Origin of the sequence: Peribacillus sp. NPDC096448 (assembly GCF_044762675.1) — a bacterium.
GTDB lineage: Bacteria > Bacillota > Bacilli > Bacillales > DSM-1321 > Peribacillus > Peribacillus frigoritolerans_B.
In genome coordinates this window covers 377,892-433,980 of the sequence record NZ_JBIWEU010000003.1, presented here as the reverse complement: position 1 = coordinate 433,980, position 56,089 = coordinate 377,892, and the positions used below count along the sequence as shown (strand labels likewise).

Sequence of the window (56,089 nt, the reverse complement as noted above, 5' to 3'; positions counted from 1 at the left end):
GGGATGATGCGCCGCTGACGTATAAGCTTTACCGTGACTTGCCTGTATTTCCACTATCACTGGAGGTGCCGCTGACGCTCGAGGGAGAGAGCGGGCCATCAAAGCAGGACCTCAAAGGAATCGGTCATTTCCTCTGGTATGCATATGGCCTGACCCAAGTCAGTCAGGTACCGAGATCCTCGGAATCAGAGGACCTCATGCAGTCATTCCGGCGTTTTCCACCTTCAGGGGGAGCTTTGTATCCAAGCGAATTGTACGTATACTTGAAGATGGAGGAAATACCTGCTGGCGTATACCATTATGATGCGGCACACCACCGGTTGGTTTTGCTGAGGGAAGGGAATTTTGATTCATATGTAACAAAGGCTCTTGGTGGAACCATTGATATGTCCGCATGCTTCGGCACGGTTTTTGTATCGACGATGTTTTGGAAAAACTTCTACAAATATAATAACTTTTCATACCGTCTTCAAGGACTTGATGCAGGCGTGCTTCTTGGACAGTTGCTCGAAGTGGCGAAACGCTTTGGAATCGCTGCCGGGGTGTGTTTCCAATTCCTTGATCGGGCCATCAATCATCTGCTCGGGCTTTCGGAAGAGGAAGAGAGCACGTATGCGGCGATCCCCTTATCGGCAGAACCTACTTGTAGATTTAGGGAAGAAAGGAGTATGGACCGACCTGTCACTTCGACGGAATTATTGCTGGAATTGAAGGGGATTCAGCCTGAACACTATGTTCGGTCGCAGAGGATCAGGGAATTTCCGATGCTAATCAAAATGAATGAAGCATCGATGATCGAATCCACCCAATCATTCCGGCGGATCCATCCAAAGGATGGGGCGGAATCCGAAGGGAAAATTGTAGCCCTTCCTATCGTGAAGCGGTTGTCCTATGACTTGGCATCAGTTTGCCGAAAGCGATTTTCACCTGAAATGGACTTCGTACTCGGGAAAGTCAGTCAATCGCAACTTGCCGCTCTCCTGCAGGAGGCTACCGCTTCGTTCTCCTATCGAAATGACTTGGATGGAACAAACGAGAACAACGAAAATCGCGTTTCCCTCTATGCTTGTTTATATAATGTGGAAGATATACAAGATGGTGCATACCATTATGACAGCACGACACATTCCTTACGACAGATACAACCAGGAGATCATCGGCTCCTATTGCAATACGGAATGTCCCTCGATATCATGAATTTTCAGCAAGTGCCGATCTGCATACATGTAGTTGGTGAGCGGGATCATTCCAAAACGCAACTTGGATATAGAGGATACCGGATCCAGCAAATGGAGGCAGGGATGCTCGTTCAGAAATTACTGCTGGCGTCGTCAGCCCTCGGAATGAACGGGCACCCGCTGCTCGGCTTTGATGTGAATATGTGTGATGAACTTTATAAGATGGACGGTCCGCAAAGGAAAACGAGCCTGATCCAGATCCCGATCGGACACTATCTGAATCGCCCTTGGCTGAAGGGGAGTCTGCATAGTTGAAGAAGATGAAACGAAAGCCTCCATTTCATTTGAGATGGACGCTTTCGTTTTTATTTTGTAGTATGGCAGAGTGCAATAATCTCTGCTGAAGATTATACTGAAAAAAAGGTTTTACTGCTTTTGGGAATGAATAAGTATATAAAGTTATTGATGCAGTACGCTTTTATCTAAACATTTTAAAGGATGTAGCTTATGGAATGGAAAACTGACAGAAAATCCAAGAAGCCTCTATATAAACAAATAGCAGCTTACATCGAGAGTGGCATTGCTGATGGAACATTCCTATTGGATAAGCCGTTACCGTCTGAACGCTTCTTGGCAAGTGAACTGGGAGTTAACAGAAGCACAGTTGTTGCGGCTTATGATGAATTGGAAGCAAATGGGCTGGTTGAACGAAAAAAAGGAAGCGGAACGATGATCAGCAAGGATATTTGGGGAATTACCCGAAAACGTATCCCTAGTTGGAATAGATATATCGAGGCGGGTTCTTTTTTGCCCAATATGCCAGTAACCCAAAGAATACGTAAAGAGACGGAAGGGCATAACCTTATTAACTTTGCCAGTGGGGAGCTTTCAGAAGACTTATTTCCAGTCCAATCCTTGCGTGAAATCATTTCCAATAGGTCCTTCATTGGCAGCTTAGGTTATGATCACCCTCAAGGCAATGCGGTTTTAAGGGAAACGATAACCGATCATGTTAAACAGTATAGGAGAATTAAAACGGATCCATCTTCTATACTCATTACTTCTGGTGCACAGCAAGCCCTGCATCTGGTGGTCCAATGCTTGTTAAAGCCAGGGGATGCCGTTGTATTGGAAGATCCATCATATAGTTACAACCTTCCCATCTTTCAATCCGCGGGGCTAAGGATTTTTCCTTTGCCGGTTGATAAAGACGGCATCAACCCAGAGGATTTACTGGAACTCCATAAAAAACACCGGATCAGGATGATTTTTTTGAACCCTATATTTCAAAATCCTACAGGAACTGTCCTTCATATCAACCGCCGTAAAAGGATTCTTGAGCTTTCATCCGAATATGGAATCCCGGTCATAGAAGACGATCCTTATAGTTTAACTTCCTTTGCCGGGGAAGAAATTTCCACTCTTAAATCGATGGACAACAACGGAAATGTTTTATATATAAGCTCTTTGTCAAAAATCGTTGCTTCCGGTTTAAGAATTGGGTGGATTATAGGACCGAAATCAGTCATAGATAGACTATCGGATGCTAAGCAGCAGGTTGACTTCGGTCATGGTTCATTCACTCAATGGATAGCAAACGATTTTTTGGATTCAGAGTATTTTCCTGCCCATATTGCCGGCTTAAGGAGGCATCTGAAAAAAAGAAGGGATGCAATGGTTTCGAGTCTTCAACAATTCCTGCCAAAAAAAGTGGATTATTATTCGCCAAATGGCGGAATTCATTTGTGGTGTAGGCTGAAAGTGCCATTGAACGAAATAAAGTTACTGGAGGAATCCATCAAAAGAGGAGTCATATATGTCCCGGGTTCAACGCTAGGTACAAATAAGGAATACGTACGCTTTACTTTTGGAAGGGAAAATGAGGATTCCATTCACGAAGGCATCAAAAGGTTTGCAGAGGCTGTAAAAAGTTTATAATCATATGCTCGGATACTCACGAGAGAGAGTCATCATGTTTCCAGACTGTAGACAAACTTGATGAAATAGCAGTTTGCCTGCAGTTTTTTTTGTGCAATTTAGACGTTGATTTCCACTCCAGGCACTCGCTTTCCGCGGGCGGTCCGGGAGCCTCCTCGGCGCAAGCGCCTGCGGGGTCTCCCTTCGACGCGCTTTTCCCGCAGGAGTCTCGTACCTTCCGTTCCAATCAACTTTGTTTTAACATTTAGATGGAACCTCTTTTGTCGACAAAAGGAATGTGCCATCATCGGCATCATAAGACTGTAGATAAACTCGACAATAATGGAGTCGCCTACAGTTATTTATGGCTTGTACAAAATAGACTTTGATTTCCGCTACATGCACTCGTATTGGGTCAGTTGTTTCAGGAACATCATTTGGTGAAAGTTACGTTTCGAACCCCTGTTGTCTACTAGCTGGAATCATGACAAAGTGATGATTCTTTTTTTGTCTTTTTCGAGAAAGCAAGTTAGGCGTGAGTTCCTGCAATCCGCCGTATCTTAGCGATTTCTTCAGTGGCGCTTTGCGTTTTTCTATGTATATGAACGAAAGAATTCAACAAGTGGATGGTGGAAATTTCACTTGATTGGATGGTCCTAAAATTGGTTGTTCTTTTATTATAGAGAAGAAGGCTTTTTCTAATATATTTACTCAGTAAACACGAAGAGCGATCTACCTGTCATTTTGACATGCAAATTAAGCACGATCTTTATGTAGTTACACTGCGATATACGATGAGAATCGGAATGATTGAGATGGTTCAAAAATAGATAATAATATTGGGAGGCGTTGATTCATGACGGTAAGTGTAATATTAGTAGTATCCATTAGTTTAGTTGCCCTGGTTGGCACCCTTTCATTAGCGGGGAAGAGTGATAGTGATTATTCTGCAGCTACGAGAGGGAATTTGTTGAACCTTAGTTATATTTACATTGGTCTCGCCCTAGTATTAACTGTGGGCATCATCTACTTCGTAATAAAATCAGCCTAAGATATCACATGAATGATTATTATAATAGTATATTAAAATGCATTGACGAGTTATTCAAAGTCATACTCTATTTGTGTGGAAATGTGAATTTTTTCACAAATGTGGCTGGAATATGAACGGAAAGAATCTGATCGATACCTTGAAAAAATCACCTTTGTAAGCTGAGTGAACAATCCTTTCGGCACATTTATGGATAAAAAATTTAAACGAAAAATAAATGGGTGATTATGTTTTGTGCCCTCCTTCAAGTACAACTTTTAACTAAAAATGAAACGTTAATAGAACGGTCACTTCAACTGACCGCCTCTTTACTTTAATCATTAAATAATAATGTAGCGGAGATGATCAAATATGACATGGCCTGTATTGATTTTGACAATTATCTTAAGTTTGCTTAAATTATTAGTTACCTGTCTTCCGACCGATGCAGTGAATTGGATTATGAGCAAATTTAAAATGCATTCAGAAATTAGTGACACGGATGCAATCGTGACCTTTAATGGAAAACGTTTGGAAGGTGAAGATAAAATTGAAGTGCTTAATTATTTTAACGAAGCTAAGTTTTTGAAAAAAAATCATATTTTCCCCGGGAACGAGAAATTGTTTTTACATCCAGAGAACAGCGGGACTCCAATAATAATTGATGTAAAAAGAGGAAAAAACGATGTTAGATTATATGTGTACATTTACAACGACCACGTGGATGTAGTCAAACAGTACAAGAATAAAGTAGTTGCGTATAGTCTTCTTTCCGAAAGCCTTCAAGAACGTTACATGCCAGTAATAAGGAATTTAGTTTAAAAGGAAAGAAAGTTTTTAACGGATCGGCCAAAAGTCAGTCTGTCTCGGTTAATACCTTTAAAGTCTTTTCCCTGATGCTTATCCTGTTTTTATAATCTTTAGCTACCAACTCTGTATATATTAAATCAAAAAGCAATAGTAGCGGAAGCAATGGAGAGATGTTTTGTCCCATATGCATGCGCCTTGCTTCTTTGCGATTTTAACTGCAGAAATCACTTCTTTCGTCGTTCCGGAAATGGAAATGCCGATGACAACACTATTCTCGTTACTTAAAGCTGCATCCATCATGGACTGATGGGGGTCTGTAATGGCTTCGACAGTTAAGCCGATTCGAAAAAACTTGGACTTGAACTCCTGGGCCGCTATACCTGAACTTCCTATTCCATATACATGAATCTTATTTGCCTTTGTAAGGAAAGATACAGCTTTTTGGATATTGTCATATGTCGTTATATGAAAGGTATTATCAATGATACCTAAGTGATCTTGATACAGTTTAGCGAAATAATCCACCTGCTTGATGTTCTTCATGTTTTTCGGCGTATTCTGGAGATCCACGAATCTTTTTAACTCATGCCTGAACTCATTAAACCCAGAAAAGGCTAATTTCTGGCAGAAACGCGTAATGGTTGTGCTTGATGAAGAAAAAAATGATTCTTGATGTGGATACTTGGGGATTCGCCGATGATTTCTTCCGTCCTGAAGTTTATGAGCCATTTGAAAAGAAGCATAATGTAGGGTTTGGCAAAAAAATTAAATCCAAAGGGGTAGAGGTGTATGCAGGAAAAAAATCGAGGATTGGCCCTGTTTACTCTCCTGGTGTTCCTTTTTTTACTAGGGCCTTTGCTTATCATATCCGTTACGTCATTTGAAGGCGGAAATATTTTGAAGTTCCCGCCGGAAGAGTTTTCTTTAAGGTGGTACGAAAAAATTTTTAATGTGGAAATGTTTTTGGTCGCTTTTAAAACGTCCATCCTTGTTTCACTGGCAGGCAACCTTTTGGCACTGTTACTGGGAGTGCCGGCTGCCTATGCATTAAGCCGGTTTGATTTCAAAGGGAAAAGCGTGATTAATGCATTTTTCGTTTCTCCCATATTAATACCGGGAATTGTGCTGGGCTTTGCGTTTTTACGTTATATTGTGGGGACTTATCAGCTTCCGATATATACGGCCCTGTTTGTGGGACATACTGTTATCATGCTGCCGTTCATCATCCGTGTGATTTCTTCAAGCTTATCAAACTTTGACTTTTCCATTAAAGAAGCGGCGGAGAGTCTCGGAGCGAGTAAATTGGGCACATTCTTTACAGTCGTCCTCCCGAATATAAAATCAGGAATTCTGGCGGCAGTCATGATCGCCTTCTTGGAATCCTTCAATAATGTAGACATTTCAGTTTATATGACTGGCCCTGGGGTAAGTACGTTTCCGATTCAGATGCTGACGTATGTGGAGAACTACTTCGATCCTACCATTTCGGCCATTTCCGTATTGCTCATGTTCATAACGGCTTTCTTCATGTTTATAGTAGAACGGCTCATGGGATTGTCTTATTTCACAAAACGATAAAGGAGGTAATGATGGGTGGCTTTATTCACTTTACAAGATATATCTGTAGCATATAACAAACAGAATATATTAAAAGATTTCCATCTAGAGATTGAAAAAGGGAAACTGGTATCCCTTCTTGGCCCGAGCGGCTGTGGGAAAACGACGACCCTGCGTTTAATTGCCGGGTTTTTACAGGCGAACGAAGGGAAGTTTTTATTCAAGGAAAAGGACTATACGAAAGTGCCCGTCAACAAGCGGAATTTTGGCTTTGTGTTCCAAAACTATGCATTATTTCCGCATTTGTCGATATTCGATAATATTGCATTCGGTCTCCGTCTGAGAAAGAATTCTAAAAGTGAAATCGAAAAAAAAGTAATGAATGTGCTCGAGATCGTTAATTTAAAAGGTTTTGAAAAACGATATCCCCAAGAGCTTTCCGGAGGGCAAAAGCAGCGGGTCGCGATTGCCAGGGCGCTGGTGATTGAGCCGGACATCCTCTTATTTGACGAGCCATTGAGTAATCTTGATGCCAACTTAAGGGTGAATATGAGGGTCGAAATTCGCCGTATCCAACAAGAGCTGGGGATTACAACGGTATATGTTTCCCATGACCAGGAAGAATGCTTTTCGATATCCGACCAGGTGGCGATCATGAATAAAGGGATCATCGAACAGCTTAGTGACCCTGCGACCATTTACAAATATCCTGAAACCAAGTTTGTCGCTGACTTCATCGGCTTCAAGAACTTCATTGACTTCGATAAGCGGACGGATCATGACGGTAAAATTGAACTGAACAAATCTGGATACTCATTTGTACTGCACAAGGATCCACAGATGACCAATTCAACGGGAAAAATAGGAGCCATCAGGCCGGACGATCTGTTGATCAGGGAAAAAGATAACACGGGAGCTGTTCAGGAAAATAGTTTATCTGGCCGAGTCAAGGTAAGTACCTATCTGGGAAGAAGCTATCAATATGTCGTTGAAACTCCAATAGGGGATTTCACTGTGAACAAGGAAATGGCGGAATGCTATCGGACGGGTCAGGAAATCATCCTTGAAATTCCGAGAAACCAGATGGTGCTTGTTGACTAGCTTAGGGGGGGAAGTTATGCGAATGGATATGCTTGTAAGGGATATCAACGTGTTTAACAGCTATTTTAAAAGATTCATTAAAGGGAATGCAGCCATCAAGGATGGTAAGTTCTATTATATTGGAGAACGTGAATTGGATGCTTTCGAGCCGGAGAGAATCGTCGATGGACAGGGGAAGTATATGGTTCCAGGTCTGATCGATATCCATCTCCACATTGAAAGTACGATGGTGACGCCTGCGACCTTTTCCTACGGGTTAATCAAAAATGGCGTGACGACGATCGTGCCGGAACCGCATGAAATGGCCAATGTTTTCGGCATTTCCGGCGTGAAGGAAATGATTAAAGCAAGTGAAGATTGCGTAGCGGATATGTTTTATGCCATCCCGAGTTCCGTTCCAGCCACATCGATGGAAACAACAGGCGGTTCTATCGAAATAGATGATATTGACGAATTGATGCAAACGGAGGACATTATATGTCTTGGCGAGATCATGAATTACTATGAGGTCATAACTGAACGAAGGGAAAACAGTCCCTCTCATAATGAGTGATGAAGCTTAAAACGAAAAGGGGATTATCCAATGGATAATCCCCTTTTCTTAATGCCTTAACATCAAATGTTAGCTGGACTTGTTTATTTACATATAATTACTATTATAGGGGATATATGATAAAATAGAGGGGCAACTGAGGATAGAGTGGTAGGTCACAGCTTTACTTTTCGCTTGAATAGAATGATCCATTACATCACCTCTATTAATGAAAATTTGGAAAATGTCAAAAAAATAATTGACTCTTTCTTACTGATATGGTATGTTAATTCCAATCTAAGAAAAGGTGTGGTGTTTTATGTCGGGAGTAGGTATCAACTAATTTAGTTGAATAAGGTATTTAATCACTGATATGTCAGTGGATTAAGTATGCCTTTTTTCACAGTGCAATTCTGCATTGTGGATACCTACCTTAAGACTGCTTCCTTTTCCATAAATCGTGTAACATGCAGGTGTTACGGCGAAAAGCATGGTAGGATTTGTCCTATCATGCTTTTTTGTGTACGCAGGTCTATTCGAGCTGCCCAATTTGTTATCGATTTTAGGTACTTATCCATGGATAAGGCCGATGCCCGCAGGAGCTTTCTACTCAAATGGCTTGTTCATTTGTAAAGGTAGGGGGACCATTGCGGGCATTTTTTGGATTCGGGAACTTTAATCACTCACTCATTCAAGGAGGATCATTAGATGAATACAATGACTTATGAAAAATTACAATATATCCAACTCAAGGAAATGGTGAAAAAACATTGTGTAAGCGGTTTAGGAAAAGCGTTATTGGATCAGCTTAAGCCGAGCAGCACTTTGAAGGTCGTTAAAAATCGTTTGAACGAGACCACGGAGGCAAGGAACTTACTGAATGCGGAAAGCCATATTCCCTTAAAAGGCATTTCACATATTGGCCTCCATATCGACAAACTGGAAAAAGGAATGATTTTGGAGCCGTCAGAGTTAGTGGCGATAGCAGACTTCCTAAGAGGCTGCAGGAATATCAAGAAATTCATGACCGATAAAGAGTTCTTTGCACCAACACTGCATTCCTATGCCCGCTCCATGACTGAATTCAGGGGCATTGAAGAAGAAATCCAATTCACCATAAAGGGAAATGCTGTTGTTTCCGAAGCAAGCAAGGACCTGAAACGGATCAGGAACCAAATCATCAAGACAGAAAGTAAAATAGAGGAACGGCTGAATAAGTTCTTGAAGAGCGGAGCCAATAAAGAGTTCATTCAGGAATTTTTCATCAGTAAAAAGGATGACCGCTACACCATCCCGATCAAAGCCTCCTACAAAAATCAAGTGGCCGGAACGATCGTGGAAGTATCCGCAAAAGGGGCTACCGTGTTCATTGAACCTGCCTCTGTTACGAAATTGAATGTAGAATTGGCAAGCTTAAAAGCGGAAGAATCGATGGAAGAGTATCAACTATTGGCCACATTATCCGGAACGGTTTTCGAACAGCTGAAACCGATCAAGATAAACATCGAGTTAATCAGTCAATATGACATGATCTTTGCTAAAGCCAAATTCAGTAAAAGCATGGATGCCATCGAACCGAAAATCAATGATCACGGTTATATTAAATTAACGAGCTGTAAACATCCCCTTTTGCCGCAAGACAGCGTACCTTTGGATTTTGAAATCGGTAAGGACTATCGCAGCTTGATCATTACAGGCCCTAATGCCGGGGGGAAAACAGTCGTTCTGAAAACGGTCGGCATCCTTACATTGGCCGTCATGTCAGGACTGCATGTTGCAGGGAAAGAGGGGACGGAGCTTGCCGTCTTTGATCAAGTATTCGTCGATATCGGTGATAATCAAAGCATTGAAAATGCACTGAGCACGTTTTCGTCGCATATGAAAAACATCTCGGAAATCATGGGGGCGATAACCAATAACTCCTTGCTGCTGTTCGATGAAATCGGGAGCGGAACGGAACCGAATGAAGGAGCAGCATTGGCGATTAGCATCCTTGAGGAATTTTATCAAAGGGGCTGCATAACTGTTGCGACGACCCATTATGGTGAAATCAAGCGCTATTCGGAAATTCACAGTGATTTCATGAATGCGGCCATGCAATTCAACAGTGAAACACTAGAGCCCAAATATAAGCTGTTGATCGGTCAATCCGGGGAAAGCAATGCCCTGTGGATAGCCCAAAAAATGAATGTCCGTGAAAAGGTTCTGCAAAAGGCAAAGCTCTATATCGAAAATAAAGACTACGACTTGGAGCGTGTACAGGAAGGCAAAATCAAAAAAGCGAAGCCAGCAGCCGTTCCTAAAGAATCATCTTATGAATTTGAAGTCGGTGATAAAGTGAAGGTAAGCGATCTGAATGGATACGCGATCGTTTATAAGAAAAAGGATTCCTTCAATAATGTCGTCGTACTTTTCGAAGATACCTTCAAGGAAGTTCATGCCAATAGGCTCGAGCTTGAAATAAAGGCCGTCGATTTATATCCTGAAGGCTATGATCTCAATTCTTTATTTGTCAGCTACAAAGAAAGGAAATTGAACCACGACTTAGAGCGGGGATCAAAAAAGGCATTAAAGAATGTAGCGGCGGATATCCGGAAGAAGCTTGGTGAATAGTACGATCTTCGCAAAAAAGCCTGTAGGCAAAAAGGGTTCTATCCAAACTTTTAAACATAGTTGAATGGAACGGAAGGTGCGAGACTCCTGCGGGAAGAGCGAGTCCAAGGGAGACCCCACAGGCGCAAGTGCGCCGAGGAGGCTCCCGGACCGCCCGCGGAAAGCGAGTGCCTGAAGTGGAAATCAACGTCCAAATTTGTGCAAGCAAAAAAACTGTAATCAAACTCGATTTTCATCGAGTTTGACTACAGTCTGAAGCCTCTCTATATGACGGGCTTTTTTGCGTTGTATTATTTTATTGAATTACTTTTTTCATTATATAAATTAATCAATTCAGCATTTTGCTCATTCAGCTTTTTCACATTCTTATTAATCGTTGCCAATTCCCAAAGTACAGCCAATCCAAAGATTAGCATAATCGTTAATAAATCCATTGTTGCCCTCCTATTGATGTTGTGTACCTTTAATTAGATGATTCTTTTCACTTGGATTCATTTTCTCAACCTGGGAAGGCAAGTTTTTTCTTTGAAAATAATTGTTTTGAATCAAACCATATATCACTAAAAAAGTTCCCAGTAATTCGTATGATGATAGTGATCCTCCTTGGATAAAAACGATGGCCAACGTGGTTATTGGAACTAAATTGATAAATAGGATTCCATTGATCGGCGTTAAAAGTTTAATGCCTAAGTTCCAGCTTAAAAGGGCTATGGCACCAGGGAAAATAATCATGAAAATCATCTCGCCATAAATGGATTGCATAACCTCTGCCGTAGGGACAGACAGGCCCATTGCAGTTGCGAGGAATGTTATGATTGCTGATACTGCTGTTCCTAAAATGCATGTTAAAGTCGAATAGCGAAGTGTTGACCATCGATCAAATTGGTTGCCGCCCATCGTATAATAACCCACCCTATAACCCCGATAAGAATGAAAAGGATAGGGATGATGCTATCTTTCAATAAAAATACAAATGATAAGTTGCCATTGGTAATGACAAGAATGGCCCCTATCAAGGCAAGGAACATACTGGCGACGGTATACTTCATCGGTCTGGCATTTTTGAAAACCCACATTATTAAAATTGAAATCATGGGCATTAATGATTCCATGATGGAAGCAACGATTACCCCGTTATGTCCCAGTAAATCTTGCCCTGCGAAAATGAGAAAGTTGTATACAGTGAACGCCATCGTCCCAAAAAACAATAATTTCTTTCCTTTCCCTTCCAGGCTAAAAGACTTCTTACCTTCTTTAATGAAAAGCAATATCCCTAAAATTACGCTAACAGCTAAATATCGCAAAAAAGCGAAATAAAAAGGATCAATATACATTAGGGCCCTTTCTGCAACTGGAAACATTGCTCCCCAAGAAATGCTGGCAGTCAAACATAAAAGTGCACCGATTAAAACTTGATTTTTTTTCATAAAAGCTTCCCCTCAAAAATAATGATTGATTTAATTCCTATACACACCTTATGATAAAGTCATTATCATGTAAAATGACTTAAAATGAATATAATCATCATTATTAATGATAGTTGAGGAAGGGGGTCAATTTTATGGAAATGAGGGATTTGCAAATATTCCAGTGCGTCGCTAAATATGGCAGCGTAAGTAAGGCGGCTGTTGAATTGAATTACGTACAATCCAATGTAACGGCGAGGATTAAGCATTTAGAGCAGGAGTTACGGACGCCTTTATTCAATCGACATAAACGTGGCATGTCTTTAACTGCAGAGGCCAGAAAGATGCTGGAGTATGTAAACAAAATTTTGCTTGATGTGGAAGAACTCAAGCAAGTATTCCTGGATAGTGAAACACCTACAGGGATATTGAACATCGGTACAGTTGAAACGGTCAGCGATCTTCCCAAGATTCTAGCCTCCTATCATAAACAGTATCCAAATGTCGATTTATCCATAAAGGCTGGGTTAACAGAAGACTTAATTAAAGATGTCATTGAACACAGGCTGGATGGCGCTTTTGTTACAGGACCGATTAAACATCCGCTCATTCAGCCATACGATGTATGTACAGAAAAACTTGTATTAGTTACAAGAAATGAAACATTCAACCTTGAAGAAATCATAACAGAACCATTTTTAGTATTCAGTCAGGGGTGCGGCTATCGCTCTAAACTGGAACAATGGCTGAGGGAAGAAGAAGTGATGCCAAAAAGGATCATGGAGTTCAATGTATTGGAAACGATCTTAACCAGCGTGACACTCGGCCTTGGCATTACCCTCGTACCACAATCGGCGGTAAAACACCTTACAGCCAATGAAAAAGTGCACGTGCATGCTATTCCGGAAGAATACGGCAATATCTCGACTGTCTTCATTCACCGTAAAGATGCTTATATGACAAACTCCATGCGAAGCTTCTTGCAAACGATTGAAGCTCATCATGAAAACCGCTTTAAGCAAAATCCAGAAACAACTCCTGAGCTAATATGAAGGAAGGGGGAGCAGCAAATCGCTTTACATAGAATGATAGAGGAACCCCTGAAAAGGCTGTGAAACTATTAAGGGTGGGGAAATCGTATGGATGAAAAAGATTGTTTAATTTTACAATATTTAAATTAGGTATAAGCAGCCATTTTGGACTTTATAACCTGCCTTTCAATTTGGAAGAGTACATGGTTAATTGTCCTATGTTCCATTTAAATGTTGTTACGGGCTTCAGTATGGAAATGATGGAATTGCTTATGCAAGGTGAGATTGATGTTGCGATTGTAAAAGATAGTTATTTTTCTCCTTTCAGACTGTACAGACAAACTCCAGAAAAGTCAGTTTGCCTACAGTTTTTTTGAAAAAATATTCCAGTTGATTGGAACTCCTGCGGGAAAGAGCGCCGAGGAGGGTCCCTGTCTTATTATATGGATGATGCAGAATACTTGGAAAAAGCATTTGTGAATTATTTAGACAAAAAGCCAACGATTTCGTTGGCTTTTTGTCTGTACGATGATTTCAGTTTAGCTAAAGAAAAATTGTATTACTTTCCACCAATTGGGAAAATATATAAATAATAGCAAGAAGGAGGGAACAGAGATGGAAGTAAATATGAGTGTTGAAGAAGTCGTGAATCAAATTTCTGCATTGGTAGAAAAAGAAGGGAAGCCACCTCGAAAGAAAGAGGTAAAGAAGTCAGATCCGGAGTTAATGAAAAATGCATTGTATTATTTTCCTAGTTGGGATACTGCAGTAGAACATAGCATTGGATCTTAACCATAAACGATACATGAACATTTATTTTTCAAATTAGTAGTAAGGCAAGGGAAGTTATGAAGGCCGCCAATTGGCGGCCTTTTGACGTGCGATTCTTTATATTATCATATATTCAAATTCGTTTTAATAAGTACTCCCTATTCAAACTATCTATCGAATAGTTTAGTTAAATAAAGATATAAACGCATCAAAAGTGAATCAATTTCATATTTTTCCTTTTCGGAAAGAGTGGAGTATTGATCTTTTTTTAGTCGATAAAGTCTGATACTTCAGAAGGGCAGTGTAACTTTTTTCCATATGGGACCGTATAATAATTTGTTAAAACACATGAAAAGAGGGTTCCAATGAAAAAGATATTGTTGATTTTGGCAGCCGTTTTTTTGGTAACTGGACTTAGTGCTTGTAAAGGAGTCCAGGAGGAAAGCAAGGAATCTCCGACAATTTCAGAAAAGCCAAATGATAATCCTAAGCAAACCGACGGGCAAGATGAAGATCCTCCAGGTGAATCGGTTGATGATCCGGCAAAAGATCTGCCAAATACGAAAACGGATACGATCATATTAGAAGGTATGGAAGAACCATTCCAATTCACGCTTCATCATAGTCAGGCATTGGGATTCTCAACCTACATCGTGGATGACATGGTCGTTGAAGAGGCTAGTTCTGGTGAAGGAGATGCAATGATTGTTTTTGCAAATTTTGCAGGCAAGAGAAATGAGGATGCCAAAGTTCAGATATTTTCCAAAAGGGAGGGTACGAATGCGACAATAGAAGAACAGGCAGAGTTTGCGAGGGAAGTTGTGATAAGCAATGACTTTGAGATTAAACAGCGATCTGATAATACGCCGAACCGATTTGATTGGTCTGAGGTTGAATTTGACATTAGTAAGAAGGGCAGTAATTATTCAATATTGGGTACAGTGTCGGTTTTTCAACATGGCGACCGCGTTTACTATGCGATCGTTCAATACCCGGAAGATTATGAAGAAGGCTTCATACCGAGGGTTGTAAAAATGTTTGATGATATCGTATGGTATGAAGCACCTTGATAAATGAGTATCCAAACAAAAAGGGGGGCATAAAAAGGAATCCTGTTGAACGGTAGGGAGCTAGTTTATCTACAGTCTGAGAGCAGCTCTTTTACTGCTCTTTTTATGCTGTTTGAATTAATCAGGTGAAGAAGGATAAATGATTGGCTTAGAGAATAATTATGGAAAGGGTCATAGGTTCTCGAAAACTGAATTTGATAGAAAATAGGTGAAGCAAGTGGAGTTGGATACATTATATAAGACATATCAACCTTTTCTTTTTTCCATCGCATACCGGATGCTTGGATCTGTTACCGATGCAGAAGATATCGTTCATGATTTATTCCTGCAGCTTAAGCTGGATCCCGACCAAATTAAGGACATGAAAGCATATCTTGCGAAAATGACGACGAATCGCTGTCTTAATTATTTAAAATCAGCCCGTAAGAGAAGAGAGGTTTACACAGGGCCTTGGCTGCCAGAACCCCGGGTTAACGAAACAGATCAGCCTCTAGATAAGGTTGTAACGGATGAAACGGTTGCATATGCCTTCCTCGTTTTGCTGGAACAGCTATCACCTGTTGAAAGAGCGGTCTTCGTGCTTAGGGAAGCATTCACATACAGCTATGAAGATATCGCGGAGATGCTGGAAAAGAATGAAGTGAACTGCAGAAAGATCTACAGCCGCGCTAAGCGGAAATTACAGAATGATATGCCAATCCATTCGGAGGATACCAAACATGTTGATACTTTGGCAAAAAAATTCATAAAAGCATCTGCGACAGGTAACTTTGAAGAGTTTTTGGATCTTCTTACAGAAGATGTTGTCCTTGTTACTGATGGCGGTGGAAAAGTGCTTTCTGCATTAAATCCAATTGTAAACAAACAGCGCGTATCCTCCTTTCTTAAAGGAGTTTCCGCTAAAGGAGGCTTCATAGGAGAACTTCTTCCGGTGATGGTCAATGGTCAGGAAGGAATTGTGCAAATGAAAGAAGGAAAGCCTATCAAGGTCATCTGCTTTGAATTAAATCCAAAACAAAAAAATATCCGCAAAATCTTTATTGTTTCGAATCCCGATAAATTAAAACATATTCCTTTAATAGATTGAGGTTTCTCTTTTTTGATGTCACAAATCAAACCTCTATTTTGTCTTATAAGTGGAACCGAAAAAGATTTAATGGAGGAGATAGACATGGAACAACGGGTTAACTACATGAAGACAAATCGTGAAGTGGTCAAATTAATGATGGGATTGGAGGAGTACAAGAAAACAACGGGAATCGATAGCACATTAATCGAATTGATTAAAATTCGCGCGTCTCAAATCAATGGCTGTGCGTACTGCTTGGATATGCACACAAAGGATGCCCGGGCAATGGGTGAAACGGAACAAAGAATTTACTGTTTGAGTGCTTGGCGTGAAACCCCATTCTATTCTGATTCGGAAAGGGCAGCGCTGGAATTGACGGAAGCGGTCACGGCCATTTCAGCAAACGGTGTACCTGATGAACTGTATGAGAGGGTCCGCCTTCATTTTGATGAAAAACAATATATCGATCTCATTACCATAATCATCACAATCAACGGCTGGAACCGATTGGCCATTTCAGCCCAAAGCATACCAGGGCACTATAAGCCTGTAATGGAAAAATAATTTTGTTATTAAAACCCCTTGTATGGTTGCAAGGGGTTCCGTTACAGTAGAAACAACAAAAAGCCACGTTTTTGTATAGAAACGTGGCTTTTTATTTATTATTTTTCTTTTTTATAAAAGCGTTCACCCGTATCAGGATTATAATACACCCTTGTTTTTTCTCCAGTCACAGGGTCTATATTCATTTCATCTGTCGATTGAAATCCATCAGGAACTTTTACACCGTGATTGCGTTTAAACCGTTTATCATAGATAAAGTATCCAAGTAATATGCATAAGATAACTATAATAATTTGTAATATATAGTACCCTATGATGAATTTCATTATATTTTCTCCACAATGACGGCGGTTCCATATGCAACAATTTCGCTCATATTTGTACCGATTTCCCCAGAATCATATCTCATCATTATAATTGCGTTTGCACCCATTTCATTGGCATTTTTTATCATACGGTCCATAGCTTCTTTTCTTGAATCTTCAAGCATAGCTGTATATTGCTTGATCTCTCCACCTACTAGGGATTTTAACCCTGCCATGATATCGCCGCCAATCCCTCTGCTTCTTACAATTAGACCAAAGGTAGGTCCTTTTACTTCTATAATTTTGTAACCTTCAATTTTTTCTGTGGTAACTACCAACACATTAATCGCCTCCGCCTTATTTACTTTGTTATTTAAAACTTCACTTGAAAAACTGAAGGCATAAACAAATGATTCAAGTTCGCATGGAGTTTAACAGTTTATCACCCAATAATTACGCGCAATAATAATACCATTCCTTTAAATTTTAACATAATATAAGCTTTATCCTTCCTATACTATAGGAATTTCACTTCTTTAATACGTAACATATTTCGAATAAGCATAAAAAATCCCATTTCGTAGAAAAGAAATGGGATTAAATTTATTCGTGTTTTTTACTGCTGTTTTTTGATTGTTATATATGTGTAGATTTATGATGCTGATTGCACACCTTTTCCTTCTTCAACGGGAACCACTACATGAAGTTGAATTGCGGATAATCAAGAATATAACTCAAGGTTTCAAAGATAAAGAAATAGCTGATAAGCAGAACTTAGTGGGACAGAAGCTTTAAGGAATTCATTACAAATTATTTCATTTAAATGGATATATTTTCATCAAGGGTGAAAACATAACCGTAACGTTCATATGTCTGCCCGGCTGTTGGGGCAGCAATGAGTTGAATGAACTTGCCATCGTTACTGCCTTGGGAATTGGTAAAACAGAAGGTGGATATCAATTCGGAGATTTGGAAGTGAATGTAACCGTTAAAGCAAAGATTCGCAATTTGGGCACCATAACAAAATCCTTTCAAAAAGAAGTCGAGGAGTAAAGATCAATGTGGGCGATCATTGGAACCGTGTTTACTGGAGCTATTATTTCATATTTTGAAATACCTCAACTTTTTAAAAATAAATGCTGGAGGGAAATCTCTGCCTTTATTCTATTGCTTTTAGTTGGTATGACGTTGAGTATTTTATTAATTAAAGATGTTACCATTCCTAATCCCTTAGACTGGATAACAAAAATTTATAATCCCTTCGTATCTTTCATGGAACGGATTCTGTCTTAGGGGGTATTTACTGATCATGCTCGAGAAAGGCAAAATTAGCTCAGGGGAATTTCTTATATTGGTCATCATATTTACGATAGGAGGTTCGATACTTAATGTTCCTGCGCTGCTTGTCAATTTAGCAAAGCAGGATGCCTGGATTTCCTATATAATAACTACCCTCGTCAGTTTGTGTTTTGTTTTCTTATATAATAAATTAGCCTCGATTTATCCTTCTAAGACTTATGTCGAAGTTAATGAAAAAATATTGGGGAAATGGGTTGGGAAAGTTTCGGCACTGCTCTTTCTTTTTTATATTTTGTACCTTTTGTCTGCTTTATTGTATGAAATAGGGAGTTTTTCAACGACACAAATTTTGGTTGGAACACCTATCGAAATCATTATGATTCTTTTTTTATTATCATCCATAATCGGTGTACGATTAGGATTGGAAGTCATCAGCCGGACTGCATTGATCTTTTTTCCTTGGATAGTATTCATGCTTTTCATGTTATTTTTACTTCTTATCCCTGAAATCAAATTAGTACATATACAACCTATTTTTGAAGAAGGCATGAAACCGATTATTAAGGGCTCCTATCACACTTTAGCGCTCCCGTATGTACAGCTCGTTTTCTTTTTAATGATCATGCCCTATGTAAATGAAAAGGATGAAATGAAAAAGAACTTTTATCGAGGAACATTATTAGGAGGCTTCATTCTATTATTAGTGATTATTTTCTCTATCCTCGTATTGGGTATTGATATAACCGCGCTACAAAACCATCCTTCTTATAGATTAGGAAAGAGGATGAGTGTTGGTGGTTTTTTGGAACGTATTGAAGTCACTGTAGCCTTCATTTGGATTCTTTCCGTGTATTTCAAGCTAACGATTGGTTATTATGGACTGTCTCTGGGGTTAGCTCAAGTACTGGGATTGAAAAATCACAAAATTCTTCATTTCCCATTAGCCATTTTAATTTTTGCCTTTTCCATCATTACACATCCAAATACAGTACATAGTCAAAACTTTACTGTAAAAGCATGGACGCCCTTTTCCTTAACCATTTGTTTTCTTCTCCCCGTGTTATTGTTAGTGATGGGAATATTGAAAAAAAAGCGTTCTATTTCAAAGGCGGCCAAAGGATGTTAATGAATAATTCAATTACTGTCTTTGGTCAATCGGAAAAAATGATTTCCTCCTATTGAAAAAGCCTTGGTATTTATAGGCTTTTTTTTAGATTGAATCATGCCGGGACACAGCATTTTATTGTCCCCTGCGCCTATCTAATAGTTCTGCCGCTTCTAGCATTTTCTCCGATATGGTCCCTCTGTTTTTTTCCATGTTCTTGGAATCGAAAAAACAAAATTCGACAAGGATTTCATGGCTAGTGTAAGATGAATGAAAAAGCCAGAAATGGGGTGAATGCTTTGGTTGATTTATTACCGTCGCTGTTTGAAAAAGTGGGGATCATCGTAATTGCTGCATTCCTGCTTTCTTATATGAAACCATTTCGGCAAATGATAGGCCATGAACATGAAATGTCGAAGAAAATCATGTTTATCGCACTTTTTGGAACATTCGGCATCATAAGTAACTATACAGGAATCGAAATCGGGAACCATGCCATGCCGGAGGGTGATTGGCATGCTAAGATTGCTCCCGATAACGCGATTGCCAACACAAGAATTATGGGCGTGGCTATCGGCGGTTTGCTGGGAGGACCTTTTGTTGGGTTGGGAGTAGGTTTGATTGCAGGGCTTCACCGCTATTTTCTCGGGGGCTTTACGGCGGGGGCTTGTGCGATCGCTGCGATTTTGGCTGGGGTTTTATCGGGTTTTTTGGGGAAAAGTCGACGAAAGATTGGGACGATCACCCCTTGGTTTGCCCTTCCCATATGCATGGCATTGGAAGCGATCCAAATGGGCATCATCCTGGTCACGGCAAAACCATTTGAAAGGGCGTGGGAGCTCGTACAAGTAATCGGGCTTCCCATGATCATCATCAACGGGTTCGGGACTTTATTATTCATGCTCATCATTCAGTCGATCACAAGGGAAGAAGCACGGACGCGTGCGGTGCAAACCAATCTTGCGTTCCTGATTGCGGATCAGACTTTGCCTTTTTTCCGGCAAGGTCTGAATCAAACTTCATGCAAGAGAATAGCCCAAATCATCTTGGGGCTGACTGAAGCCGATGCAGTGGCCATTACCAATGAACATAGCGTGCTTGCACATGTTGGTGCTGCGTCTGATCACCATGTCCCTAAGGTGGGGATAGCGACAGGCTTAACGAAAAAAGCCCTTGAACAAGGGAGAATCATCGTGGCCAAAACAAAAAAGGACATTTATTGTTTTCATGATCAATGTCCATTGCAAGCGGCCGTAGTCCTGCCGTTGCAGGTCCAACAGAAAACGGTCGGGACTTTGAAGATGTATTTCAAGCATCCGGATAAATTAAGCCAAGTGGAACAAGAGCTGGCTGAAGGATTGGCCAAACTATTTTCCACTCAATTGGAACTCGCGAAAGCGGAAATGCAAACGAAATTATTGAAAGATGCTGAAATTAAGGCATTGCAAGCACAGGTCCACCCTCATTTTTTATTCAATGCAATCAACACGATATCCATTCTATGCCGGACGGATGTCGAGAAGGCAAGAAGTTTATTGCAGAAGCTCAGTTCCTTCTTTCGCTCTAATTTACAAGGTGCCCGTCAAATACTGGTGCCGCTAGAAAAGGAATTAGAGCATGTTAACGCTTATTTATCACTGGAGCAGGCGCGTTTTCCAGATAAATATCATATCGACTATCGCATTGAGCCAAGGCTTAAGGAAGTTCTCATCCCTCCATTCACGCTGCAGCCACTTGTTGAGAATGCGGTACACCATGCATTTCCACATGTGAAAAACAAAGGTCAAATCATCATTCACGCATACTTTAAAGAAGATGCCATGCACATTGTTGTGGAGGATAACGGAAAAGGGATTTCAAGCGGGAGAATAGATGAATTGGGCAAACATGCTGTAGAATCGGCAGAGGGTACAGGAACGGCCCTTCATAATATAAGTGAACGGCTGGAAGGGATTTATAAAGGTCAGGCCAGCCTCTCGATCGAAAGTGAAGCGGGACACGGTACAAAAGTGAAAATATCAATACCACTCAACGAAAAAGGAGCATATGGCAACGATGATGAAAGCATTTATCGTAGAGGATGAACCACTGGCAAGAGATGAATTGAAATATCTATTGAAGAGAAGCAGGCAAGTTGAAATCGTGGGTGAGGCCGAGGGGATAGAAGATGCCATGAGGGATATCTCCCGCCTTAAACCAGAACTTGTCTTTTTGGACATTGAGCTTGCAGATGGCAATGGTTTGCATCTGGCTAAGCAATTGGCGGAACTTGACCCCGCACCTTCGCTCATTTTTGCGACCGCTTATGATGAGTTTGCCCTCCAAGCCTTCGAGTTATATGCCTTTGATTATTTATTAAAGCCATTTAATGAAAAAAGGATACGTCAAACTTTGGATAAGTTCATGAAGCAGCGGCAAATCGGGAAAGGCGAATCCGGGACAGCAGCTCCCGCCAGCAGAACGGCGGTGGAACAGACAGGTAAATTGGCTGTAGAGATAGATGATCGGATCGTTTTGATCGACCGGGATTATATTTTGTTCATAGGACTCATGGAAGGAAAGACGATCATTAAAACGGGGGAAAATGAATATAAAATCGGCGACCCTCTCATCGTGCTTGAAAGGAAGCTCGATAAGCGCTCATTTTTACGGGTGCATCGCAGTTTTATCGTGAATGTCATCCATATATCCGAAATACAGCCTTGGTTCAACTCGACTTATAATCTCATTATGAGTGACGGATCAAACATCCCGGTTAGCCGGACGTATGTGAAGGAGCTAAAGCAGCTTATCGGATTTTAAAAATTTTCATAATTCTGCATTTTATCTTCTTCTTAATGCAGTCCATCCCTCGATATCTGCATTATAGCTTGAAAACCCATTGAATTCGCTTACATTGTGATATCATTTTTTTACGATGTAAGTAATAGAGGGGGTTCAAATATGAATGCGGTTACAATTGTCATAGGCTCCATTTGTATATTAATGATTGCCTACCGTTTATACGGGACATTCATAGCACTCAAAGTATTAAAACTTGATGATTCCAAGCCGACTCCGGCCCATAAATTAGAAGATGGAAAAGATTATGTTCCAACAAATAAATGGGTGGCATTCGGCCACCATTTTGCAGCCATTGCAGCGGCTGGTCCTTTGGTGGGGCCGATCCTTGCTGCACAATTCGGGTATTTGCCAAGTTTATTATGGCTTTTAATCGGGGCTGTAATCGGGGGAGCCGTCCATGATGCCGTCGTGCTTTTTGCCTCGATGCGCAAAGACGGGAAATCCCTTTCGGAAGTTGCGAAAGAAGAACTTGGACCTGTAGCAGGATTCTGTACAGGACTAGCGATGCTTTTTATCATCACGATCACGATGGCAGGACTTTCAATGGTCGTTCTGCATGCTTTGGAAAATAATCCATGGGGGACTTTTGCTGTCGGGATCACCATTCCGATCGCCATGGGTGTAGGGCTTTACCATAAAAAAACCGGCAACCTGAAAGGGGCGACCATCGTCGGGTTCGGGCTCATCATGGCCGCAATTTTACTTGGTCCGAACATTCAAGGAACGGCATTTGGCGACTTATTGACACTTGAAGCGAGCACACTTGCCATCATTTTGCCGATCTATGCTTTCTTCGCTGCCGCATTGCCTGTTTGGCTGCTGCTGGCACCTCGTGATTACTTGAGTACATTTATGAAAATCGGTGTATTTGCCGCATTGATTATCGGCGTTTTCGTAGTGAATCCAGAAATCCAGTTTCCTGCGTTTACCGAATTCATTAATGGCGGTGGCCCGATTGTAGCCGGTCCTGTTTGGCCATTCATTTCAATAACCATCGCCTGTGGGGCGATTTCAGGATTCCATGCATTTGTCGGTTCTGGGACAACTCCAAAAATGTTAAACCGTTGGAGTGATATCAAATCCGTTGGTTTCGGAGCGATGCTTGTGGAATGTGTCGTTGCCATCATGGCATTGATTGCTGCGGTTTCGCTGCAGCCAGGAGATTATTTTGCGATTAACTCCACACCTGAAGTATTTCAAACATTGGGTATGGAAACCGTACACCTTGACGAACTCAGTGAAGAAATCGGCATTAATCTGGAAGGACGGACAGGCGGGGCAGTTACACTTGCTGTCGGCATGACCTATATTTTCACCGAAATACCCTTCTTTGACAAACTGGCTTCGTTTTTCTTCCAATTCGTCATCATGTTCGAGGCGGTGTTCATATTAACCGCAATCGATTCAGGGACACGTGTTGCCCGTTACTTAATCCAGGACTTCTTCGGGGAGTTCTATAAACCATTAAAACGAGTCGATTGGCTGCCGGGGAACATCTTCGCCAGCGCGTTAGCCTGCTTTATCTGGGGATATCTACTTTACTCTGGGGACATCGGTTCGATCTGGGCACTCTTTGGCGTATCCAACCAGCTCATGGCTTCGATTGGACTCATTATCGGTGCGACCGTCGTCTTGAAAATCGCCGACAAGCGCTGGTATATGTGGACATGCCTCGTACCCCTTGCCTACTTATATGTAACAGTTAATGTAGCAGGGTACTGGATGGTGAAAAACGTTTACCTGAACCCGGCCTCTGCAGGATTCAGCATCTTGAACGGAATATTATCGATCACCATGTTAATCCTAGGCTTGATCATTCTGGTTGCCGCCTTGAAAAAATGGCGGGAGCTTTGGAAAATCCCTCAAGCAGAACTATTGAAAAGATCAGCATAAACATAAAAAAATCCGGGCGGAAGCTGCCCGGATTTTTGTTCGTTGCAATGCCCCCAATTAAAATTAAGATACCAAAACCTGAAAAAGGAAAGTATCAATAACCCCAACTTTGTTAATGATAGCAAATGAGGAGGTGTGATAAGATGGCAAAAGATGTTCTATGTGAAGTGAATAATTGTAAATATTGGGATTCTGGAAATAAATGTAGTGCAGATGCTATTTATGTTGTCAGCCATAAAGGGAAACAAGCATCAAATAGCAAAGAAACGGATTGCAAAACATTTGATCCAGAAATTTAAAACATCGGGGGTAACCATCAACTGGTTACCCTTCTTTCATTTTATTATTGATAATAAAAATCATTTTCATTCAAGAATATAGAAATTCATTTTAATTTTCTTCATGAAAAGGATATTTGGGCGATAAAATCGTGAGTTTGAGCGATATATATGAAAGTTTGAACGATATAAACGAAAGTTTGGTTGATATCCACGTGAATTTGATCGATATCCTCGAGAGTTTCAGCACTTTACTCGTAAAATTGGGCAGTTTACTCGTGAATTCGCACATTACTCGAGAGATTGAGCGATAAACTCAAATTTGGGCAATATAAACGTGAGTTAGATCGATATCCTCGAGAGTTTCAGCAGTTTACTCGTGAGTTTGGGCAGTTTTACTCGGGAATTCGCAAATTACTCGAGAGATTGAGCGATAAACTCAAGTCTGGGCAATATAAAAGTGAATTTGATCGATATCCTCGAGAGTTTCAACACTTTACTCGTGAATTAAGCAGTTTTACTCGTGAATTAAGCAGTTTTACTCGTGAGTTTGGGCAGTTTACTCGTGAGTTAGGGCAGTTTACTCGTGAGTTTCAACACTTTACTCGTGAAATTGAGCAGTTTACTCGTGAGTTAGATCGATTACTTTTGAAAGGGTCAGCCCATCACCGATTGGGATTAGCATGGATTCCAATTGAGGGTGATTGATCGCCCTGATTCTCTGTGCAATCCGTCAAACGAAGATGGAAAACCCAATGTTGAATTTAATAGCATTTAAATACCCGTTATTTATGCTAGGTCTTGCGATGAACATGATTATGTTCCTTAACATGTTATCGATGCTGGTTGTGTTACCAATGTATATGCAAATGGCGTTATTGGTATCTGCGCTCGCCACTGGGCTGATGATGCTCGGCATTGGCATGGTACTCGCTTCAGTACAAACGAATACATTGCCAAAACACTATCCGGATGGCATTGCGATTACCCAAACATCTCAACAAGTATCAGGGGCAATTGGGATAGCGGTCATGGTTTCGCTATTCTCTGCGAAGCAAAATGGCTACTTGACTGATGTGGCAAATGATTTACCGGCAGCTGCAGCCTCTGGTTCATCACTTGTATTCAAAATTAGTTTGATTTTCGCCATCGTGAATGTGGTGCCTTCATTGTTCATGAAAAAACCGAAGTAACAAAGATAAAAAAACAGATCACCATTCAAACGGGGGTGATCTGTTTTTATTATTTTTGAACTTTACTAAGTAAATCTAAAAGCTGCTGTTTTTCCGTCTCATTCAAGTTGGCAAACTGTGATGCCTGAAAATGCTCTTGTTTTGGAACGACTTCATGAAAAAACTCTTTTCCTTCCTCAGTCAATGAAAGGTACTTTGTCTTCCATTCCTGCTCCCGTTTAATCAATCCCAACTCTTCCATTTTCCTTAATAGTTGAGTGATATTGCCTTTCGTCACAAAAAGCTTGTTTGCCAGTTCTTGCTGAGACAATCGTTCATGGGAACCCACTTGAACCAAGATATCGAATTGGGCTGCCGATAGATTCCATTTCTTTAAATGTTGATTGGATTCCCGGATACTCTGGTTATATATTCGTGTTATTCGGAACCATAACATTAAACCTAGTCTTTCCTCATTATTAGATGCGAAGGGATTCGTTGTGTTTTCTTTCATGAATGTCACCTCATACTTTCTTTGTTCCAATCAGTTTATGAATAAACCAATTGCGTGTCAAATGCAAAAACTTCCAGCTTCATACGAAGAAACCAGTATTATCATTTGATACTGGTTTCTTTGATTCCTTTATCATGTAGTCGTTAGTTTGGCATAAATGATAAAGAATAATGTTAATTCGGCTATTATCACAATATTTGGTACCCCGACAAACAAATTAAAAATAAAAAAGACTGCTAAAATCCCTAAAAATAACCCTAAATGATATATTTGCAACTGCATGTGCTTATGTCTATATTGGTGGAAAACAAACGTGGTTGACATGAAATAGAGCAATACGGAACCGAAAACAAAATATAGGATAAATGAATAATGGACTTCATGTAAAAACAATAATCTGATGGCTGCTGCAATCATGCTTATAGACATTAAAATAAACAGATGACCGTAAATGATGATTTGGCCGGAAGATTGTACAGACTTGTCGACTTTCTTCTCCATGTTATCGAAATATTGCCACCACATGGCTATTATCAGGGCAAATGAAATGATGGAAAAGGCTATCGAATCCCAATTTCCTTGTTTAGGTTGAATGACCGCAAGCGTGCTGACAAGAGCTTCCCCAAAGAGAATGATGGTAAATAGACCAAAGCGCTCCAACAAGTGGGCCGTATTTGTAGGAACCTTTTCTAAGCACTTTCTTCCAAGGATCGGGACAATGATATCGACCAGGATGCCCAAATACAACACAGCATAACGAAGCCAAGAATCAAAAAGGACGGAGAATAATGAAATGACGATTCCAATCCAAAAATACCTTCCCAAAAAGAGTGCTGCCTTTTTTCGAACCCCTTCTTCTATCCGCTGTACAACAAGATATTGGATAGCAGTAACGGCTCTCAATCCAATATAACCAATTAAAAAAGAAAGATAATAAGGATCAAAATCAACGGATAAGCTTGAGGTCATGATTAGGACAAAAAACATTTGCAATATCAAAAATAGTCGTTGATGAAAGACATCCTTTCCAAACCGGTTAATAAATATGGTTTGCCCCACCCATGCCCACCAGATAGGAATAAAGATCAACACGAACTTTAATAAATACTCTGGATGGATATATCCATCTTCAACATGCAGTAAAACATGAGTGGCGCCCGCAACGGCCGCCACAAATAACAAATCATAAAAGAGCTCTAACCATGTTACTTTCTTTTCATCCATTTCTGCACTTCCCCCAATCGCCTTATAGTTTATAGTATGTTGGAAATATTCCGAAAATGGAAGGGCGATCCAATATAACTTTAGAGCATGTTATTTAGAATTCATGATCCATTATATGAAGTTCTTTTAACCCAATATTAAGTTAAGCCAAATTTAGTAAATACAAGCGTGTAATTAGGAATAACGTCACTATTTTATTTTTGGCATATTATGGTACTATAGGAGATGATTTCAAACAGGGAGGGAAGTAGATGACCAGAACCATCGGCCTTATTTGCGGCAGTTTACGGGAAAATTCTTATAATCGAATCATTGCTCAATCATTGACAGATATGGTTGATTCGTATCAATTTCGCTGGATCGAAATTAATGATCTTCCGTTGTTTAACGAAGACTTGGAAATAAGTGGGGTTCCTGAAACAGTGACATCATTTAAATCCGCCATCCAGGATGTTGACGGTATCATTATCGTAAGTCCAGAGTACAATTCCGGAATACCGGGCGTATTGAAAAATGCATTGGACTGGGCATCAAGGCCTCGGGAGTCCGCCGTTCTTACTAAAAAACCAGTTGGCCTGATTGGAGCTACTCCTGGTGGAATGGGTACTGCATTTGCTCAAATGCAAATCAGGCAAGTACTGGAAGCCATGCAAGTACATGTTCTTCCATTTCAAAAAATGCTGATTTCCCAAGTACATACGAAGATTGATTCTGATCGGAAAGTGCTTACTGACGATCAAACAAAACGTTATCTTGCGCGGTATTTACAGCAATTCATTCATTGGATCGATCACACTCCAGTTATAGATTAATCAATAATCAATGATTCTTATTATATATGATTGACAGGTTATAAGTTTATAGATAAACTTATAACAACAGTCAGTTAAGTTGTAAACTGATTGGAACCAACGAAGGGGTTGGGGGATTTCCCTACATATGAACTTTCTTCGATAGCTTTTAATAAAAGGAGGACTTTAAAAATGTCTGATCTCTATTCCCGTCTTTCCAAAGATGATGCTGCCGTTCTTCTGGTGGATCATCAAACCGGTCTTATTTCCGGGCTAGTGCGTGATTATGGTGTTGATGAATTCAAAAACAATGTCATGGCCCTGGCCAACACCGCTAAGTTTTTTGATTTACCAGTCATTTTAACGACAAGCTTTGAAAACGGACCAAACGGACCGCTCATGCAAGAATTGGAAGAACTTTTTCCTCACGCACCAAAAATAGCTCGGCCTGGACAAATTAACGCATGGGATAATGAAGACTTTGTTAAAGCAATCGAAGAAACTGGAAAAAAACAACTTATCATCGCCGGCGTGGTTACAGATGTCTGCGTTGCTTTCCCGGCACTTTCCGCTTTGAACGCTGGTTATGAAGTATTTGCCGTAACTGATGCTTCTGGAACAGTCAGCAAACAAGTAGCTGATGCAGCATTATCGCGTATGGCCCATGGCGGTGTACAGCTTATGAACTGGTTTAGCGTAGCGTGCGAATTACAACGTGATTGGCGCAATGACGTTGAAGGGTTTGGTGCTTTACTATCCAGCCAGCTTCCAGGTTATCAAAATATAATCGGAAGCTATAGAGGCGCTCAGCGCGATTTCAGCAAGCAGATCTAAAGAAAAACGCACCGATTGAATAAAGGAGGGGACATTTGTCCCCTCTCGTACTGTAGGCAAGCTCGATGAAAATCGAGTTTGCCTACAGTTTTTTAGTATGGGTACAATTTGTCCGCTCCAGGCACTTGCTTTTCCCGCAGGAGTCTCGCACTCCTGTTCCAATCTTTTAAAACAAAACTTCGTTATCCTTCATGATTTTTTTATAGTTTTATATGGGACGAAACCATATTGGATTGAAGAAATATGCGACACTCCTGCCGAATAACTGGCTAGCCGAGACCTCACAGACGCTTGCTTTGATGCGGCTGGGCAGACAGTCGGCGGAAAGGGATCGGATTTCTGAAATCAAACTAGAACTTCTTTTTGAGGTTCTTTAAAAAATGAACGTGGATTTCCCTTTCATTTTGATTTGATGAAAGATAAGTTTAGCCCCTTTAAAACGCATCATCATTCGAAACCTCAGCTACATCTTCGAATCCCTTTTATACCTTGGCCTCATGACCTCACTTCGGCTCCAAACTGTATAAAGTACATCCCTTCTAAATATAGTCTGTATGGAAAATTGATTACATGCAGTATTGTGCACAAATGTTTATAGAGTATATTATTGTGCAGTACCTATGACAACATTCGGACTTAGAAACGATACATTTTTAATAAGAAGTGAGATATCGTAGAAGCAGGGAGAGGGATTGAGAATGTTTTTAGATGAAAGAAGCGCCAATTTACTGAAACTATTACAGCATTCGCCCATTTCAAAAATGAAAGAACTTGAAGCCCAAACAGGTCTGACGAGAAGGCAAATTCAATATGGTCTGAGCAAAGCGAATGACTGGCTCCAATTTCATGGATATCAACCGATTCAATATAATCGCGAAATGGGCTACTCCTTTTCTGAAACGATCAGGGATGAAGAATTGAATGTAAAACTGACAAAACGCAATTATATATTTTCAGAGACAGATAGGGAAAAAGTTTTTTACCTCATGATCCTGTTAAGCCCAGAGGAGTTGTCCGTCTATCATTTCCAGACGATCACCGGGCTTTCGCGAAATACGGTGCTGAAGGATTTAAAAAGACTTAAAGAGAAAAACAGGGACATTCCGCTCAAGATCCAGTATTCCAAACAAGATGGCTACGTCGTGATTGGGGAAAGCCGAGTAAAGAGGTATATCATTGAACGCCTCGTGCATGATGTACTGAACAGTCCCAATAGTGAATGGATCATGGAGTGCATATGGGGAAATCATGAAAAGCAAATCAGCTCGATCCGGTTACAGCTTGAAAGGGCCGAACGTAAATTGGGCATCACCTTTACGGATGAACGGCTTCATGAACTGAGCTATTTATTTCTATGTACAGATCAGCTCATAGGAAAAGGGGAAGAGTTACAGGCCGACCAGAGCTGGGCGCCGTTTGTTGCGACGGAAGAATACAAACTGGTTGAGGAAATGACCAGCACGAATGCCTTTCAATCAAAATGGAGCGAAACGGAAAACTTATACGCAACCTTACATTTACTGAGCATGAATCGAACGAAGGATATTTCCCCCCTTAAGGATGATGAAGTCATTCAACACCTTTTGCAGGAAATCGTGGAAGAGTTCGAGAGGCTGGCATTTGTTCACCTGAAAGACAAGGAGCAGCTATGCCAACAATTATACGTTCATTTTAAACCAGCATATCATCGACTGCGGTATGGTCTCCCGCAAATGAATCCGATGACGGGACGGGTGCAGAAGGTATATCCCGAACTGCATCATTTGACGAAAAAATCCCTTTGGGTGTTGGAGAGAGAGATTGGCTGTCCAGTATCAGAAGAGGAAGTGGCATACTTCACGATCTATTTTGGCGGATGGCTGCGCAGGCAAGGGACCACATTGGATGATCGAAAACGGGCGATTGTCGTATGCCCGAATGGTATTGGCATCAGCAATATCCTCATTTATACATTGAGGGAATTATTTCCCGATATTTTATTCCTGGATGTTCTGTCCGTTAGAAATGCGGCTGAATACCCATTGTCGTACGATCTTGTTTTCTCGACGGTGCATATGAGAACAAAAGCGGCATTATTCGTTGTACCGCCCATTTTGGAAATGCAGGACAAACATACATTGCGCCAGCAGGTCATGCAGGAATTGTATGGATATACGACGGAAAGTGTGGATGTTGCAGCTTTATTAAAGATCATTTCCAAGTATGCAACCATCCATGAAGAGGATCAGCTTGAAAAGGCTTTGAAGTCGAATGTGTATACCCATACACCAAAAATAACCCAATTTTCTTTAAAGGAGGCGGAGAAGCCCGTGTTAGAAGAACTGCTCAATATGCAAACGATTCAATTACAGCAGCAAGTTTCCGATTGGAAAGAAGCCATTCAAGTTGCGGCCAAGCCTCTCGTGGACTTAGGTACCGTAGAAGAACGATATGTGGATGCCATGATCGAGGCGATAGAAACGAATGGACCATATGTAGTGATAACGCCAGGAGTGGCGATTCCCCATGCACGTCCGGAGCAGGGGGTCAGGTCTTTATCCATGAGTTTGCTGAAATTGGATGAAGCGGTGGACTTTGCGCCGGATAAACCGGTTCGCCTGATTATCATTTTGGCGGCCGTAGATAACGATTCGCATCTGCGGGCATTGATCCAGCTCACTCAATTATTGAATGAACCAGCCAATATAGAAGAAATATTAAGCACTTCAGATAAATCGGTCCTTATGGAGTACGTACATAAATATTCGAAGGAGGAAGCGGAATGAAAATCATGGTAGTATGCGGAAACGGATTGGGAAGCAGTTTCATCATGGAGATGAATGTGAAGAAAGCATTGACGGAAATGGGGAAGACGGCCGAGGTGGATCATACGGATCTGGCATCCGCAAAAACGGTTCAGGCTGATATTTTCCTGGGAGCGGCGGATATTGTCGGTCAGCTGGATGATGGAACCCGTACGATCGTCACACTGGAGAACATGATGAGCATCCCTGAAATAAAATCTAAATTGGAAACACACGTAGGATAAAAAAAGGAGAGATTGATATGAAGAAAATCATGGTAGTATGCGGAAACGGATTGGGAAGCAGTTTCATCATGGAGATGAATGTGAAGAAAGCGTTGACGGAAATGGGTAAGGCAGCCGAGGTGGATCATACGGATCTGACATCCGCAAAAACGGTTCAGGCTGATATTTTCCTGGGAGCGGCGGATATCGTCGGTCAGCTGGATGATGGAACCCGTACGATCGTCACACTGGAAAACATGATGAGCATTCCTGAAATCACATCGAAATTGGCTTCACATCTATAAGAAGAAAACATAAAGAAGAGGGGGAGAGGCAATGCTGGAACTTATCATGAATGACATCTTGGGTACACCTTCCATACTTGTGGGGCTGTTTGCCCTCATTGGATTGCTGTTACAGCGGAAATCCAGTGCGGATGTTGTATCCGGAACGCTAAAAACCGTCATGGGCTTCATAATCATCGGAGCGGGAGCGGCCGTGCTCATTGGCGCCCTTGATATATTCAGTAAAATGTTCGATCATGCATTCAACGTACAAGGCGTCATACCGAATAACGAGGCCATTGTCGCAGCCGCCCAAGGTGATTTTGGGACTTCGACTGCACTCATCATGGTATTTGGGATGGTTGTCAATGTTTTGCTAGCTCGTTTCACGCCATTTAAATATATATTTTTAACGGGACACCATACATTATTCATGGCTTGTTTACTTGCAGTCACCCTGTCCGTCGGCGGGCTCAGCGGATTTCCGCTTATCTTGGTCGGCTCCATTCTATTAGGAGTATGCATGGTGATGTTCCCAGCCCTCCTTCAGCCATACGTACGGAAGATTACCGGCAGCGATGATTTTGCCATCGGCCATTTCGGGACAATTGGATATTTTGTATCCGCGACTGTGGGAAAATGGTTTGGAAATAAGGAAAAAACGACAGAGCAAATCAAGGTTCCCAAGTCTTTAGGATTCCTGAGGGACACATCGGTCGCTGTATCGCTTACGATGACGATGTTCTTCGTGATCGTCGCATTGTTTGCCGGACAGAACTATATCGAAACGGAATTATCCGGCGGTTCTAACTTCATCGTATTCTCTTTCATCCAAGCGATAACATTTGCTGCAGGAGTTTACATCATCCTTGCAGGGGTACGGATGTTAATTGCTGAAATCGTCCCTGCATTCAAAGGGATTGCCGATAAAGTGGCGCCGAATACAAAACCTGCATTGGACTGTCCGACCATCTTTCCATTCGCTCCAAATGCAGTGATCATCGGGTTCCTATTCAGTTTCTTGGCTGGATTATTATCCATGTTCCTCCTTCCGGTACTTGGACTGAAAGTAATAGTTCCGGGGCTCGTACCGCATTTCTTCACCGGCGCTGCAGCAGGTGTTTTCGGAAATGCCACAGGGGGCAGACGCGGAGCGATGCTTGGATCGTTTGCCAACGGACTCATCATTAGTTTCCTGCCGGCTATACTCCTTGTCTTCTTGGGGGATGTAGGGTTTGAAGGCACCACATTTGGTGATTCGGACTTCGGTGTGGTAGGTCTATTGATCCTAAGTGTCATGAAACTTTTAGGATTATCCTAAACTGTTATACTGATAAGGTACAGAAATAAAAATATATGAATGAAACCAACAGCCTAAGATCTTATAGATAATGGGCTGTTGGCATTTTCATCATCATTCTGATTTTTGAGGTGATTGGCATGACCAACAAAGCAATTGTGCTCGATTTGGATGGCACGACATTGAACGAAAGAAATACTGTGAATGAGACGCTGGAACAATACATAGGCGAACTTAGGGAAAGCGGTAAGCTGATTTTCATTGCAACAGGAAGAACGCTGGAAGAAGTGAGGGACGTTTTGCCGGCCGGCATGGAGGCTGATGGAATGGTGACCGCCAATGGAATGTCCGTATTCATCGGAAAGAAACAGATTGTCGAACACGCCCTGTCGACGGAACTTTTTGAAGAGTTGGTCGCCAAAGCAGGAGCGGAAGAGATTTTTTACGAAGTTCATCCGAACGAAGGAACACGGATGGCATTACTTAAAGATAAAGACTATATGGTTAAACAAGGTTTGATACCAAAACCCGAGACAGTCGATGAAAATGAATGGCTATCAAGACAGGATGCAGTCGAAGACAAAATAAGATGGTCAGAACAACTGGATATAAGCAGCGTCGCCAAAATCTACTTTTTCAGCAATGAGATGAATACGATTCGAAAATGGAAAGCGGAGTTGGGGAAAATCAAGCAGTACAATGCCTTTACCACAGCTTCCTCCACCCATCATAATGTAGAAGTGACCGTGGAAGGCATCACAAAAGCAACAGGCGTTCAACTGCTGCTGAAACATTTTCAGCTAGCACCCGAAAATATCCTGGCAGTAGGCGATGGCGAAAATGACCTCCCGCTATTTAAACTAGCCGGACATTGCGTTGCCATGAAAAACGCCACTGACCTGGTCAAAGAACAAGCCGATGAAGTGACGGAGTATTCATATCGTGAAGATGGACTGTACCGCTTTTTGAAGGGGAAGTTTCACTAATTGAACGGAAGCCCTATCTTTAGAGATGGGCTCTTTTTTCTATAGGAATTATTGAATGACATCTCTTCAAGAGGAAATTCTTCATTAGAAGCTCCTTTTTTTAATCTGATTAATAGAAATAATTCTTTGAAACAAGCAAGAGCAGACCTAAACGGGTTTGCTTTTTTATTATGGTGAGGTCTGAAGGCAGTTATCCAAACATTTCGTTGCCGCACCTTAAAACATTTCTAACTGAGTTTCCAAGTCTACTTCAAGACTTGCCGTACTTCACGTTATCATTTAAATGCATGCATATTGTTTTAATGGCCATAATGATTTTTATTCACAAAATTTCATTAATATTGACCGTATCAATCTATGACTTTATCATAACAGCAGGATAATGATAATCATTTTCAATTATGATTACCTCGTTAAGAAGGTATAGATCGGGAAGGGTGCAAAAAATGAAAAAATCTAGAAAAGGAAGAACGTTTGGGGGAGGAGCATTCATCCTGTTATTTGCGATTATGGTGATGTTATCAGGATGTAGTAATTCTCAAAAAACAACAGAAGCAGAGAAGACATCTGCTGAAACAAGTAATCAAGAAATAAGGACGATTAAGCATGAAATGGGAGAAACGGAAATTAAAGATACTCCGAAAAAAATAGTTACGCTTGAGTTATCTTTCGTTGATTCTTTAAATGCCCTAGGGATAAAACCTACCGGGATTTCAGATGACAACAAAAAAGAGATGATTACAAAACTTGTAGGTCAAGAAATGGATTATACTTCTGTAGGAACACGTGAGCAGCCGAATTTAGAGGTTATCAGTTCTTTACAGCCGGATTTAATCATTGCAGATGCTGAGCGGCATAAAGGGATTTATAAAGATTTACAGCAGATTGCTCCTACCATTGTTTTAAAAAGTCGGGAATCTACATATCAAGAAAATCTGGATTCTTTTAAAACGATTGCAAAGGCAGTCAATCAGGAAGATGCTGCAGAAAAAAGATTGAGCGAGCATGAAAAAACGATTAAGGAACTTAAATCAAAGCTTACTGTTGATTCAAATATGACGGTTTTACCTGCAGTTGTACGAGATACTTCATTCCAAGCCCATACTTCATCTTCTTATGATGGAGAATTGCTTGAGCGCATGGGATTGAAAAATGCCATTCAGCAGGAACTGCCACATGCCGAGATGAATCTTGAGCAGCTTGTCGAGATCGATCCGGATGTGCTGCTTTTAGCGAACAATGAGGGTAAGTTACTAACTGATGAGTGGAAAGACAATCCTCTTTGGAAAGACTTGAAGGCAGTAAAAAACGGACAAGTGTATAGTGTTGATCGAGATTTATGGACGAGATACCGCGGTGTTGTATCAGCAGAGGCCATTGCTAAAGACACTTTAAAAATGCTTGGTGAAGAATAGAGGAACAAAAGCGAAGTAAGAGATCCCATTCTTACTTCGCTTTCCATTAGGTTTAAATTTTGTTAGGAAGTGTGTTGTATAGACAATGGAAACTGTAGTTAGAAGTAAACTGAAAGTGTTATGTACTGCTATAGCTGGAATCGTTTTGTTAATCTTAGGCATCCTGACGAGTATTTCTGTGGGAGCGGCCGATATTGATGCATCAATGGTTTTGAAGTCCTTTTTTGAGGCCGACTCTTCCAAGGAACAGACAATTATACTGACTCTTCGATTGCCCCGAGCTATAGTTGGAGCGTTGGTCGGTGCTAATTTAGCGGTAGCAGGTGCTCTCATGCAGGCCATCACCCGGAATTCATTAGCTTCTCCACAAGTGTTCGGTGTCAATGCCGGTGCCTCATTTTTTATTGTGTCAGCTTTTGTTTTCTTTCCTAACCTTTCTTCCGTGTCTCTAGTTTGCGTTGCATTCATTGGTGCAGCAGTGGGGGGGATGGCAGTCTATTCTTTTGCTTCGGGCGGAGGAATGACCCAAGTGAAGCTGGCATTGGCTGGAATGGCTGTTCACTTTTTTTTATCTTCTTTAACGCAAGGCATGATCATCTTTAATGAACAAGCGAAAGATGTACTCTACTGGTTAGTCGGTTCAATTAATGGGAAAACATGGGCGCATGTAAACATGATCCTTCCTTGGTCTCTTTTCGGGCTATTAATTGCTGCCTTGTTCTCTCGATCTGTTTCCATCCTTGTCTTAGGAGAAAATATGGCGCAGGGACTTGGGCAGCGGGTGTACCGGATCCGTATTTTAGCAGGAATATTGGTGATCATTTTGGCAGGATCTTCGGTTGCCGTCGCAGGCCCAGTGGGATTTGTGGGATTGATCATTCCTCATATCGTCAGGAGAATGGTGGGAGGGGATTATCGAAGAATCATCCCTTTTTCTGCATTATTCGGCGCTTTACTCTTAGTTTACGCAGATATTCTCGCACGGTTCATCGCTTATCCTTTTGAGTCGCCGGTAGGCATCGTAACCGCTATAATCGGTGCGCCATTCTTCCTTTATTTAGCGAAGAGAGGGAGGAATATTAAGCAATGAAACTAAAACGGACATTTGGGTTGAAATCAACTTTGCACCCTTATTCCATTATCCTGGTGCTGACGTTTATCGTGCTGATTTTATCAATGGTGAGCCTGGGCTTAGGGGCCATATATATATCACCTTTAGAAATTCTTCAAAATTTCCTTGGAAATGGCATGCAAAGCCAGACATTCATTCTGCATAACTATCGCATACCACGCATTCTAATTGCCGTGATAGTGGGGGCTGGTTTGGCTGCGGCTGGAGCCATTCTGCAAGGAGTCCTTCGCAATCCGCTGGCTTCTCCAGATGTGATAGGGGTAACAAAAGGGGCCGGATTGGCAGCTGTTATCGTCATTGTTTTATTTCCGCAATCGCCCATTATCATACTGCCTCTTTCAGCTTTTATCGGAGCAGCGGTCATGGCGGCCATTTTGATGATATTTGTTTATAAAAAAGGAGCTCAACCAAATACGATAGCTTTGGTCGGAATCGCCTTAGGGGCCATATGTCAAGCTGGCATAGAGTATTTCATGGTCAAGTTCCCGGATGATGTAAACACGACACTGCTGTGGTTGACTGGCAGTCTATGGGGAAGAGGCTGGGATCAAGTATTGTTTTTGCTTCCATGTCTTGTGCTTGTACCGGTATTGTTTGCGTTAACTTCTAAAATGGATGTACTGAGCCTCGGAGACGATATAGCTACAGGTCTCGGTGAAAGGTCAAAATTACTGCGTTATATATTATTAAGCGTTTCTGTCATATTGATCGGGGTCTGTGTAGCTGCGGTTGGTTCCATCGGGTTCATTGGTTTAATCGCCCCCCATATTGCCCGGAGAGTGGTAGGGTCAAAATTCAAGGTTTTCCTTCCTGCTTCAGCTCTTTTTGGTTCTATCTTTCTACTCGTTGCCGATAGCCTGGGAAGAGGATTATTCCCTCCAATAGAAATACCCGCCGGAATTATCACTGCGGTGATTGGTGTACCATATTTTTTATATCTATTGCGCCGTGAAAGAAAAATAACATAAGGAAGGCTGAATATCATGACAACATTATCAGCAGAGCATCTTTCGCTCTCTTATGGGGCAACACAAATCATTGATAATATCGATTTGGAAATTCCTGAAGGTAAGATCAGTATAATCATTGGTTCCAATGGTTGTGGCAAATCTACCATTCTGCGGTCCCTGGCTAGATTATTAATGCCACAGCAAGGCACGATCTATTTAGATGGAAAGGCCATTCATCAGCAATCTTCCAAAGAAGTGGCAAAGAAATTGGCCATCTTGCCCCAAGCTCCGGAAGCTCCTGAAGATTTAACCGTTAAAGAACTATGCTATTATGGCAGGCATCCGCACAAAGGCTTATTTTCCAGACAAACCCCAGAAGATCATAGGATTGTCGACCGTGCCTTATCAGCAACAAAAATGACGGAGTTCGCCGATCGGACATTGGATGCATTATCTGGAGGACAAAGGCAAAGAGCATGGATTTCGATGGCCTTGGTACAAGAAACAGACCTTTTACTGTTAGATGAACCGACAACCTATCTGGATTTAGCGCACCAAATTGAAATATTGGAATTACTGCGTGATTTAAACGTAACTTATGGACGCACGATTGTCATGGTTCTGCATGATTTGAATCAAGCGGCACAGTATGCCGATCACCTGATTAGCATCAAGAAGGGAAAAATCTATAAAGAGGGACCGCCTGAAACGGTATTCACAAAAGAGATGATCAAGGACGTCTTCAGACTGGAATGCTGTATTATTGAAAATCCCGTTGATCAAACGCCTCTATGCATTCCAATTGGTTTATCACAGGATTAGAAACACAGCCGGTCGTACCGAATTAATTAAGTCAACATATTCATTGTTGGCTTTTTTGCTTATTTACGAAGGAATGTTGGATAGGGGTTGCCAAGATATTTTAGATCAAGAGTTTAAATGATAAAATGGAAAGACTTATATATTAAAGGAGACTTATATGGAAGCCAAATGTATTAAATTCTATGAGTTTGGGAATCCGCAAAAGGTTTTAAGAGTTGAAAATAAATGTATTCAAAGACCTTTCGAGGGGGAAGTCCTCGTTCGGATGACCACACGTCCCATTAATCCGTCTGACTTGCTGCCCATTCGCGGTGCCTATTCCCACCGAATCCCCTTGCCTTCCATACCTGGTTATGAAGGGGTCGGCATTGTAGAAGAGGTGGGTCCAGCGGTTTCGAAGGAGCTGATAGGCAAGCGTGTTCTGCCTTTGCGCGGTGAAGGGACCTGGCAGGATTATGTTAAAACATCAGCGGAGCTGGCCATCGCCATTCCTGATTCGATTGAAGACCATATAGCAGCACAATTATATATAAACCCGATAACCGCATGGCTAATCTGTACAGATGTATTAGCATTGAAACCGGATGATGTATTACTCGTAAATGCTTGCGGATCTTCCATTGGCCGTATACTCGCCCAGTTATCGAAGATTCTTGGGTTTAAGCTGATTGCTGTAACGAGGAACGATAAGTATACGGAAGAACTGCTTAAACTTGGTGCGTCATATGTAATCGATACGTCCCGATCACCATTGCATGATACAGTGATGGAACTGACGAATGGGCGCGGAGCGAAAGCGGCCATAGATTCAGTGGGCGGCATCGATGGTTCAGAACTAGCTTTTTGCGTACGGCCTTATGGCATCTTATTAACGATTGGCCTTTTATCAGGACAGTCTGTGAATTGGGCGGAAATTTCACAAAGGACAAAAGTGGATGTTAAAATGTTTCATCTGCGGCATTGGAATCAGCAAGCTTCCGTTCAAACTTGGCATGAAACGTTTAACCTTTTGATGGGGTTCATTGCTGATGAAAAGTTGAAGTTCAGGATGCCGGATTCCTCCTACAGCCTTCAAGATGTTAAAGAAGCGATTAATGTCACGAACAATAAAGTGAAGATTTTTTTAAGCAGCTGATTTTGCAAAGGGTAACCACTTAATTGAAGGAGGCATTAATCTTGAAGCTCTTCCAATAGGTTCCTAAGGTAAATGGAAATGGCCCCTGATAATATGGAATTACTTGATTACCTGTAAGGTGCTAGTTTAGAATGCGGAATAGGACATGTTGATACTGATACGACTTTGGAGGAAATACTTATGAAAACAATATATGTGAATGCTACATTTTTTACTATGGACAAGGAAAACCAAATCTTTGAAAACGGCATGATGATTGTACAAGATCATACGATATCCTACATCGGCCAGCATGATGAACAACAATTGGCAGATGCAGATCATGTGGTCAACCTTGGCGGGAAATGGATCATGCCAGGCCTTGTGAATGCCCATTCGCATATTGTAATGACCCTTTTACGCGGTATCGGGGACGATATGCTGCTGAAGCCATGGCTTGAAACGAAAATATGGCCGATTGAAAGCCAGTTTACAACGGAAATCGCATCTGTGAGTTCACAGCTTGGCATTATGGAAATGATGAAATCAGGAACCACGACATTTTCGGATATGTTCAATCCTAATGGAATAGATGCGGGTGCTGTCATGGAGACGATAGGCGAAACAGGAATGCGCGGAGCCTTTTCCTACACGATCTTCAGCTTGGGTACCGAAAAAGACCAAAAAGCGAACCTCATGGGGGCTGAGCAGTTTTCAAAAAACTATAAAACGTTTGCCGATGGCCGCCTGACTACCATGGTCGCACCACATAGCCCATATGCCTGCACACCTGAAGCGATCATGGAAAGTGCACGGATTGCAAAAGAGAATGATTTGATGGTGCACATCCACGTATCGGAAACGGACTTTGAAATCCTCGACATCGAAAAACGTTACGGATCCCGTCCTGTCGAGCACCTTCGCCGTCTAGGCCTGTTCGATCAGCCTACCGTGATGGCACATGGTGTAGTCCTTAATGATGAAGAACGGGCGATCCTAAAACAGCATGATGTTCGCGTTGCCCATAATCCAATCAGTAACCTGAAGCTCGGATCGGGAATAGCAGATGTCGTCAGCCTTCTTGATGCAGGCATTAAAGTGGGAGTGGCAACAGACGGCGTCGCCTCCAATAACAACTTCGATATGTTCGAAGAAATGAGGACAGCTGCATTACTGCAAAAAGGAATGTATAAGGATGCCACTAAATTCCCTGCCCAAACAGCACTCGCCATGGCCACAAGAATGGGCGCGGAAGCGATAGGCATGGGTCATACAGGATCACTGGAAGCTGGTAAAAAAGCAGATTTCATCACCATTTACCCATATGACAAAGAACACCTCCAGCCACTGAGTGAAGCCTATTCGCACCTGCTTTATGCAGCACGCGGAAATGACGTATGCGATGTATACATTGATGGCAAAATGGTCGTGAAAGACGGCGGCTGCTTAACGATCGATGAAGAAAAAGTAATCGCCGAAACCAATCGTCTGCAAGGTACCCTATCAAGATAACGCTGATGGGGAAACAAACGGATGCACAGAAGAAGGAGCTGCCATTTGCAGCTTCTTTTTTATGGGTTTGGGAGTAATTATTTTGATGTATCGAATGGCAACCAAAAAGGAATTGCCGCTAGTATTATGGATTGAACAACCCGCCACTTATCGACCTTACAGTCTGATTGAAGTGGAGGATTCCTAAGAACATTAGCCTATCGGCCAATTTTTAATTAGGCTATCCCCGTAGTTCCTACGGTTAGAAGCCTTATGGCTTCGTTCATTAGATTGAGTCCTGCGTTAATATCTCGATCGTGGTGAGTAGAACAAGAAGGACAATCCCATTCAAGAAGATTCAGATGTTTAACGTCTTTATTTTGGTACCCGCAGCTAGAACACAATTGGCTAGAAGCAAACGTTTTAGATACGGTCACGATTTGTTTACCATACCATTTTGCTTTGTATTCCAACATTGTTTTGAATTGGTACCAAGATACTTCACTAATCGCTTTAGCTAGTTTGTGATCTTTCATCATATTGGACACTTGCAAGTCTTCCATTCCAATAACATCGTGGTTTTTGATGATTTCGGTTGAGACTTTATGTAAGTAATCCATTCGGGCATTTGAAATTTTTTCGTGTAGGATGGCCACTTTTCGTTTTTGTTTTTGATAGTTTTTGGCTTCAGCCAATGGTTTGTTTTGATTCAAGGCTATTTCTTGTCGCCTTGAAAGAATCCGTTGTGCTTTGGCCAATTTTTTTTCGACCGTCCGGAAGAATTTTGGGTTTTGATAGACCGTACCATCTGAGAGAATCGCAAGGTTCTTCAAACCAAGATCTACACCGCACGAACGATTCGTTTTAGGAAGTATTTGTACATCGGTTTTGGCTAAAACGGAAATGAAATACCTCCCCGAAGGGTTCCGCCTGATTGTGGCATTGATGATTCGCCCCTCGACTTCGCGGCTTTTAGCAAAACGAACGAAACCGAGTTTGGGCAATTTGATCCTATTTCCAATCATTTCTATATTTCCATTCGTATGTTTAGTCGTGTAGGACTGGACCGGATTCTTTTTCGATTTGAAGCGTGGTGACTTGTTTTGCTTTTTATAATATCGACTATAGGAATCTGCTAGATTTTCCACCGATTTCTGTAAGGCTATACTGTCTACTTCTTTCAGGAAAGAACACTCTTTCTTTAAAGCTGGAAGTTCTTTGATTGTTGCGTATTTATTCAGAAAAGAATCTTTCCATTCATTAGAGGGTAATTGGCCGTTCTGCTTCATTTCTTCACAGATATACCAGTAGGCATCTTTCTCCTTTTGTTTGCCTAAAAAGAAGTTATAGACAAAACGGGAGCAGCCGATCGTTTTATTGATGAGAACTAGTTGTTCTTTCGTTGGGTAGATTCGGAATTTATAAGCTTTGTTTACCATTGGTTTCACCCCCTTATAGGTAGTATCAACCAAGGAACGTACGTTTGTCAAAGAATACTTTGGCTTAGGCCAACCGCCATTCATCACCCCCTTACCGTTGGTCTCTCGCCCTTCACACGCTTGAAGAGGGAGTCTTCTGGCGGGAAATGATAAATTGTTCTTAACACCTAGAAAATCCGTTGTGAATCCAGTATCTTGGAAATATGTAAACAAAGTCAGCCAGCTAAAAATATTAATAAGAAAATGGGGACGGCAAAAACGGTTAAAAACGAAAAAATGCCGCTGATCGCAACTATTATCCAGCTGCTAATCAGCAAGCAGCTGGATAAAAAACCTTTAACCGCATGGTTCACGAATTACTGAAAATCTACGTATTAATTATTCACGATTTTCCAATTTCCTTGCTTCGGGGGAAATGGTCGAAAAAGGAGGACAAGATGGATGGACAGTTCATTGTTAAAAGAGCATTTGTATCAGCTGGAGGAGAAATTGTTAAAGTCTGAAGTTCGTACATCTCCAGAAGAGCTTTCATCATTATTGAAAGATGATTTCTTTGAGTTCGGCAGTTCGGGTAACATATGGTCTAAAAGCGATTTTATGGGGCAAGAGGGAGCCGGAGCTGTGAACATGACACTAAGTCAATTTGAGTTGCATCCATTGTCTGATGATACCGTGTTAACTACATATCGAATTTTTGATGAAGATAAGTTGGAACATACCTTAAGAAGTTCAATTTGGAAATGTACGGATGGAAGATGGCAAATGTTTTTTCATCAAGGCACAAAAACAAAAGGGTCCCTTTAAGCCTTTTATTTAATGAGTTTTGACTGCTTGGAAACTATTTCACTAAAATGATAGAGGGGGATGAAGTTGATCTTTCGTACCATGGATACGGACAAAGATAAAGATATTATCGTTAAATTCCGGAACAGATTCCTATGTTGTAAGTTTTGGATCTGAAGCTGGTTTTGGAGATGAAAATACATATTTGCAACGAATGGAAGAACGGGTCCGCAAATTTCCGGATGGACAGGTGATCATTGAAAAGGATCAAGAACCGATTGGACAAATGGAACTTCAAATTCGGGAGTATGAAGGAACTGAGATTGGCTATGTGAATCTCTTTTATCTTATTCCCGAATACCGCAGTAAAGGCCTTGGCAAGGAATTGGTTCGCTACGCAGAAAGCTTTTTCAGGCAATTTAATGTATCCGAATATCATTTAAGGGTTTCTCCGGATAACCAAAGGGCGGTTTCTTTATATACGAATTCAGGCATGATGAAGATAAGGGAAGAAAATGAAATATATCCCGTATGGAGAATGAGCAAATCACTATAAAAATAGAAAAAATAAATTATATTAATATAATTAAAAAGTATCGATTCACTATACTGTGAAACTATTTATAGCGATGAAAAATATGGTTGACTTTAGAGAAATTAGAATATATAGTGAAGGACATAATTAAATATAACGTTAATTCTTATCAAGAGATGTGGAGGGACTTGGCCCTATGATACCTCGGCAGCGGGTTTTTACTTTTGTAAAAATACTGTGCTAATTCCAACGGACGAAAGTTTGAAAGATAAGAAGGAGCTTTTCTTAGATAATTAATTTAAGAGTTTACTCTTTTTTTATGTCTAAAGAGGCCTCTTCTGTCTGACGACGGAAGAGGCCTCTTTTGTTTATTCAAAATGTATATGGTTATTGGAGAATTGGTGCAGTTACTCATGAGTTTCGCGCAATTACTCGTGAGTTTGGCGGAATTTAACCTATCATTATGAAACGTTGCAAAGCTCTTCTCTCTGGATAATGAATTCGTACAAATAAACAGCATGGGGGGAGATTGGATGATTGAGTTTCAAGATGTTAAAAAGGTTTATCAAACAAAGAAACAGACTGTCGAGGCTTTGAAGGGCATTAATTTGACAGTGGAAAAGGGGGATATATTCGGGGTAGTCGGTTATAGCGGGGCCGGGAAGAGTACGTTGATCAGGCTGGTCAATTTGCTTGAACAACCTTCAGATGGTTCGGTGATTGTTGGGGGCAAGGATTTGACCAAATTAAGCCCGAAGGAATTACGGGCTGAAAAGAAAAAAATCGGGATGATCTTTCAGCATTTCAACTTGCTTAACTCAAAGACTGTTTTTGATAATATTGCCATGCCGCTGGTTTTATCGGGAACTCCGGCTAAGGAAATCAAAAACCGGGTAGGCGAGCTGTTGGAGTTCGTTGGCTTATCGAGCAAAGCAAATAGTTATCCTGAACAATTATCCGGCGGTCAAAAGCAGCGTATCGGCATTGCAAGGGCATTGGCTACGAATCCATCGATCTTATTGTGTGATGAAGCTACGTCGGCATTGGATCCACAAACAACGAGTGCCGTTCTGCAGCTCTTAAAGAAAATTAATAAAGAATACAATATCACCATCCTGCTAATCACTCATGAGATGTCTGTAATTCGGGAAATTTGCAATAAGGTAGCGGTCATGGAGGGCGGATGTGTCGTTGAACAAGGTTCGGTTTTCGAAGTTTTCGCCAAGCCGCAAACGGATATTGCAAAAAACTTCGTGAGAACGGTCATACATGATGAGATTCCACAAAGTTTCTTAAAAAGCATAGGGTCTCACATCCCGATTATTTGGAAAATTAATTTTATTGGGACTACTTCGGGTACTCCTTTACTTTCAACCATCTCTAAGAAATATGATGTTCATTTAAGTGTCTTATCAGCCAATATTTCTGAAATTCAGGAAACGCCTTTCGGGAATTTGATCATCGAAGTGACCGGGAACAAAAATGAGGTGGACAAGGCTTATCAATATATTAAAAATGAGGGGATTCTCGTCCAGGAGGTGCAGATAAATGGGTAATACGCTTTGGGGAATGGAAATAACGGCAGACCAGCTGTTGACAGCTTTCGGTGACACACTTTATATGGTAGCCATCTCATTGGTATTTTCCGGATTGATTGGGCTTCCGCTCGGTATCCTGCTTGTCATTACAAGAAAGGGTCACATCCTGGAGAATAAATGGATCTTTAATATATTGAACCCGATCATCAATATACTGCGGTCGGTTCCTTTCATCATCTTGCTTGTAGCAGTTATTCCGCTTACAAGAATGATTGTCGGCAGTGCGATCGGAACGAATGCGGCCATTGTTCCGCTTATCTTTTACGCGGCTCCTTATATTGCCCGGCTAGTGGAAAACTCGCTGTTGGAAGTGGACAAAGGGATTATCGAGGCGGCTCAGGCGATGGGGGCGACAACATGGCAAATCATTTATCGTTTTTTGATTCCCGAGGGACTTAGCTCGTTGATCCTTACATTTACAACAGCGACAATCGGGCTTGTTGGATCTACGGCGATGGCAGGTGCCGTCGGTGCAGGCGGGGTCGGGGATTTAGCTTTGGCTTACGGTTATCAAAGGTTCGATACGATGACGATGATCGTCACAGTGGCGGCGCTCGTGATCATCGTTCAATTACTGCAATCCACCGGGAACTTTGTTTCAAGAAAAATCAGAAGAAGATAAAAATAACAGGAGGTAGGAAAAATGAAAAAAATCTTATTAACGATCATGGTATTGGCATTGGCCACCGTGGCTGCAGCATGCGGGAACAATGAGGGTGCATCAGGGAGTTCGGATGATGTGAAAACCGTGAAAGTCGGTGTCAGCAGCGGGGATACGAGAACATGGGAATACATTGTCGACTTAGCGAAAGAGGAAGGGCTTAATATCGAACTGGTCACTTTCAATGATTATATCCAACCGAACCTTGCGTTAAGCGAAGGTGAAATTGATGCCAATTCATTCCAGACGGTCGCCTATTTCGATGAATTCGTTCAAGATCAAAATCTAAAATTGGAGGCCATCGGGTCGACTGTCATTGCACCTATGGGCCTTTATTCAAAAAAACATAAAAGTCTCAAAGATCTTCCGGATGGTGCTACGGTAGCCGTTCCGAATGAAGCAACAAACTTTGGCCGTGCACTGCTCCTCCTTCAGGAAGCTGGATTGATTACATTGAAAGAGGAATTCAATGGATCGGGATCATTGGAAATCATTAAGGAAAATCCGAAAAACTTGAAAATCCAACCTGTTGCTGCCGGCAATACACCCCGTCTATTGGATGATGCCGATGCTTCAGCCATCAATAATAACTTTGCCGTCGAAGCAGGCCTTACTTTGAAAGATTCATTATTCCATGAAAGTAAAACGGCGAAACCATATATTAATATCATTGCAGTTAAAAAGGGTAATGCAGATCGTCCTGAGCTGCAAAAATTAGTGGAGCTTTATCAATCGAAAGAAGTGGAAACGTTCATTGAAAAAACGTTTAAAGGCAACACCATTCCTGCCTATGTTTCTGTAGATGAATTAGTGAATTACCAGGATGCTTGGACAAAACCAGCTAATGAAAAGTAATGGATGTATTCAAGAAAAAGGGGAGATTAAGAGTATGGCGAGCGAATTGGTGCTGAAGCAGCATAAGCAGATCATTGAAGATCATATCGACCTTCATTCCGAATTATATATCAAAACGAGTCAAGCCATTCATGCCAAACCTGAAATTGGGAATCAAGAGTTCTTCGCTTCGGATACATTAACCGGAATACTTCGAAATGAAGGATTTGAAGTGACCCGCAATATAGCCGGGCATGAAACAGGATTCATCGCCAAAAAAACCTCTTCAAAGAAAGGACCCACAATTGCCTTTTTAGCAGAGTATGATGCATTGCCGGGTTTAGGCCATGCTTGCGGCCATAATATCATTGGCACAACGAGTGTTGCAGCAGGCATTTCCCTGGCTCAAGTGCTGGAGGAAACCGGCGGAGAGGTGATCGTTTTCGGAACACCGGCTGAAGAGGGCGGGCCGAATGGAAGTGCAAAAGGCAGCTTTGTGAAGCACGGTCTATTTGATGGGGTGGATGCGGCCATCCTTATCCATCCTGCCGGCAAAACGGGTGTAACAAGTCCGTTTTTGGCTGTCGACCCCCTTGATTTTCATTTTTACGGGAAGTCAGCACATGCAGCAGCTGCACCTGAAGAAGGCGTGAATGCACTTGACGGGGTGATTCAGCTGTTCAATGGCATTAATGCTTTGCGTCAACAGCTCCCGACCGAGGTCAAAATTCACGGAATAATCACCAATGGCGGGGAAGCGCCTAACATCATTCCTGAATATGCTTCCGCCAGATTTTACATTAGAGCAACAACATGGAAACTTTGCCAAGAAGTATCCAATAAAATACGTGCTGTTGCTGATGGGGCAGCACTTGCCACAGGAAGCACGGTTAAGGTTGAACGTTTCCAAAATGAAGTGCTCGATTTTGTCATTAATCCAGTTCTGGATGAACTGCTAAAAGAAGAACTAGCTCAATTAGGGGAAGCGGTGGCTCCTCGAAAAGAGAGTGGCTTTGGCTCGACGGATGCAGGTAATGTAAGCCATGTAGTGCCGACAGCACATCCTTATATAAAAATTGGACATGATGAGTTGATTGCCCATACGAATGAATTCCGCGACTGTGCCAAATCCCCTGCTGGAGACAAGGCCATCCTGACCGGAGCAAAAGCTCTGGCACTTACAGGTTATAAATTGATTTCGGATAAAGACCTGTTGGATCAAGTGAAAGCGGCATTTCATGAAGCGAAGCAAAAATAAATAAGATGCAGGAAAAAAACAGTTGACTACGGAGCATAGAGTTAGTATTATAAAAACAACAATACCAAGTAATAAGATATGAATTATAGGTTAACTGACCGGAAAACCGGAGACTTTTCTTTCATGTAAAGAGGTGTCTCCGGTTTTTTTGTGAATGGGCAAGTCGAAAGATTATCTTTCAATACATATTAAAAAAGGAGGATTTATCATGGGGATATTATTACGTAAAGCCATTGAGAAAAAAAGAAACTACCTGATCAACAAGTTGATTAACAAGGGAGTATATAAAAAGAATGACATCCATCTATTTGAATTAACCTTAACCGATTTGGAGAATGAATATATTAAAATAAGTAAAATCGAGGAGAAGGAATCCGACGATCATTCCCCCTGTCTAAGGATACATTTCATATAATGTCAGAATAAAAGGAGAGGGCAAAATGAGGAAGGGCATGGAAGAAAGGCGGAAGGAATTAATCTATAAGCTTATGATCCATACTGTAAATAAAACTGTGGAACAGCTTATGAAGTTAACTTTAAAAGAATTGGAAACAGAATATAAAAAGGTTCAAAATGACTGTCACCCCCATAGTGATGCGGGTTCGATACATTGGGTCAATACAAAACTTAATTCATCATAAAAAATTCCATCATTTTGCTAACGGCTGCTTGTGCAGATTCTACATGATATTTTGAATTGTAAGGGTCACTGAATCCGTGTACTCCCATGAATTTATGAACTTCGACATTCTTTCTTTCTAAAGCTGAAATTAACTCGTCGACATTAAATGATGGCTCTTCTAGCGGGAAAAATAGCAGTGCAGGGCATCGTGGCGCCAATTCTGCATAATTCCTAATACGCGAACCGTAGTAACCAACTATTCCATCGACACATTCTTCCTCACTGCACAGCCAAGCTACAGTTGCCCCTGCACTGAATCCAAGGATGAAAATCTTTTGGTATTCATCTTTTATATCCGATAATATATCCTTTATCTTATATAAAGCACCCGTGAAACCTACGTTCTCCATAAAATGTCGATAAGCAGCATCCTCTTGGGAATAATCATATGGCACTTCACGTTCTAACAAATCCGGACAGATCACATCAAAACCCTGTTTTGATAATAACTCACAATAACCCTGCATATGTTGGTTCAGACCATATATTTCGTGAATGACAATGATGACAGTATCGGACTTTTTCTGTATGTTCAACATTTTTTACCTCCTTATACGAATTTCTTCCATTATAAATACAGACGTCTTTAGTTTCTAAAGACTCTATATCCAAAAGGGTATAGCATCGATTTATTTATAAACATGTGAATGAACTAGAGTCTCTTTCCAATGGATCATTAGGTATAGGGAAGTTCTTTTCCTTCTAAAAATGCTTTTAAGTTAGCCAAACTAAGTTCATATCCGTCCATGTTAATGGATACTCCAGTGCCTTCAGATTCTGGGAATATTTCAAAAGTGAAAACGAGTTTATCCGAATCCGAGGAATAAGAAAACCTTTCGTAAGGGATTATTTCTTGGATTGTAAAGCTCATTGGGATGCTTTCATTCTCTTTAAGATTGTTATGTGCACTAGGCATTAATACGAAGATGGCCTTCTCTCCAACCTTGAGTTTAGGAATATTCCATTTTGAACCCGGGGCATACCATTTAGAAATGATTTCATCATTCGTAATCGCATTCCAAACATTTTCCTGGTTTTCATGAATTAGAACAGAGTTCCTATCATTATTCATTTGACTAACCTCCGTATTTTTCTATGGATTATATAGAAAGTTTAGGGAATATACAAGAAGATTTTATAAGTCTAGCGAAACCGCATAGAACCAACATGCATGTGACGAAAATGTAAGATAATGGATTGAATTGTTAGGAAGAACGATGGAGATTTATTTCCTTTCTCTATAATATGTAAGAAAAAGAGGAAGGTTGGATATGAAATGGACTTTTTTGAGTTGAATATCAATGTATTCAGAATGATCAATGACTTAGGGAAACAGTACGATTATTTAAACCCTTCTGCCATTTTCATTGCCGAGTACATGGTATTTTTATTAGCTTTGGCAGTCATCGTAATATGGTTCACTCGAAATGAACAGAGCAGGATGATGGTTGTTTGTGGGATGATTACGTTTGTAATAGCTGAAATGATGGGAAAAATGGCAGGGAGATTGCATTCGAATAATCAGCCATTTGCCGAATTGACCAATGTTAATAAGTTAATTGAGAAAGCAGTGGATAATTCATTTCCAAGCGACCATACCATCTTGTTTTTCTCGTTTTGTGTATCTTTTTGGCTTTTCAAAAGAGGATGGTGGTTGTTATGGATCATGCTGGCATTCCTTGTTGGCATTTCCCGTATTTGGGTAGGTGTGCACTTTCCAGCGGATGTGCTGGCAGGAGCTATACTGAGCACCATTTCAGGATTGGCGGTTTACCTTGTTGTTCCTAAAATAAGCTTGTTTCATAAATTATTAGGGGGATATGAGAGGTATGAACAAATGGTTCTATCCCCGTTAACTAAATCGATGGAAAAAAAGTCAAAGGATTTGTAAGCGGAATCAAAAAACAGGGTTGCTCAGGCAGCCTTTTTTTAAAATACAAAAATAACCATATGGTGATATTGATGGTAAAATAAAGTGAAAGCAATCCATAGCAATGGGGGGACTTATATTGATTGATATTCAAGAAATCAAAGACATTATCAGGCATCGCTATCCATTTCTTTTAGTTGATAGAGTTTTGGAATTGGAAGAAGGAAAGAGGGCGGTGGCCATTAAAAATGTAACGGCAAATGAAGAGTTTTTTACTGGTCACTTTCCCAATTACCCAGTGATGCCAGGTGTATTGATCGTGGAGGCATTAGCACAGGTAAGTGCTGTTGTCATGCTTACAAAAGAAGAAAATAAAGGGCGGATCGGGCTTTTGGCTGGGATTGATGGATGTCGTTTTAAAAGGCAAGTAAGACCAGGGGACCAATTACGTTTAGAAGTAGAGATTACTCGCTTGAAAGGTCCTATCGGTAAAGGAAAAGGAAGGGCTACTGTCGAGGGGGAAACTGTATGCGAGACAGAGCTCATTTTTGCTTTTGGTGATTAACGGGGGAATGATGGTGATACCGATAAAAAAAGCTTACGGGTATGTGACAAGAATCAATAATGGAGAAACACAGGTATTGGTTTTTCGACATCCCATTAGGGAAGCCGGTATACAGATACCCAAGGGAACAGTGAAGCCTCAAGAAGATGCTTACCAAGCAGTGCTTAGGGAAATGAAAGAAGAAACAGGTCTGGAAAATTTTCATGTGGAGAAATTAATGGCAGTAGATTTTTGGGAGAACGCTGATGGTGCCATACATAATAGATATTTTTATCGAATAAGTGTATCGAATGTTCCTGATGAATGGGAACATCAGCCGACTGGTGGAGGAGATGAAGAGGGGCTGACATTCCATTTCTTCTGGATTTCATCCGAACATGAAGTGCAACTTATCAAAGGGCATGGAGATTATTTAAACCAGATATTTACCTAACCTGCAGTTTATCAAAACCGGCCAAGGTCATTATGATCTTGGCCGGTTGTTTTTTAATGATCAGGTTTGTTTTTCGGTAATGAAAGTTTTTACGGTTGGCGGTTCATATGTAATGAATTGATCAAGAAGTCCATTTGGTTCAACATCTACCAGCGCCATGGAACGGAATTTTTCATGCAGGAACTGTTCGTCGGACATATGGTTGAATAAAGCGACCAAAGGATCATAATAGTGATTGATATTTAAGAGTCCGCAAGGTTTTTGATGAAGACCAAGCTGAGCCCAAGTGAAAATCTCAAAGAATTCTTCCAATGTTCCAGGCCCGCCTGGCAAGGCCATGAACCCATCTGCAAGCTCAGCCATTTTTGCTTTTCTTTCATGCATGGATTCCACGACGATCAGTTCGGTTAAATTCTTATGTGCTATTTCCTTTTTTTCTAGAAAATCTGGCATCACTCCAATTACATTTCCTCCTGCTTCCAAAACGGAATCTGCAACTGCACCCATGATCCCTACACTGGAGCCTCCGTAAACAAGGGTAATATTACGCCTTGCCAATTCCGCACCCAGTTTTTTAGCCTCTTCTGCATAGACAGCAGATGCACCTTTGCTTGATCCACAAAATACAGCTAGACTTTTCAAAATATCACATCTCCCATTTTTCAGTAATCTTCCTTTCTTATCATACAAAATTCAAGGGGATTTGTTAAACTTGAATGATCTAATGAAAGGTGGATGAATATGGACGTTACTGAATTTCAACAATGGGTAAAAGATTATTATGAAGCACGCGGGTGGTCAGAATTGGACATTTTCATTCGCATTGGCTTTTTGGCAGAAGAAACCGGCGAGGTTGCACGAGCCATTCGCTCCCTTGAGATTGGCAGGGATAGACCTGATGAAGTTATCGGTTCGTTTGAAGAGAACATACAGGAGCTAACCGAAGAGTTGGGAGATGTGTTAGGAAACTTGATTGTGATTGCGAACAAGTACAAAATCCCCTTGGAAGAAGTGTTCAATGCCCATAAAAAGAAGCTATCTGAACGCTATGATCATGCATAAGTTCTTCTCGTTTAATAGGTGAACAAGAAGTGAGCATGATCGCATAGCCGATAGCAAGATTTGCAATGAAAAAGGATTATTGAATGAAGGAATTTCCAATTTCCACACAAACGAAAAAGTGTTAAAGGGTATGATAAATTGTATTTAAGGAGAAATATATTCTTGAAAATAGTTAAAATCATCTTGGTAATAATTGTAGTTGCCTTATCAGCCTATCAGCTAATTACCGGAAATTTTTAGTTGATGCCGTATTCTATGTTTTTTCTGGCGGCAATTTTGTTAATAACGGGATTAGAGGAACCCCAAAAAGAGAGAAAAGGAGGCTTTTTGGGGTGGCTGTTGTCTCATCATTTCTTTTCGTTGTTTCCATACTGGGTTTCTTAATGGATTAATTGTTTTAGTTAAAACAACTCTTTTTTTAGGCGATAAAGGGGGCATCCCCCTCTTTATTTAATATCCTTTAAGAATTCTTCCAAGGAATCATATAATACAGATGGTTCCCATTCGCCCATACCATGTTCAGCAATCAGAACAGGATAATTTTTATTATGTATATCGACAAATATTGGGTCACCTAAATCTTCATCGTAACCAATAACAAACCAACTTTCTTTCCAATCTCCTTCGTCATTGCCTACAAAGGAGTTGCCTTCCTCATCTTCTCTATATCCTAGTTGTCCTTCTTCAAATTCCTCTTTGGAAAACAGATGAAAAAAAACGGACATCTTTTCCTCTTTTTCACCCTTAAATGATTTTTCAATCTCATTAGTTTCGAGTGCTTCAAATCTTTTAAGAATCTTCTCTAAATCTTGATTTACCAACATCCTTACCTTCCTTTCGATACATTGAATATTTTAATTATAGCTTCTTTCTTCAATTAAGGTGCGTTAATTCAATAACTAGGTTGTTTTCGGCAACCTTGCAATTAAAGGGGCAGGTTAAAATAAATAGTTGAAGAATATATAGAATAAACGGGAGGTGTGGAGGAGGAAAATGAGGATAATAGAACTGCCAATTGAATTTGAATTTAATGGACAAAAAAATCACATTAATCCTAGCTTGATTATTTCAAAGAATCAACTAACCTTGGTCGATACAGGGTATCCTGAATTTTTACCTTTCATTGAAAATGAAATTTTTAAAAATGGTTATGACATGAAGAATTTAAAGAATATAATCATTACCCATTATGATATTGATCATATAGGTTCCTTATATGATTTCAAGGAAAAGTATCCTTTGATTAACATGATCGCCAGTGAAGTGGAGTCAAAATATATTAGTGGTGAAATGAAGTCAGAGAGATTGGTTCAAGCCGAAGAAATGCTGGAAAATATGCCGATTCAAGAAATTGAATTCGGTAAATGGTTTATACAACAATTAAAGAATTTGAAGCATGTTTCAATTGATGAAAAGGTACATGATGGTGATTGGATTTTGGATAACGAATGTAGAGTAGTAGCAACGCCAGGGCATACTTCAGGTCATATTTCATTATATTTTCCAAGTTTAAAAAGTGTAATAGCAGGTGACGCAGCTGTTAAAGAGAATCATGAATTGGTGATTGCTAATCCACACTTTTGTTTAAATGTCGAGAAAGCAGAACAGTCTTTAAGAAAGATTAAAGATCTAAAAGCTGAAAATTATTATTGTTATCATGGTGGGACATTCACTTTATAATGGAGTTTTGCTTATGATTGGAGCTGTCTTTAAAGGCAGCTTTTTCTTATGTGTTTGAAGTTTTAAAAGTAGTGAAGGTGGTGAGAGCTTCGCTTATACAGAAAAAACCGAACTTCTTACAGTTCGGTCAAGCGAAGGTGGGGGAATATAACCTTTGGAATGAATTTTTGTAGAATCATAATATCTTAATAATTCTGCTGTTCACTTACAACAGGAAATGAAACCCCCATAGATCGTAAAGCTTCTTTTGCTTGATTTAAGTAGGATTCTGCTTGTTCTTGCCATTTGATAATCACTTTAATGAAGGCAATATAATTAGGGCTTGCATTTTCCTCCATTATCTTTAATCCTTCACGTACTTTTTTATCTTGGGTTTCAGCATTCACTATACAAGCTGTCATTGTTTCTACAATGGTTTGCTGTTGCTCACCATTTTTTAGCCTTTGGGCTGACCCTACTGCGGTTACACGGTGATATGATGCGGGGATTAGATGGTTATGCATCTCGCGATTTCCTTTTAAATCTTTGGTTTCTGGTATATGGAAAAGCTCACTGCTCATAGCACATACCATTTCTTCAGCATATAAACTTTGGTGCAACATATATAAAATAGGTTCCCAGTTATTTACTCGATAATAATAATCATTCGGATACAAAAAAACATCTCCTCTTTCAGTACATTTTATAGTTATCATTTAGGATCGAAATGAATGAAATTGTATTTTCCATCTTATGTTTATTAATGTTGTCCAGTTCAAATAATATTGCAGAGGTTAAACATGGATAACTGATTCGTGAATGTCAAATTAAAAATGTAACTTTACCAAATTGGAGATGGAGACTGTTGCTGTCATTTTCCTGATTGGAGCATAAGATGATATAGCCCATTTATTCCTCATTAAAAATAAGGAGATGTTTATATATGTCAGGTTGTGAACAGGGTTTTGACCGCGGGTTTGGTTTTGGTGGAGGTTTCGCCTTAATAGTCGTTTTGTTTATACTCTTAATCATTGTTGGATGTAGTTGTTTTTAAGGCGGGAATGAGCGACTTCTGCTAAAAAAGCATAAAATAGCCCGACCTTTATTGGTCGGGCTTCAACAGTAGATAATTGAGCCTGTCTGCCATTATTAAAAAACGTTCGGAGTTGATTTCAGAAATCCGCTCCCTTTCCGCCGACTGTCTGCCAAGCCTCCTCACCGCAAGCGGCTGTGGGGTCTCGGCTAGCCAGTTATTCGGCAGGAGTGTCGCAAATTTCTTCCATCCATTAAGGATTACTTTA

General features: G+C 40.8%; 64 protein-coding genes, 2 pseudogenes and 1 riboswitch (1 of these 67 running past the window's edge). Of the genes and pseudogenes, 52 read left to right on the top strand and 14 right to left on the bottom strand.

Annotation, left to right across the window (positions count from 1 at the left end):
• The 4 genes from ACIQ0C_RS08360 to ACIQ0C_RS08345 form a co-directional block, all read left to right on the top strand.
• Positions 1-1,493: the 3' portion of a SagB family peptide dehydrogenase gene (locus tag ACIQ0C_RS08360; RefSeq protein WP_403058939.1), read on the top strand. The gene continues 76 nt to the left of window position 1, outside the view; the window shows 1,493 of its 1,569 coding nt (coding positions 77-1,569); its start codon lies beyond the left edge, outside the window; the stop codon is at positions 1,491-1,493.
• 192 nt (positions 1,494-1,685) lie between these two features.
• A complete protein-coding gene (gene pdxR, locus ACIQ0C_RS08355) occupies positions 1,686-3,116 on the top strand; it encodes a MocR-like pyridoxine biosynthesis transcription factor PdxR (RefSeq protein ID WP_403058937.1) in 1,431 nt (476 codons plus the stop codon).
• 835 nt (positions 3,117-3,951) lie between these two features.
• Positions 3,952-4,146 (top strand): hypothetical protein, encoded by a 195-nt coding sequence (locus ACIQ0C_RS08350; RefSeq protein ID WP_403058935.1) that lies wholly within the window; start codon positions 3,952-3,954, stop codon positions 4,144-4,146.
• Between the two features lie 351 nt (positions 4,147-4,497).
• Positions 4,498-4,947 (top strand): YfmQ family protein, encoded by a 450-nt coding sequence (locus tag ACIQ0C_RS08345; RefSeq protein WP_403058933.1) that lies wholly within the window; start codon positions 4,498-4,500, stop codon positions 4,945-4,947.
• A gap of 120 nt (positions 4,948-5,067) precedes the next feature.
• Here the strand turns inward: ACIQ0C_RS08345 and ACIQ0C_RS08340 are convergent, their stop codons facing one another.
• Positions 5,068-5,505, bottom strand: a complete 438-nt coding sequence (locus tag ACIQ0C_RS08340) for a MurR/RpiR family transcriptional regulator (RefSeq protein ID WP_403059027.1) — start codon at positions 5,503-5,505, stop codon at positions 5,068-5,070.
• Positions 5,506-5,585: 80 nt separating this feature from the next.
• On the opposite strand from ACIQ0C_RS08340, the gene ACIQ0C_RS08335 reads away from it, so the two are divergent.
• From ACIQ0C_RS08335 to ACIQ0C_RS08315, 5 genes and pseudogenes are all read left to right on the top strand, one after another.
• The gene (locus ACIQ0C_RS08335) at positions 5,586-5,819 is read left to right on the top strand and encodes a hypothetical protein (RefSeq protein WP_403059033.1); all 234 of its coding nucleotides are present in this window, start codon (positions 5,586-5,588) and stop codon (positions 5,817-5,819) included.
• The gene (locus ACIQ0C_RS08330) at positions 5,725-6,513 is read left to right on the top strand and encodes an ABC transporter permease (protein WP_403058931.1); all 789 of its coding nucleotides are present in this window, start codon (positions 5,725-5,727) and stop codon (positions 6,511-6,513) included. Before ACIQ0C_RS08335 ends, ACIQ0C_RS08330 begins: the two co-directional genes overlap by 95 nt.
• Positions 6,514-6,528: 15 nt before the next feature.
• Positions 6,529-7,593: an ABC transporter ATP-binding protein gene (locus ACIQ0C_RS08325; RefSeq protein WP_403058929.1), complete on the top strand. Its 1,065-nt coding sequence runs from the start codon at positions 6,529-6,531 to the stop codon at positions 7,591-7,593.
• Positions 7,594-7,609: 16 nt separating this feature from the next.
• Positions 7,610-8,113 (top strand): annotated as a pseudogene (locus tag ACIQ0C_RS08320) (amidohydrolase family protein); the annotation flags it as partial.
• Positions 8,114-8,833: 720 nt separating this feature from the next.
• The gene (locus ACIQ0C_RS08315; RefSeq protein WP_403058927.1) at positions 8,834-10,738 is read left to right on the top strand and encodes an endonuclease MutS2; all 1,905 of its coding nucleotides are present in this window, start codon (positions 8,834-8,836) and stop codon (positions 10,736-10,738) included.
• Positions 10,739-11,028: 290 nt separating this feature from the next.
• Here the strand turns inward: ACIQ0C_RS08315 and ACIQ0C_RS08310 are convergent, their stop codons facing one another.
• Entirely contained in the window at positions 11,029-11,172 is a 144-nt protein-coding gene (locus tag ACIQ0C_RS08310) for a hypothetical protein (RefSeq protein ID WP_403058925.1), read from the bottom strand.
• A 10-nt stretch (positions 11,173-11,182) separates the two neighbouring features.
• Positions 11,183-12,165: pseudogene (locus ACIQ0C_RS08305) on the bottom strand (DMT family transporter).
• Between the two features lie 134 nt (positions 12,166-12,299).
• On the opposite strand from ACIQ0C_RS08305, the gene ACIQ0C_RS08300 reads away from it, so the two are divergent.
• The 6 genes from ACIQ0C_RS08300 to ACIQ0C_RS08275 all read left to right on the top strand — a co-directional run bounded on the left by ACIQ0C_RS08300 (position 12,300) and on the right by ACIQ0C_RS08275 (position 16,649).
• Positions 12,300-13,196, top strand: coding sequence for a LysR family transcriptional regulator (locus ACIQ0C_RS08300; protein ID WP_403058923.1), 897 nt, complete (start codon positions 12,300-12,302; stop codon positions 13,194-13,196).
• 101 nt (positions 13,197-13,297) lie between these two features.
• A complete protein-coding gene (locus ACIQ0C_RS08295) occupies positions 13,298-13,552 on the top strand; it encodes a LysR substrate-binding domain-containing protein (RefSeq protein WP_403058921.1) in 255 nt (84 codons plus the stop codon).
• A gap of 238 nt (positions 13,553-13,790) precedes the next feature.
• Positions 13,791-13,967: a hypothetical protein gene (locus ACIQ0C_RS08290; RefSeq protein WP_164855090.1), complete on the top strand. Its 177-nt coding sequence runs from the start codon at positions 13,791-13,793 to the stop codon at positions 13,965-13,967.
• Positions 13,968-14,311: 344 nt separating this feature from the next.
• Positions 14,312-15,016, top strand: coding sequence for an LptM family lipoprotein (locus ACIQ0C_RS08285; protein WP_403058919.1), 705 nt, complete (start codon positions 14,312-14,314; stop codon positions 15,014-15,016).
• Positions 15,017-15,233: 217 nt separating this feature from the next.
• Complete coding sequence (locus ACIQ0C_RS08280; RefSeq protein ID WP_403058917.1) at positions 15,234-16,103, top strand: RNA polymerase sigma-70 factor; 870 nt, start codon at positions 15,234-15,236, stop codon at positions 16,101-16,103.
• An 84-nt stretch (positions 16,104-16,187) separates the two neighbouring features.
• Positions 16,188-16,649, top strand: a complete 462-nt coding sequence (locus tag ACIQ0C_RS08275) for a carboxymuconolactone decarboxylase family protein (RefSeq protein ID WP_403058915.1) — start codon at positions 16,188-16,190, stop codon at positions 16,647-16,649.
• A gap of 98 nt (positions 16,650-16,747) precedes the next feature.
• Here ACIQ0C_RS08275 and ACIQ0C_RS08270 read toward each other — a convergent pair whose 3' ends face one another.
• Entirely contained in the window at positions 16,748-16,975 is a 228-nt protein-coding gene (locus ACIQ0C_RS08270; RefSeq protein WP_402838390.1) for a hypothetical protein, read from the bottom strand.
• Positions 16,975-17,295 carry a YbjQ family protein gene (locus tag ACIQ0C_RS08265; RefSeq protein WP_403058913.1) on the bottom strand — a complete coding sequence of 107 codons (321 nt, stop codon included), beginning with the start codon at positions 17,293-17,295 and terminating at the stop codon, positions 16,975-16,977. Before ACIQ0C_RS08265 ends, ACIQ0C_RS08270 begins: the two co-directional genes overlap by 1 nt.
• Positions 17,296-17,854: 559 nt before the next feature.
• Here ACIQ0C_RS08265 and ACIQ0C_RS08260 point away from each other — a divergent pair.
• The 9 genes from ACIQ0C_RS08260 to ACIQ0C_RS08220 all read left to right on the top strand — a co-directional run bounded on the left by ACIQ0C_RS08260 (position 17,855) and on the right by ACIQ0C_RS08220 (position 25,566).
• Positions 17,855-18,007, top strand: coding sequence for a hypothetical protein (locus ACIQ0C_RS08260; RefSeq protein ID WP_403058911.1), 153 nt, complete (start codon positions 17,855-17,857; stop codon positions 18,005-18,007).
• A 6-nt stretch (positions 18,008-18,013) separates the two neighbouring features.
• Positions 18,014-18,247, top strand: a complete 234-nt coding sequence (locus ACIQ0C_RS08255) for a hypothetical protein (protein ID WP_403058909.1) — start codon at positions 18,014-18,016, stop codon at positions 18,245-18,247.
• Between the two features lie 16 nt (positions 18,248-18,263).
• A complete protein-coding gene (locus ACIQ0C_RS08250; RefSeq protein ID WP_403058907.1) occupies positions 18,264-19,379 on the top strand; it encodes a GerAB/ArcD/ProY family transporter in 1,116 nt (371 codons plus the stop codon).
• Positions 19,380-19,657: 278 nt separating this feature from the next.
• Positions 19,658-21,442, top strand: coding sequence for a LytS/YhcK type 5TM receptor domain-containing protein (locus ACIQ0C_RS08245; RefSeq protein WP_403058905.1), 1,785 nt, complete (start codon positions 19,658-19,660; stop codon positions 21,440-21,442).
• Positions 21,414-22,160 (top strand): LytR/AlgR family response regulator transcription factor, encoded by a 747-nt coding sequence (locus ACIQ0C_RS08240; RefSeq protein ID WP_403058903.1) that lies wholly within the window; start codon positions 21,414-21,416, stop codon positions 22,158-22,160. Before ACIQ0C_RS08245 ends, ACIQ0C_RS08240 begins: the two co-directional genes overlap by 29 nt.
• 141 nt (positions 22,161-22,301) lie before the next feature.
• The gene (gene cstA, locus ACIQ0C_RS08235) at positions 22,302-24,095 is read left to right on the top strand and encodes a carbon starvation protein CstA (RefSeq protein ID WP_403058901.1); all 1,794 of its coding nucleotides are present in this window, start codon (positions 22,302-22,304) and stop codon (positions 24,093-24,095) included.
• 143 nt (positions 24,096-24,238) lie between these two features.
• A complete protein-coding gene (locus tag ACIQ0C_RS08230; protein WP_065421101.1) occupies positions 24,239-24,394 on the top strand; it encodes a DUF1540 domain-containing protein in 156 nt (51 codons plus the stop codon).
• Positions 24,395-24,676: 282 nt separating this feature from the next.
• On the top strand, positions 24,677-25,081 hold the full coding sequence (locus ACIQ0C_RS08225) for a hypothetical protein (RefSeq protein WP_403058899.1): 405 nt from the start codon (positions 24,677-24,679) through the stop codon (positions 25,079-25,081).
• 47 nt (positions 25,082-25,128) lie between these two features.
• A complete protein-coding gene (locus tag ACIQ0C_RS08220; protein ID WP_403058897.1) occupies positions 25,129-25,566 on the top strand; it encodes an MFS transporter in 438 nt (145 codons plus the stop codon).
• 49 nt (positions 25,567-25,615) lie between these two features.
• Here ACIQ0C_RS08220 and ACIQ0C_RS08215 read toward each other — a convergent pair whose 3' ends face one another.
• Together ACIQ0C_RS08215 and ACIQ0C_RS08210 are read right to left on the bottom strand one after the other, a co-directional pair.
• Complete coding sequence (locus ACIQ0C_RS08215; protein ID WP_403058895.1) at positions 25,616-26,059, bottom strand: MarR family winged helix-turn-helix transcriptional regulator; 444 nt, start codon at positions 26,057-26,059, stop codon at positions 25,616-25,618.
• A 132-nt stretch (positions 26,060-26,191) separates the two neighbouring features.
• The gene (locus ACIQ0C_RS08210; protein ID WP_403058893.1) at positions 26,192-27,283 is read right to left on the bottom strand and encodes a low temperature requirement protein A; all 1,092 of its coding nucleotides are present in this window, start codon (positions 27,281-27,283) and stop codon (positions 26,192-26,194) included.
• 251 nt (positions 27,284-27,534) lie between these two features.
• Between ACIQ0C_RS08210 and ACIQ0C_RS08205 the strand changes: the two genes are divergently transcribed.
• The 13 genes from ACIQ0C_RS08205 (at position 27,535) to ACIQ0C_RS08145 (ending at position 41,430) form a co-directional block, all read left to right on the top strand.
• A complete protein-coding gene (locus ACIQ0C_RS08205; RefSeq protein ID WP_403058891.1) occupies positions 27,535-28,095 on the top strand; it encodes an NADPH-dependent FMN reductase in 561 nt (186 codons plus the stop codon).
• Positions 28,096-28,266: 171 nt separating this feature from the next.
• Positions 28,267-28,908 carry an isochorismate family cysteine hydrolase YcaC gene (gene ycaC / locus ACIQ0C_RS08200; protein ID WP_402838374.1) on the top strand — a complete coding sequence of 214 codons (642 nt, stop codon included), beginning with the start codon at positions 28,267-28,269 and terminating at the stop codon, positions 28,906-28,908.
• A gap of 698 nt (positions 28,909-29,606) precedes the next feature.
• Complete coding sequence (locus ACIQ0C_RS08195) at positions 29,607-31,673, top strand: BglG family transcription antiterminator (RefSeq protein WP_403058889.1); 2,067 nt, start codon at positions 29,607-29,609, stop codon at positions 31,671-31,673.
• Positions 31,670-31,936 carry a PTS sugar transporter subunit IIB gene (locus ACIQ0C_RS08190; RefSeq protein ID WP_133350450.1) on the top strand — a complete coding sequence of 89 codons (267 nt, stop codon included), beginning with the start codon at positions 31,670-31,672 and terminating at the stop codon, positions 31,934-31,936. Before ACIQ0C_RS08195 ends, ACIQ0C_RS08190 begins: the two co-directional genes overlap by 4 nt.
• Before the next feature lie 17 nt (positions 31,937-31,953).
• Positions 31,954-32,220 (top strand): PTS sugar transporter subunit IIB, encoded by a 267-nt coding sequence (locus tag ACIQ0C_RS08185; RefSeq protein WP_403058887.1) that lies wholly within the window; start codon positions 31,954-31,956, stop codon positions 32,218-32,220.
• A gap of 31 nt (positions 32,221-32,251) precedes the next feature.
• Positions 32,252-33,520, top strand: coding sequence for a PTS ascorbate transporter subunit IIC (locus tag ACIQ0C_RS08180; RefSeq protein WP_403058885.1), 1,269 nt, complete (start codon positions 32,252-32,254; stop codon positions 33,518-33,520).
• 119 nt (positions 33,521-33,639) lie between these two features.
• On the top strand, positions 33,640-34,485 hold the full coding sequence (locus ACIQ0C_RS08175) for an HAD family hydrolase (RefSeq protein ID WP_403058883.1): 846 nt from the start codon (positions 33,640-33,642) through the stop codon (positions 34,483-34,485).
• A 446-nt stretch (positions 34,486-34,931) separates the two neighbouring features.
• Complete coding sequence (locus tag ACIQ0C_RS08170; protein WP_403058881.1) at positions 34,932-35,900, top strand: ABC transporter substrate-binding protein; 969 nt, start codon at positions 34,932-34,934, stop codon at positions 35,898-35,900.
• A gap of 85 nt (positions 35,901-35,985) precedes the next feature.
• Complete coding sequence (locus ACIQ0C_RS08165) at positions 35,986-36,990, top strand: FecCD family ABC transporter permease (RefSeq protein ID WP_403058879.1); 1,005 nt, start codon at positions 35,986-35,988, stop codon at positions 36,988-36,990.
• Positions 36,987-38,000, top strand: coding sequence for a FecCD family ABC transporter permease (locus ACIQ0C_RS08160; protein WP_403058877.1), 1,014 nt, complete (start codon positions 36,987-36,989; stop codon positions 37,998-38,000). The genes ACIQ0C_RS08165 and ACIQ0C_RS08160 overlap by 4 nt, the downstream gene beginning before the upstream one ends.
• A 15-nt stretch (positions 38,001-38,015) precedes the next feature.
• A complete protein-coding gene (locus ACIQ0C_RS08155) occupies positions 38,016-38,804 on the top strand; it encodes an ABC transporter ATP-binding protein (protein ID WP_402838360.1) in 789 nt (262 codons plus the stop codon).
• 157 nt (positions 38,805-38,961) lie between these two features.
• Complete coding sequence (locus ACIQ0C_RS08150) at positions 38,962-39,939, top strand: zinc-dependent alcohol dehydrogenase family protein (RefSeq protein WP_403058874.1); 978 nt, start codon at positions 38,962-38,964, stop codon at positions 39,937-39,939.
• Positions 39,940-40,119: 180 nt separating this feature from the next.
• On the top strand, positions 40,120-41,430 hold the full coding sequence (locus ACIQ0C_RS08145; protein WP_403058872.1) for an amidohydrolase family protein: 1,311 nt from the start codon (positions 40,120-40,122) through the stop codon (positions 41,428-41,430).
• Between the two features lie 215 nt (positions 41,431-41,645).
• On the opposite strand, the gene tnpB is transcribed toward ACIQ0C_RS08145, so the two are convergent.
• A complete protein-coding gene (gene tnpB, locus ACIQ0C_RS08140; protein WP_403058870.1) occupies positions 41,646-42,848 on the bottom strand; it encodes an IS200/IS605 family element RNA-guided endonuclease TnpB in 1,203 nt (400 codons plus the stop codon).
• Positions 42,849-43,043: 195 nt separating this feature from the next.
• Here tnpB and ACIQ0C_RS08135 point away from each other — a divergent pair, with 195 nt between their 5' ends.
• From ACIQ0C_RS08135 to ACIQ0C_RS08095, 9 genes are all read left to right on the top strand, one after another.
• Complete coding sequence (locus tag ACIQ0C_RS08135) at positions 43,044-43,211, top strand: hypothetical protein (protein WP_403058868.1); 168 nt, start codon at positions 43,044-43,046, stop codon at positions 43,209-43,211.
• Between the two features lie 78 nt (positions 43,212-43,289).
• Positions 43,290-43,652 carry a nuclear transport factor 2 family protein gene (locus tag ACIQ0C_RS08130; RefSeq protein ID WP_403058866.1) on the top strand — a complete coding sequence of 121 codons (363 nt, stop codon included), beginning with the start codon at positions 43,290-43,292 and terminating at the stop codon, positions 43,650-43,652.
• A gap of 193 nt (positions 43,653-43,845) precedes the next feature.
• Positions 43,846-44,187: a GNAT family N-acetyltransferase gene (locus tag ACIQ0C_RS08125; protein WP_403059025.1), complete on the top strand. Its 342-nt coding sequence runs from the start codon at positions 43,846-43,848 to the stop codon at positions 44,185-44,187.
• A 142-nt stretch (positions 44,188-44,329) separates the two neighbouring features.
• Positions 44,330-44,441: riboswitch (SAM riboswitch) on the top strand.
• A gap of 258 nt (positions 44,442-44,699) precedes the next feature.
• A complete protein-coding gene (locus tag ACIQ0C_RS08120; protein WP_403058864.1) occupies positions 44,700-45,722 on the top strand; it encodes a methionine ABC transporter ATP-binding protein in 1,023 nt (340 codons plus the stop codon).
• A 13-nt stretch (positions 45,723-45,735) separates the two neighbouring features.
• On the top strand, positions 45,736-46,386 hold the full coding sequence (locus tag ACIQ0C_RS08115) for a methionine ABC transporter permease (protein ID WP_402838496.1): 651 nt from the start codon (positions 45,736-45,738) through the stop codon (positions 46,384-46,386).
• 21 nt (positions 46,387-46,407) lie between these two features.
• The gene (locus tag ACIQ0C_RS08110; RefSeq protein ID WP_403058862.1) at positions 46,408-47,280 is read left to right on the top strand and encodes a MetQ/NlpA family ABC transporter substrate-binding protein; all 873 of its coding nucleotides are present in this window, start codon (positions 46,408-46,410) and stop codon (positions 47,278-47,280) included.
• Between the two features lie 34 nt (positions 47,281-47,314).
• Positions 47,315-48,517 (top strand): M20 family metallopeptidase, encoded by a 1,203-nt coding sequence (locus tag ACIQ0C_RS08105; protein WP_403058860.1) that lies wholly within the window; start codon positions 47,315-47,317, stop codon positions 48,515-48,517.
• A gap of 208 nt (positions 48,518-48,725) precedes the next feature.
• Entirely contained in the window at positions 48,726-48,932 is a 207-nt protein-coding gene (locus ACIQ0C_RS08100; protein ID WP_403058858.1) for a Fur-regulated basic protein FbpA, read from the top strand.
• Positions 48,933-48,957: 25 nt separating this feature from the next.
• The gene (locus ACIQ0C_RS08095) at positions 48,958-49,158 is read left to right on the top strand and encodes a Fur-regulated basic protein FbpA (protein WP_403058856.1); all 201 of its coding nucleotides are present in this window, start codon (positions 48,958-48,960) and stop codon (positions 49,156-49,158) included.
• On the opposite strand, the gene ACIQ0C_RS08090 is transcribed toward ACIQ0C_RS08095, so the two are convergent.
• Both ACIQ0C_RS08090 and ACIQ0C_RS08085 read right to left on the bottom strand, forming a co-directional pair.
• Positions 49,145-49,738, bottom strand: a complete 594-nt coding sequence (locus ACIQ0C_RS08090; protein WP_403058854.1) for a dienelactone hydrolase family protein — start codon at positions 49,736-49,738, stop codon at positions 49,145-49,147. The genes ACIQ0C_RS08095 and ACIQ0C_RS08090 overlap by 14 nt on opposite strands.
• Before the next feature lie 137 nt (positions 49,739-49,875).
• Positions 49,876-50,271, bottom strand: coding sequence for an SRPBCC family protein (locus ACIQ0C_RS08085; RefSeq protein ID WP_403058852.1), 396 nt, complete (start codon positions 50,269-50,271; stop codon positions 49,876-49,878).
• Positions 50,272-50,475: 204 nt separating this feature from the next.
• Between ACIQ0C_RS08085 and ACIQ0C_RS08080 the strand changes: the two genes are divergently transcribed.
• From ACIQ0C_RS08080 to ACIQ0C_RS08070, 3 genes are all read left to right on the top strand, one after another.
• Positions 50,476-51,090, top strand: a complete 615-nt coding sequence (locus ACIQ0C_RS08080) for an undecaprenyl-diphosphatase (RefSeq protein ID WP_403058850.1) — start codon at positions 50,476-50,478, stop codon at positions 51,088-51,090.
• Positions 51,091-51,208: 118 nt separating this feature from the next.
• Positions 51,209-51,634, top strand: coding sequence for a 3-hydroxyacyl-ACP dehydratase FabZ (gene fabZ, locus ACIQ0C_RS08075; protein WP_342602906.1), 426 nt, complete (start codon positions 51,209-51,211; stop codon positions 51,632-51,634).
• Positions 51,635-51,644: 10 nt separating this feature from the next.
• Positions 51,645-52,067 (top strand): NUDIX hydrolase, encoded by a 423-nt coding sequence (locus tag ACIQ0C_RS08070; RefSeq protein WP_403058848.1) that lies wholly within the window; start codon positions 51,645-51,647, stop codon positions 52,065-52,067.
• A gap of 60 nt (positions 52,068-52,127) precedes the next feature.
• On the opposite strand, the gene ACIQ0C_RS08065 is transcribed toward ACIQ0C_RS08070, so the two are convergent.
• Entirely contained in the window at positions 52,128-52,709 is a 582-nt protein-coding gene (locus tag ACIQ0C_RS08065; protein ID WP_403058846.1) for an LOG family protein, read from the bottom strand.
• Positions 52,710-52,808: 99 nt separating this feature from the next.
• Between ACIQ0C_RS08065 and ACIQ0C_RS08060 the strand changes: the two genes are divergently transcribed.
• Positions 52,809-53,129: a MazG nucleotide pyrophosphohydrolase domain-containing protein gene (locus tag ACIQ0C_RS08060; protein WP_403058844.1), complete on the top strand. Its 321-nt coding sequence runs from the start codon at positions 52,809-52,811 to the stop codon at positions 53,127-53,129.
• A gap of 446 nt (positions 53,130-53,575) precedes the next feature.
• On the opposite strand, the gene ACIQ0C_RS08055 is transcribed toward ACIQ0C_RS08060, so the two are convergent.
• The gene (locus ACIQ0C_RS08055) at positions 53,576-53,971 is read right to left on the bottom strand and encodes an SMI1/KNR4 family protein (RefSeq protein WP_403059023.1); all 396 of its coding nucleotides are present in this window, start codon (positions 53,969-53,971) and stop codon (positions 53,576-53,578) included.
• 151 nt (positions 53,972-54,122) lie between these two features.
• Between ACIQ0C_RS08055 and ACIQ0C_RS08050 the strand changes: the two genes are divergently transcribed.
• On the top strand, positions 54,123-54,809 hold the full coding sequence (locus tag ACIQ0C_RS08050) for an MBL fold metallo-hydrolase (protein WP_403058842.1): 687 nt from the start codon (positions 54,123-54,125) through the stop codon (positions 54,807-54,809).
• Positions 54,810-54,994: 185 nt separating this feature from the next.
• Here ACIQ0C_RS08050 and ACIQ0C_RS08045 read toward each other — a convergent pair whose 3' ends face one another.
• Positions 54,995-55,465, bottom strand: coding sequence for a hypothetical protein (locus ACIQ0C_RS08045; protein WP_403058840.1), 471 nt, complete (start codon positions 55,463-55,465; stop codon positions 54,995-54,997).
• Positions 55,466-55,731: 266 nt separating this feature from the next.
• Here ACIQ0C_RS08045 and ACIQ0C_RS08040 point away from each other — a divergent pair, with 266 nt between their 5' ends.
• Positions 55,732-55,842: a YjcZ family sporulation protein gene (locus ACIQ0C_RS08040; RefSeq protein WP_402838321.1), complete on the top strand. Its 111-nt coding sequence runs from the start codon at positions 55,732-55,734 to the stop codon at positions 55,840-55,842.
• 48 nt (positions 55,843-55,890) lie between these two features.
• On the opposite strand, the gene ACIQ0C_RS08035 is transcribed toward ACIQ0C_RS08040, so the two are convergent.
• The coding region (locus tag ACIQ0C_RS08035; RefSeq protein ID WP_403058838.1) for a hypothetical protein at positions 55,891-56,089 on the bottom strand (199 nt) is incomplete at its 5' end.

Coding starts and splice junctions, on each gene's coding strand:
- tnpB (WP_403058870.1), bottom strand. CDS start 42,848: ATGGTAAACAAAGCTTATAAATTCCGAATCTACCCAACGAAAGAACAA.
- ACIQ0C_RS08250 (WP_403058907.1), top strand. CDS start 18,264: ATGCTCGAGAAAGGCAAAATTAGCTCAGGGGAATTTCTTATATTGGTC.
- ACIQ0C_RS08310 (WP_403058925.1), bottom strand. CDS start 11,172: ATGGATTTATTAACGATTATGCTAATCTTTGGATTGGCTGTACTTTGG.
- ACIQ0C_RS08155 (WP_402838360.1), top strand. CDS start 38,016: ATGACAACATTATCAGCAGAGCATCTTTCGCTCTCTTATGGGGCAACA.
- ACIQ0C_RS08285 (WP_403058919.1), top strand. CDS start 14,312: ATGAAAAAGATATTGTTGATTTTGGCAGCCGTTTTTTTGGTAACTGGA.
- ACIQ0C_RS08350 (WP_403058935.1), top strand. CDS start 3,952: ATGACGGTAAGTGTAATATTAGTAGTATCCATTAGTTTAGTTGCCCTG.
- ACIQ0C_RS08290 (WP_164855090.1), top strand. CDS start 13,791: ATGGAAGTAAATATGAGTGTTGAAGAAGTCGTGAATCAAATTTCTGCA.
- ACIQ0C_RS08105 (WP_403058860.1), top strand. CDS start 47,315: ATGGCGAGCGAATTGGTGCTGAAGCAGCATAAGCAGATCATTGAAGAT.
- ACIQ0C_RS08040 (WP_402838321.1), top strand. CDS start 55,732: ATGTCAGGTTGTGAACAGGGTTTTGACCGCGGGTTTGGTTTTGGTGGA.
- ACIQ0C_RS08160 (WP_403058877.1), top strand. CDS start 36,987: ATGAAACTAAAACGGACATTTGGGTTGAAATCAACTTTGCACCCTTAT.
- ACIQ0C_RS08100 (WP_403058858.1), top strand. CDS start 48,726: ATGGGGATATTATTACGTAAAGCCATTGAGAAAAAAAGAAACTACCTG.
- ACIQ0C_RS08190 (WP_133350450.1), top strand. CDS start 31,670: ATGAAAATCATGGTAGTATGCGGAAACGGATTGGGAAGCAGTTTCATC.
- ACIQ0C_RS08180 (WP_403058885.1), top strand. CDS start 32,252: ATGCTGGAACTTATCATGAATGACATCTTGGGTACACCTTCCATACTT.
- ACIQ0C_RS08215 (WP_403058895.1), bottom strand. CDS start 26,059: ATGAAAGAAAACACAACGAATCCCTTCGCATCTAATAATGAGGAAAGA.
- ACIQ0C_RS08165 (WP_403058879.1), top strand. CDS start 35,986: ATGGAAACTGTAGTTAGAAGTAAACTGAAAGTGTTATGTACTGCTATA.
- ACIQ0C_RS08300 (WP_403058923.1), top strand. CDS start 12,300: ATGGAAATGAGGGATTTGCAAATATTCCAGTGCGTCGCTAAATATGGC.
- ACIQ0C_RS08145 (WP_403058872.1), top strand. CDS start 40,120: ATGAAAACAATATATGTGAATGCTACATTTTTTACTATGGACAAGGAA.
- ACIQ0C_RS08205 (WP_403058891.1), top strand. CDS start 27,535: ATGACCAGAACCATCGGCCTTATTTGCGGCAGTTTACGGGAAAATTCT.
- ACIQ0C_RS08110 (WP_403058862.1), top strand. CDS start 46,408: ATGAAAAAAATCTTATTAACGATCATGGTATTGGCATTGGCCACCGTG.
- ACIQ0C_RS08210 (WP_403058893.1), bottom strand. CDS start 27,283: ATGGATGAAAAGAAAGTAACATGGTTAGAGCTCTTTTATGATTTGTTA.
- ACIQ0C_RS08240 (WP_403058903.1), top strand. CDS start 21,414: ATGATGAAAGCATTTATCGTAGAGGATGAACCACTGGCAAGAGATGAA.
- ACIQ0C_RS08220 (WP_403058897.1), top strand. CDS start 25,129: ATGTTGAATTTAATAGCATTTAAATACCCGTTATTTATGCTAGGTCTT.
- ACIQ0C_RS08120 (WP_403058864.1), top strand. CDS start 44,700: ATGATTGAGTTTCAAGATGTTAAAAAGGTTTATCAAACAAAGAAACAG.
- ACIQ0C_RS08125 (WP_403059025.1), top strand. CDS start 43,846: ATGGAAGAACGGGTCCGCAAATTTCCGGATGGACAGGTGATCATTGAA.
- ACIQ0C_RS08230 (WP_065421101.1), top strand. CDS start 24,239: ATGGCAAAAGATGTTCTATGTGAAGTGAATAATTGTAAATATTGGGAT.
- ACIQ0C_RS08255 (WP_403058909.1), top strand. CDS start 18,014: ATGTGGGCGATCATTGGAACCGTGTTTACTGGAGCTATTATTTCATAT.
- ACIQ0C_RS08345 (WP_403058933.1), top strand. CDS start 4,498: ATGACATGGCCTGTATTGATTTTGACAATTATCTTAAGTTTGCTTAAA.
- ACIQ0C_RS08335 (WP_403059033.1), top strand. CDS start 5,586: ATGAAGAAAAAAATGATTCTTGATGTGGATACTTGGGGATTCGCCGAT.
- ACIQ0C_RS08330 (WP_403058931.1), top strand. CDS start 5,725: ATGCAGGAAAAAAATCGAGGATTGGCCCTGTTTACTCTCCTGGTGTTC.
- ACIQ0C_RS08095 (WP_403058856.1), top strand. CDS start 48,958: ATGAGGAAGGGCATGGAAGAAAGGCGGAAGGAATTAATCTATAAGCTT.
- ACIQ0C_RS08150 (WP_403058874.1), top strand. CDS start 38,962: ATGGAAGCCAAATGTATTAAATTCTATGAGTTTGGGAATCCGCAAAAG.
- ACIQ0C_RS08060 (WP_403058844.1), top strand. CDS start 52,809: ATGGACGTTACTGAATTTCAACAATGGGTAAAAGATTATTATGAAGCA.
- ACIQ0C_RS08115 (WP_402838496.1), top strand. CDS start 45,736: ATGGAAATAACGGCAGACCAGCTGTTGACAGCTTTCGGTGACACACTT.
- ycaC (WP_402838374.1), top strand. CDS start 28,267: ATGTCTGATCTCTATTCCCGTCTTTCCAAAGATGATGCTGCCGTTCTT.
- ACIQ0C_RS08085 (WP_403058852.1), bottom strand. CDS start 50,271: ATGAATAATGATAGGAACTCTGTTCTAATTCATGAAAACCAGGAAAAT.
- pdxR (WP_403058937.1), top strand. CDS start 1,686: ATGGAATGGAAAACTGACAGAAAATCCAAGAAGCCTCTATATAAACAA.
- ACIQ0C_RS08270 (WP_402838390.1), bottom strand. CDS start 16,975: ATGAAATTCATCATAGGGTACTATATATTACAAATTATTATAGTTATC.
- ACIQ0C_RS08080 (WP_403058850.1), top strand. CDS start 50,476: ATGGACTTTTTTGAGTTGAATATCAATGTATTCAGAATGATCAATGAC.
- ACIQ0C_RS08170 (WP_403058881.1), top strand. CDS start 34,932: ATGAAAAAATCTAGAAAAGGAAGAACGTTTGGGGGAGGAGCATTCATC.
- ACIQ0C_RS08175 (WP_403058883.1), top strand. CDS start 33,640: ATGACCAACAAAGCAATTGTGCTCGATTTGGATGGCACGACATTGAAC.
- cstA (WP_403058901.1), top strand. CDS start 22,302: ATGAATGCGGTTACAATTGTCATAGGCTCCATTTGTATATTAATGATT.
- ACIQ0C_RS08050 (WP_403058842.1), top strand. CDS start 54,123: ATGAGGATAATAGAACTGCCAATTGAATTTGAATTTAATGGACAAAAA.
- ACIQ0C_RS08185 (WP_403058887.1), top strand. CDS start 31,954: ATGAAGAAAATCATGGTAGTATGCGGAAACGGATTGGGAAGCAGTTTC.
- ACIQ0C_RS08315 (WP_403058927.1), top strand. CDS start 8,834: ATGAATACAATGACTTATGAAAAATTACAATATATCCAACTCAAGGAA.
- ACIQ0C_RS08275 (WP_403058915.1), top strand. CDS start 16,188: ATGGAACAACGGGTTAACTACATGAAGACAAATCGTGAAGTGGTCAAA.
- ACIQ0C_RS08070 (WP_403058848.1), top strand. CDS start 51,645: ATGGTGATACCGATAAAAAAAGCTTACGGGTATGTGACAAGAATCAAT.
- ACIQ0C_RS08130 (WP_403058866.1), top strand. CDS start 43,290: ATGGACAGTTCATTGTTAAAAGAGCATTTGTATCAGCTGGAGGAGAAA.
- ACIQ0C_RS08195 (WP_403058889.1), top strand. CDS start 29,607: ATGTTTTTAGATGAAAGAAGCGCCAATTTACTGAAACTATTACAGCAT.
- ACIQ0C_RS08090 (WP_403058854.1), bottom strand. CDS start 49,738: ATGTTGAACATACAGAAAAAGTCCGATACTGTCATCATTGTCATTCAC.